Genomic DNA, 54,031 nt, shown 5'->3' with positions numbered 1-54,031 from the left:
AGTCGTACCATCTTGGTACACCGATGCCTCCCGTGTCTTGGACCTCGACGGCAACCTGGTACCACTGGTCGCCCGCACTGATGCGTCTGAACTGGAAGAAACCATTGGCGCAGATGGCTTCTCCTACACTCGCAAAGACGATACGGAAGAGATGCCAGATTGGAAGAAGGGCGAATACAAGCTGGGCCACCAGCTGTAAGCTTCCCTGAAACTGCAAGGACATAACGATGCTGAGTAAAGACCAGATCATTAAGATCGCCGACGACTTAGCCGCGGCGGAACGAAACCGAACCATGATCCCCCGACTGACTGCACAGTACCCGGACATGACGGTGGAGGATTCCTACGCGGTGCAAAACGAATGGCGTCGGCGAGGCATTGAAGCTGGTCGGCGCCCAGTAGGCCGTAAAATCGGCCTGACCTCCAAGGTGATGCAGGAAGCCACCGGCATCACCGAGCCCGACTACGGTGCCATTTTCGAGGACATGGTTTTTGAAAACGGCTCCGAGATCGAGCATGCGCAGTTTTCTAACGTCCGTATTGAAGTCGAGCTTGCCTTCGTGCTGAAAGACCAGCTCACTGGACCAAACTGCACAATTTTCGATGTGATGCGGGCCACCGAATACGTGGTGCCAGCATTGGAGATTCTTTCTTCCCGAATTGAGATGGAAGGACGTACCATCGTGGACACCATCTCAGACAACGCCGCCATGGGAGGTATGGTCTACGGCGGTAATCCGGTGGCACCGACAGAGGTGGATCTGCGTTGGGTATCCGCGCTGCTCTACCGCAATGAAACTATCGAGGACACCGGCGTCGCCGCAGCCGTCCTCAACCATCCTGCTATGGGCGTGGCGTGGTTAGCAAACAAACTGTCCGCCCACGGCGACACCTTACAGCCCGGCGAGATCATTCTTGCGGGTTCCTTCACCAAGCCAATGTGGGTGCAGCCGGGCGACACTGTCCATGCTGATTACGGCACTTTAGGAGCGATCATATGTCGATTCGTCTAGCACCACCATTTCATTCCGGACTCGGGGAAGTCGCTAAAACAGGCCTTTGGGTCTGCTCAGGCTCACCTGTTGCTGCGGAGATCCTCGCAGGCAGTGGGGCAGATTGGCTGCTTATCGACGGCGAGCACTCCCCAATCGGGCTAGAGACCATTGCCTCATTGCTGCGGGCCGTGCAGGGCTATGATGTTGATCCGGTAGTGCGCGTGCCTGTAAACGACACCGCGTTGATCAAACAATACCTTGACCTGGGCGTACAAAACCTGATGATCCCGATGGTGGATTCCGCCCAGGAAGCCGAAGCAGCAGTGCAAGCAATGCACTACCCGCCGCGGGGCGTGCGTGGCGTCGGGTCCGCGCTGGCGCGGTCTGCGCGTTGGAACCGAGTCCCTTCCTATCTCGCGACTGCTTCGGACACTCTGACCTGCATTGTGCAGATTGAAAGCGCGGCAGCGGTGGATCAGGTAGCTGACATTGTGGCGGTCGATGGCGTGGACGCTATTTTCATCGGACCCTCAGACTTGGCAGCGTCAATGGGGTACCTTGGGCAACAAAGCCATCCGGAGGTGGTGGCGGCGGTACACACTGCGATCTCCGCTGCCAAAGCTGCTGGCAAATATGTAGGCGTCAACGCGTTCGATGAGGCTCAAGCCCTCGTCTACCTAGACGCAGGTGTTGACTTCATCGCGGTTGGCGCGGATGTTCAGTTGTTAGTGAAGGCCAGTGACGCGCTGGTGGAAAGGTTTAACTGATGAAGGATCTACTCGCAAAAGTACCTACTGGCCTGCTCATTAACGGTGAGTGGGTGACTGCAACTACGGGTGAAACCTATGATGTGGAAAACCCAGCCACCGGCGAAGTGATCGCAACATTGCAGTCTGCCGGCTCCGAGGATGCAATGAAGGCCCTGGATGCCGCGTGCGCCGTGCAGAAGGACTGGGCGCGTACCCCAGCCCGGGAGCGTTCCGAAATTCTGCGCCGTGCTTTTGAGCTGGTGACGGAGCGTGCGGAGGAGTTCGCAACGCTGATGACGCTCGAGATGGGCAAGCCCCTGGCGGAGGCCCATGGCGAAGTGAAATACGGTGCGGAATACTTGCGGTGGTTCGCGGAAGAGGCGGTGCGAGACTACGGCCGCTTCACGTCTGCTCCCGAAGCTGGATTCCCGATGATTACGAAGCGCAAGCCGGTGGGGCCGTGCCTTCTCATCACCCCGTGGAACTTCCCGTTGGCGATGGCAACCCGCAAGGTCGCTCCTGCGGTGGCGGCGGGATGCACGATGGTGCTGAAGTCCGCTCGATTGACCCCTTTGACCGCGCAATACTTCGCGCAAACCATGCTCGATGCTGGCCTGCCTGCCGGTGTGTTGAACGTGGTATCCGGTAAGTCTGCTTCCGCGATCTCTAATCCGCTCATGGAGGACTCCCGACTGCGCAAGGTGTCCTTCACCGGCTCCACCCCGGTGGGGCAAAAGCTCCTCGCCAAGGCATCGGAGAACGTGCTGCGTACGTCCATGGAGCTCGGCGGAAACGCGCCGTTCATCGTGTTCGAGGACGCTGATATGGACAAGGCGGTCAAGGGGGCGATGGGCGCTAAGATGCGCAATATCGGTGAAGCGTGCACTGCGGCGAACCGCTTCATTGTGCATGAGAGCGTCGTGGAGGAATTCTCCGAGAAGTTCGCCGCAGCGATCCGTGAGCTAAAGGTCGGAAACGGCCTCGAGGAAGGTGTCACGTGTGGCCCGCTGGTGGAGCAGGCAGCCGTCGATAACGTGGCGGAGTTGGTGGACGACGCGGTGCAGCGCGGCGCCCGCGTCCTGGTCGGTGGCGAGCGGGTTGAGGGCGAGGGCTACTTCTACCAGCCGACCGTGCTTGTCGACGTCCCGAAGGATGCACGCGTGATCCGCGAAGAAATCTTTGGACCTGTCGCCCCGATCATTACCTTCAACACTGAAGACGAAGCAATCGACCTAGCGAACGACACCGAATACGGGCTGGCTTCCTATGTATTCACTGAGGACTCCAGTCGTATGTACCGGCTGTCCGATGGCCTCGAATTCGGGCTCATGGGCTTTAACTCCGGCGTCATCTCCAACGCCGCCGCCCCGTTCGGTGGTGTGAAGCACTCCGGTATGGGGCGCGAAGGTGCCGCTGAGGGCATCGAGGAGTACACCTCCCTGCAATACATCGGTGTTGAAAACCCATATAGTTAGGGCATGCGCTTTACCCTGCAGATTTTCGCACTGTTCGTTGGGCTGTGCTTCGGGCCGTTGCTGCTACTACTCGGGTGGGTGCTACTTGCCCATCCGAGCCCAGAGGTGGGGATTCGACTCCTCTTCATCCTTTTGTTCCTGGGGCCACTAGCCGCGCTCGTGGCAGTGCTCGCTCACATCCGAAAAAGTGAGGTGTCGTGGCAGGAAATCGGAATCTGCAAGGGTAAACGAAGTCTCTGGCATCTGTTGTGGCAATTGCCGATCGTCATAGCCATCCCGCCGATTGTGCAGATGTTGGTGACACAAGCCTTCGATCCCCATGGCTCCCCGCCGGAGTCTTCATTGGATAAAGCTGTCGCCTCCGGGGAAGCAGCAACGGGGTTGTTGTTCCTCGCTGTCCTCTCGTACACCATCGTGACGCCGATCCTGGAAGAAATCGTATTCCGCGGCGTTTTGATGCGTCAGCTAGGCACCCAGTTCGGGCCGGTGCTCACTGTGGGTATCTCAGCTGCCATATTCATGGCGGTTCACCTAGCCTTCCCCCTGTTCCCAGCCTTGCTAGCCTGCGGGCTGTTGTGGGGATTGTTGCGCCTGTGGCACGGCAACCTGTGGGCGTCGATGATCGCTCACATCGTGAATAACACCCTCGCTACAGCAACTGTGATTAGTCTGCTTTTTCTAACGGTGTAACGGCCAGACGCCTTCGTGTTGTGGCTACTCCGCAATAGCCTCCAGCGGTTTAGTTTTTGCAGCGCCATGCGCTGGCAGGAAGGCGGCAACCAGTCCGACTAAGCCGGACGCCACAACAACGATGCCCACTTGGAGCCACGGCACGGAAATGGTGGAGAGGCCCAGTTCGGAGAGGGTTTTAATGAATGCCCAGCCCAGACCGAGTCCGATAAGGGAACCGATGACCGCGCCATAAAGGGCAATGACGATCGCCTCGAGGTGAATCATTCGAGACACCTGGTGGCGCTGCATACCTACGGCGCGGAGCATGCCAATCTCCTGGCGTCGCTCCGAGACGGACAGCGCAAGGGTATTCATGATGCCCAGCACCGCGATGATCACGGACAGTGCGAGCAGTGCGTACAGGATGTTGAGCATCACGGTGATTTGCTGGCCGACTGTGCCCTTGAGATCCTCATGGTCCTGCACTACGGCGACCAGGTCATCAGCCGTGGCATTTTCCAGATCTGTGCGAAGCTGATCGAGGTCTGTGCCTGCCTTCGCATCGATGAGGACATTGATGAGCTGCAACTGTTGCTCAGGCACAAGGGTGAGCGCACTCTGCGTGGAGATTACTCCGTTGCCCACTGCGACGTTGGGCTTAAAAATTCCGGTCACTGGCACGTCTGTGGAGTCTCCATTATTGGAGAAGACGGTGATACTATCTCCGACGGCTACCTGGTGCTTCTTCGCGGTGGTTTCGTCCAGCAAAATCCCGTCGCGGTTGGCTAGGTTGGCGTCGCCAGACAGAATCTGGACATTGACGGAGTCTGTGAGTTCGCCATCGAAGGTACCGAAAAAGTCCACTCTGATGGGGTTCTCGGGCGGGGCACCCACCGAGATTGGGGCCAAGTAGAGAGGCTTGGCGTGTTCGACGCCGGAGACGTGGGACACCCGATCAACGATGTCCAAGGGTAAAGAAATGGGTAGTCCTTGTGGCTTGTTCACCACAAAGTCAGCAGAGAAGTTGTTATCGACTAGTTCGTTGACGTTACTTTTCATCGTCGAACCCATCATGCCGATGGCGGAGACCAGCATCAGGCCCAACATCAGGGCAAAGGCGGTGGCTGCGGTGCGACGCGGATTGCGCCGGGAATTGGTAGCAGCAAGCTTGCCGACGTTCCCAAATGGCACTCCGACTATTCGCCCAATAGATCCGACAAAGGGAATCGATAGGGCCGGACCGGCAAGCCACAGGCCAAGGACCAGCGCGAATGTGCCAATGCCAACGATAATGGCACGACTCTGGGTGCTTCCGACGCTTTCGAATGCGGCGCCTATGGCCGCGGCCAAAGCACCGGCCAGGAGAAACACAGCGCCAACAACGGTACGGGCCTTGAGGGAATCGGCCGACGTTTGGTCGCCGGAGCGCATAGCTTGGACTGGATGTACTTGGCCGGCACGTCGGGCAGGCGCCCAGGCAGCAAACACTGTGACCACGATGCCGACTGCTAGTGGGGCAATGATCGAGGCGGCATCGATCGTGAGACCGGCGTCGGGAACACCGAGTCCCTGCGAATCCATCACAGCATAAATCGCTTTGGTGATTCCTACACCGGCGAAAATTCCCAGCACAGAGCCGATGAGTCCGACCACGATTGCTTCGAAAACCACGGTGCGGGTGATCTGCCCTCGGCTGGCCCCGAGGCTTCGTAGCAGCGCGAACTCTCGAAGCCGCTGATTGATAATCATGTTGAAAGTGTTGGAGATGATGAAGGACCCTACGAGCAATGCGACGGCGGCGAAAGCCCAGAGGAAATAGTTCATGAATGCGAGGGAGTCCTTGATGTCGCGGTTCATGTCGTCGGCAAGCTGCTGCCCTGTTTTGAACATGAGTTCTGGGTACTGGGACTCCAGTGTGGACCGGCTATCGGAGACATCTCCCGTAACAGCGAGGGAGATGGCTGATACGTGCTCGCCGTCGGTGAAATTCGCGAGGTAGTCGGCTTCTGGGATGAGCAGCCCGACGAAGCCGCCGACCGCCATGTCGGTGTCGTAAATCCCGACGATCCGATAAGTATTGCGTTGCGTGGCGGAGACCATGGTGACCTCATCGCCAATCGTGATCTGCGCTTTCTCCGCAGCGGTGGCGTTGATGGCAGCTTGGCCTGGTTCGGTGGGGAGGGAACCTTCCTTCACCGTGGCCACATCGCCGACGAATGTGCCGTCCGCAGCCTGTGGCATGGCAATAGAAGGGGCCCCTCCGCTCGGGATCATTTTCTTATCGGGGCCAGCGACCACCACGTTGGGGTTTTGAGCCTCGACGTCCGCAGCTGAGATCAGCGGGCTGGAGCGGAAATCCTCGAGCACTGTGAGCGGAATCCTCGCGGAGGCCGGATCCTTAGGGGAAGCCTGAAGATCGATCGAACCGTAAGTGGACTTCGTGATCTCCTCGAAGCTATTGGACATACTCGCCGAGAGCATATTCGAGCCCGCAATGAAAGCAGTTCCCAGCACGACTGCTAACAAGGTTAGGCCCAGGCGGAGTTTATGGGCTGCGAGGTTGCGCAGCGATATCGTTCTCATCGCATTCTTCATGGCTCATCGTTCCATTTCGCCCATGACGTGGAGAATGTCTTCGGTGGTTGGTTGGTGAAGCTCGCGAACCAGTTTGCCGTCGGCAAGGAAGATTACGCGGTCCGCATAGGAGGCCGCCTTCGCATCATGAGTCACGATCACCACGGTCTGCCCCATGTCATCGACGGCTGCGCGCAGGATTTCGAGCACTTCCTTGGACGCATTGGAATCGAGATTGCCCGTCGGCTCATCACCGAAGATGAGATCCGGGCGGGAGATCAGCGCACGCGCAATCGCGACACGTTGCTGTTGGCCGCCGGAAAGCTCGGCTGGGCGGTGCCTCAGGCGGGGAGTGAGCCCCAGGCGCTCCGTGACTTCATCAAACCACGCCTTATCGACGTCCTTCCCCGCGATACTCAGCGGCAAAATTACATTTTCTTCCGCATTCAACGTGGGCACCAGATTGAAATACTGAAACACAAAACCGAGCCGATCGCGCCTGAGCGTTGTCAGCTCCTTGTCTTTCAAATGCGCAAGGTTCGTCTCTCCGACGAGAGCCTCACCACTAGTCATGGCATCAAGACCTGCCATGCAGTGCATAAGGGTGGATTTTCCGGAGCCCGAAGGGCCCATGATGGCAGTGAACTGGCCTTGGCCAAACTCGACGGAGACGTCGTCGAGCGCCTTCACGAGGTTCGTGCCTGCGCCGTATTCCTTCACTAAATTGACTGCTCGTGCTGCGACCTGCATGATGTGCTCCTTACCGGAAGCGGTAGGTGGGTGGGGTCACCTTCAGTATCAGTCGGTCTCCAGGAACCTGCCATCCTAACAGCAGGTAATAGGGGATTTTTCAGGGTAAACCCTGAGTGTGCTATTTCGATGCCAGCCAGCGTGGCACGCTTTCAACCTGTGGGGTGCGGGTCGATGCAGCGGGCCGATACAAAAGAAAAGGCCTGTGGGAATCCCACAGGCCCTATTGCTACCGCACTAATCGGTGATTGCTTCGAGCGGTTTGGTCCGTGCGGCTTGGTGCCCAGGCCATACTGCGGCGATGATACCGACCAGGATGGAGGCGGCGAGCATGATGCCGACTTGGCCCCACGGGACGAGGATCTTGTCGATGCCTTCGCCGATGAGGGCATGGATGAAGGCCCAGCCGAGTCCGAGGCCGACGGCGGCGCCGATGAGCGCGCCGTAGAAGGCGATGACTGCGGATTCGATGTAGATCATGCGACGGATTTGATGGCGTTGGGTGCCCACGGCGCGCAACATACCCACCTCTTGGCGTCGCTCGATGACGGAGAGGGCGAGCGTGTTGACAATGCCGAGGATGGCCACGATCACGGAGAGAGCCAGGAGGCCATACAAGATGGACATCATTTGGGTGATGACGTTGGTTGTCTCACCGATGAATTCGTTCTTGTCCTTCACACCTACCACGAGGTAGGAAGCGGTGGCATCCTCCAGTTTCGTGCGCATGTCCTGCGTTTGGCCGTCGGCGGTGTTGACGAAGATACTGTCGATCTGGATGGAGTTCGGATCGTTCAGCTCGAGGGCGCTGGCATAGGAGACCATTGCCCGGCCGACGGTGGAGTTTTGCTCGTAGATTCCTTTCACTGGGGCAGGGGCGCTGCCACCGGCGAGCGACTTCAGCATGACCTCGTCGCCGACTTTGAGGTTGAAGGAGTCAGCGGTGGACTTGGCTACCAGGACTCCTGGCTCATCTTCGGGCAGGTTGAGGTCGCCGGTAACAGTCGTGATTTTGATGGCTTGCGAGATATCGCCGCGGAGCACGGTCATGCTTGGTGGGCCCATGGAGTCGCTCATGACCTTTTCATTGAGCAACATAGGCGCCTTGAGCGTAGTGGCAACAGAGGTGACGCCGTCGACTCGCGAGACCTCGTCGGGAACTTCTTTAGGAACGCCGAGCGAGGAGCCGGCCGATCCGGAGAGGACGAAGTCAGCGTTGATGGAGTCGTCGATCATGTCAGACATGGATTCGCGCATGGTGGTGCCGAGCATGCCGATGGAGGAGACCATCATGAGGCCGAGGGTGAGCGCGAATGCGGTGGCGGCGGTTCGGCGCGGGTTACGACGCGAATTGGTTGCAGCCAAGTTACCGATGGCGCCGAATGGTTTGCCTGCGATTCGGCCCAGCCCGCCGACGAGTGGGCCCGCTAGCGAAGGCCCCGCTAGCCACAGGCCAACGATGATGAGGACCGCGCCGGTGCCGATGACACTAGAACGGAAGCCCAGGCCACCAACTGTGTTGATGAGCGTTCCCAGCAGGGTGGTCATGACACCCAGCACGATCAGGATGGAGCCACCCAGGGAACGACCCACGAGGGAGTTGGAACTGCTTTGATCACCGGAACGCATTGCTTGCACAGGGTGCGTAGCGCCGGCCCGCTGAGCTGGCGCCCAGGCGGAAAGCACAGTGATGATCACGCCGACGGCCAACGGCACGACGATCGATTTCACATCCAGGCTCAACGAAGTGTTCGGCAGAGGCATGCCGGTGAGCTTCAGGATCTCGAAGAGCACCTTCACGAGGCCCATGCCTGCGAAAATGCCCAGCACGGAGCCAATCAGGCCCACGACGATGGCTTCAAAAACAACGGAGTTAGTGATCTGCTTGCGGGACGCGCCGACGGCACGCAGCAGCGCAAGTTCCCGGCTTCGCTGCGCCACGATCATGGCGAACGTATTTGAAATGATGAAGGTGCCCACCAGCAGGGCGATGCCGGCGAACGCCCACAAAACGTAGGTGAGGAAAGACAAACCGGTTTTGATGGCCTCGGTGGTTTGCTTGGCTAGGGCGTCGCCCGTCTGGAAGTTGTAGTTCGGGAAGTCCTTCGCCAGCTTTTCTTTCACGGATTCCGGGCTCTGGCCGTCGGCAACTGCCATGGTGACTACCTGGGCGTGCTTGCCGTCAGTGAAGTGTGTGAGGAAGTCCGGTTCGGTGAAGGCGACACCGACGCTCATGTCCGTGATGTTCTTGGACGTGAACGTGCCGGTGACGGTCATTTCGTTCTTGCCGACCGGGGTGACCACGGTGGTCTTATCTCCCGGGTTCAGTCCGGCGCGTTTCATTGCGCCTTCGTTCAAGGCGATCTCATTCGGCTTGGTTGGCTTGGTGCCTTCGGCTAGCTCGGCGCTGGTTGCGAACCCGTCGCCAGGGGCGAGCGCGAATGCTTGGGCCGGTGACGCGCCGGTCTGCAGTGGCTTGCCGTCTTTGTCAGTGATGACCACGGAGGATTTCTTGGCAGAAATATCGACCGTGGTGGTGTCCTGGCGGTCACGGAACTTCGCCACATCATCGATCGAGACGCCAAGCGGGGCGGTCTCGCTCGGCATGACTACCACGCCCACCTCATCAAATGCGGTGCTCAGGAGGTCGTCCAGGCTGTTTTGCAGACTCGTCGTCATGATGGATGAGCCTGAAATGAACGCGGTACCCAGCACCACGGACAGGATCGTGAGCGCCAGACGTATCTTGTGACTTGCGATATTGCGCAGCGAAATGGTGCGCATTGCGTTTTTAGCCATGCGCTTAGATGTCCTCGATTCGAGCCATGACGTTCAGGATCGACTCGGTGGTCGGCCCGTGTAGCTCATCCACGAGCCTGCCGTCCGCCAGGAACACCACCCGATCCGCGTAGGAGGCGGCCTTCGGGTCGTGGGTGACGATCACCACGGTCTGCCCCAGCTCGTCCACGGAGGTGCGCAGGATATTGAGCACCTCGGCCGAAGAATTGGAGTCCAAGTTACCGGTCGGCTCATCACCGAAAATGATCTCTGGGCGGGAGATCAAGGCGCGCGCGACAGCCACGCGCTGCTGCTGGCCACCAGAGAGCTCTGCAGGGCGGTGATCCAAACGGCGATTCAAGCCAAGACGCTCGGTCACCTCCTTAAACCACGCTTCATCTACTTTGCGGCCGGCGATGTCGACGGGCAGCGTAATGTTCTCGCGGGCGTTGAGCGTGGGAACCAGGTTGAAGGACTGGAACACGAACCCGAGCCGGTCGCGTCGCAAAGCGGTCAGCTCTTTGTCCTTCATCTGAGACAGCTCCGTATCGCCGATGTAGGTACGGCCGACGCTGGGGGCGTCGAGGCCCGCCATGCAGTGCATCAGCGTGGATTTACCAGAACCGGACGGGCCCATGATGGCCGTGAACTTGCCCTTCTCAAACTGGATAGACACCCCATCGAGGGCGCGGACGGCCGCTTCACCCGTGCCGTATTGTTTGACAAGTTCTTCCGCGTAAGCGGCAATCTGATTCATGGAAAGATCCTAACTTACTGAATTTTTGAGGCAGTTGTTACTTTAGTTAACTACACCGGATTAAGCAGAGTTCCCAAAATTGGTGACAAATGGGATACGAACTCCCTGGGGGTTCCTGTCAGCGGGTCGACAAAACTCAGCCGGCGGGACAGCAGGTGCATGGGAATATCAAAGTCTTCGGCGTCCACAGGCAGCACGTCGGGGTAGACCGGATCGCCGAGGATCGGGGAGCCAGCGGTAAACATATGCAAGCGTAGCTGGTGCGTGCGCCCCGTCAGAGGGTGCAGCTCGTAGCGGGCCTGTGGCGGTAGCGGTCCGTGCATTTCCTCCAGGCGGGCCTGTTCGGAGTCAGTCACCGGGATGACCTTATTTACTTCAGTGCGTGCGTTGATGGGGCCGTCGACAAGCCGCGTTTTGAACTCGCCGCATTCCTTCTCCATGCGGTGCTCCCACACGGTGCCCGTGGCGATCTGCGGGTTGGCGTCCGCGATCGCCTCGTAGACCTTGTTTACCTCGCGCCGGGCGAACAACTCCTGGTACACGCCCCTGATCTCGCGTTTCTTGGTCAGGACGAGTACCCCAGAAGTGAGCCGGTCCAGGCGGTGCGCCGGCGACAGCTCCTGATTACCGGTTTGCCGTCGCATCCGCACCAGCACCGATTCGGTGATGTGGCTGCCACGCGGGAAGGTCGCCAAAAACGCCGGCTTATCGACGACCAGTAGCTCGGCGTCCTCATGGATAATCCCAATCTGGTGCGGCACCACTTTTTCCGGCGCTGGGATACGGTAGAACCAGATGTCCATGCCCGCTTTCATCATGTCGGATGGCTGGAAGGGGTTCCCGCGCTGATCCACAACCTCCTGGTCGGCGAAGCGTTTGTCCAGGGCGGCAGCGTCATCATCGGGGTGGACGTAACGCTGGGTGGCAATGAGGTGCTCGACAAACTCGTATGCAGTCATTGGGGGCGCGTCATCGGGGAATCGGACCCGTGACGGATTGAGCCCGTCGCGCACCGGCAGTGGCTGTACTATTCTCTTCCCCATGGATATCAATTCAATCATGGGCCCGATCGTGGATTTCTTCACCCACGGTATTGGCCAAATCATCGCAAATGTCATGCGCGTCATTTACAGCATTTTCTACCCCTCGAACGCAGAAGCTGCACATCCCATCGAACTGCCAGCTTAGAAACAGTGGAAGTGGTTAGTACCACTGTCCAGACCGGTTCTGACAGCGTAGAATGAATGTAGATTCATTATTTGTCAGACCGCGCGCTCATTGCGTGCAAAGGAGAGACGCCACATGTCGAGAGAAAACATTGTCGTTGTCGCTGTCGACGGCTCTGATGCTTCCAAGGTAGCCGTCCGCTGGGCAGCCAACACCGCCATGAAGCGGGATATTCCACTGCAGCTTGCGTCCTCCTACGCAATGCCGCAATTCCTCTACGCAGAAGGCATGGTTCCGCCACAGGAGATTTACGATGACCTGCAGGCAGAAACCATGGTCAAGATCGACGAAGCCCGCGCCATCGCTTCGGAAGTAGCGCCGGACATCAAGATCGGCCACACCGTCGCCGAAGGCAGCCCGATCGACATGCTGCTGGAAATGTCCAAGAACTGCACCATGATCGTCATGGGCTCCCGTGGCCTCGGTGGTCTATCCGGCATGGTGATGGGCTCCGTATCCGCAGCAGTGGTTTCCCACGCCGAATGCCCAGTGGTGGTTGTTCGTGAAGATAACCCTGTGGATGACACCACCAAGTACGGGCCAATCGTCGTCGGCATCGACGGCTCCGCAGTCTCCGAGAAGGCTACCGAGTACGCTTTCGCCGAAGCTGCCGCGCGTGGCGCCGAACTCCACGCCGTTCACACCTGGATGGATATGCAGGTCCAGGCCTCGCTCGCAGGTCTTGCCGCCGCCCAGCAGCAGTGGCAGGTCGTGGAAGAAGAACAGCACGCGCTGCTCTCCGAGCGTCTCGCAGGTTTCCAGTCCGAGTATCCAAATGTCGTGGTGAAGAAGATCGTGACCCGCGACCGCCCAGTCCGCGCCCTTTGCGACGCCGCTGAAGGGGCACAGCTCCTGGTGGTCGGTTCCCACGGCCGCGGTGGCTTCAAGGGCATGCTTTTGGGCTCCACCTCCCGCGCGCTCCTGCAGTCCGCGCCATGCCCGATGATGGTGGTGCGTCCGACCGCTGACGACTCCGTCTAAACTCACTGCCTCAGGCCGCCTGGCTGGGAACGATCCCGGCTGGGCGGTTTTGCTGTGCCAGAATTTTAATGCTGGGTTTTGGTGCTGGGGACCCGGTTTTGCCGGGAAGTCGAGGTCTCGCAATTGTGGGATGTAAGCCCACGTCACGCAAAAAGATTACGGAAATGTAACGGGTGAGCTACATTCCGGGTAGCAATCCTGCTTATCTCTCGCAATGTTGTAGCAAAGGGTCTAACCTGGAGCGTGCACATTGATACATAAACAATTTTAGGAGAGAAAATGATCAACTTTATTGGCTGGATTATCCTTGGTGGCCTCGCGGGCTGGATTGCATCCAAGATTATGGGCCGGGATGCCCAGATGGGCGTGTTCCTCAACATCGTCGTCGGTATTATCGGCAGCTTCATTGGCGGTTGGGTCCTGGGACTGTTCGGAGTGGGTACCCCGGACGGCTTCAATATCGCTAGCTTCCTGACAGCGCTATTGGGCGCCGTCATCCTGCTCTTCCTGGTAGGCCTCGTCACCAAGAAGAGGTAACAATTCGTTTGTGAAGGCCGGTTCCGCGACTAATGCGTGAACCGGCCTTCATTTTTGGCTAAAATGTATACCAACTAGTCTGTTTTTGAGAGGGGTTTGTTGGTGGCTGAGACTAAGGCTAAAAGCGCTGGGCGCAGGAAGGGGCGTCCAAGTCCGCGCGAGCGGTTGCTGGCCAGCGCCACCAACCTTTTCACCACCGAGGGCATTCGCGTAATCGGTATTGACCGCATCCTGCGCGAGGCTGACGTGGCCAAAGCATCGCTGTATTCACTGTTTGGTTCAAAGGATGCGCTCGTAGTGGCCTATGTTGAACAGACTGATGAGAAGTGGCGAGCAGACTGGGCAGAACGAACAAAGGGCCTAAGCAGTCTGAAGGACAAGATTTTGGCCTTCTTTGATCAGTGCATCGAGGAAGAGCCTGCAAAGAATTTCCGTGGCTCCCACTTCCTGAATGCCGCTACCGAATACCCGTGTGCGCAGACGGATCAAGAAAAGAAAATTGTGGCGGCCGCGATGGAGCATCGTCGCTGGTGCCACGCGACGATGACCTCACTGCTCACCGAGCTCAATGGCTTCCCCGGCGATTCGATCGCCGACCAGATCCTCGTATTCCTGGAGGGCGGGCTGGCGGGCAGCACCCTCACTAAGTCACTCGCTCCGCTCGAAACCGCACGTAGCCTGGCCGATGAGCTGATCTCAGCTCCACCGGCTGACTACTCCATTTGATCTTCTGAAGAGGGGCGTCGTTTAGCTGCGCGACGCTCCGCACGCGCCTCCTGCTTCTCCTTGAGGCGCTGTTGCCGGGCCTCTCGCTCCGCTGCACGGCGCTGCTTCGCCCGCTCCTTTTTCTCCCGCGTGGCCTCCACCTTCTCGGAGCGCTTTGCGTCCTTAGCCTCGCTAATCGTGCGGCGGTGCGTGCCCATCTTGTGGGGCTGCAGCAGCATCAACAGGCGGTGCTTGCGCACCAACCGCTTGTGCTTTTTCAAGTCCGCCTGACGCTCCTTGAAAGCAGCCTTGGCGGTATCGCGGAACTCGATGTACTCCTCCGACAGCGGATACTTTTTCTCCAGCAGCCAGGTGAAGAAGAAGAACTGCGCCATCGTCCACAGGTTGCCACCGAACCAGTACAGCATCACCGCGAGCGGCAGGGGCGCCGTGATCGCGGAAAACAGCAGCATGATCGGAACGAGGAAAACCATGCTGATCAGCATGCGGATCATGTGCACACTAAAGCCCACCGACCAGTCCAAAGTGCGGTAGGACCGCCAGGTAGAAAACGCAAGGTTGGTTGAGGTAAACAAGCAGGCAGCGAACACCAACGGCATAATGACGTCAATAGCCGACTGCTTGTCAGTGCCTAGCATGGCGAGCCGCTCATCGGACATCGCAATATACGTCGGCAGCGGCACATCCATAAACCGCACTTGGAGAAACTCCGCCACGTCGGTGGGGGACAGGAAACCAATGGGCTGATGGGAGGAATCCAGCCCTTCCGCGGGACGCGCCATCCGCAGCAACACCTGGTACAAACCCAAGAACACCGGGACTTGAATCAGCACAGGTAAGCAGCCTGCTAACGGGCTGTAGGAATGCTCCTTTTGCAGCTCCTTGCGCTTTTCAAGATGCCACTTGGTGGCGTCCGCATCGGTACGAGACTCGAACTCTTTCTTCAGCTCGGTGAACTTCGGCTTCAGTAACACCCCGACGCGGCCGGCCTTCATTTGCATCCATGATGTTGGAGCGATGATGGAACGCACGGTGATGATCAGACCGAAAATCGACAGCAGCCACGCCATGTCCGGCGCAACGCCAAACACGGAACTCAATAGCCAGTGCCAAAACTTCATCACGGCGGAAACCGGATAAATCATGAACTCAATCATTCGTGAGCGTCATCCCCTACCAGTAGTGCAGATCCTAACTCGCCTAACTGTAGTCGACTACCGTGCGTGCTAGGTTAGTATTACCGCTATGAGCACAGCACGGCACTCGACAACATCGAGTACTTCTCCAGGCAAACCCAAGCTGACATTCACCCAGGTACTCGGCGAACTCCTCATCACAGTGAGCGTGCTCCTCTTCGCCTTTGCCTTTTACGAAGCCTATTGGACCAACGTTGAAGCCGGCAAACGACAGCACGAAGTGTCGGAGGCGATGGAGAACAGCTGGAACAAGGAGCGGGTGAATCCCCGACGGAAAATCCACCCGGAGCTTGGCGAAGCCTTCGCTCGCATGTACATCCCCGCCTTCGGCTCTGACTTCCAATTCGCCATCGTGGAAGGCACCTCGGACGCGGACCTCCTTAAAGGCCCTGGGCGTTACGTGGATTCTCAGTTGCCCGGCGAAGCCGGTAACTTCGCTGTCGCGGGGCACCGCGTCGGTAAGGGCGCGCCGTTTAATGATTTAGGTAACCTGCGGGTGTGCGATGCGGTGGTCGTCGAGACGCGCACAGCGTGGGACATCTACCGGGTGTTGCCTATCGACGCCCAGGGCTCGCAGCGCGAAGCCGAAGCAGCCGGATGTTTCACCCCGGAGCAAGTCGAGGAAATTGCTTACGGGCAGTACGCGGAAGTGGAAGGTCGCCACATCACCCTGCCGGGTGACTACAGCGTGGTGCACCCATTACCGGGATTCGATGTCAGCGAACCAACCCCGGAGATGGAAGGGCTGATGACCATGACCACCTGTCACCCGCAATTCTCCAACGCGGAACGCATGATCGTTCACGCCATGAAGGTCCGCTCGGAACCCAAGACCGCAGACCACCGACCAGCAGAACTCGAGGAAGGCTAACCCATGTATGGACTGTTGTGGCGCGCCCTACCAGGCCCCTGGCCGGTGAAGGCACTGATTACTCTTGCGATACTCATCGGGGTGTTCTTCCTGCTCATGGAGGTAGTGTTCCCTTATATTTCCGCCCTCATGCCCTACCAGGAAGTGGCGGTCTAAAGACCTAGATTCTTGATCACCTCTTTGGCCACCAGCTCCGCCTTAAAGGACTGGTCCTGGTTGGTGAATACCACCACCGCCTTGTTGTCTTTCGCTACCGCGTAGACAGCCCGGCCTGGGGCGCCGGAGCGTCCCCCCATCCAGCCTTCGGGATCATCAGCCGGTTCGGTGTCATTGATGGGTGCTGCCCAGTTCACAACCGCATCTGATTCCGCCACGTTATTCGTGGTGCGCACGATCACGGTGAGCTGCGGATCTTCTGGGTAGGACCAAAATACGCAGGCCGGTGTTTCAAAGCGCTCGTCGATGCCGGAACCTAGCACGCGCTGTCCGTTGGTGTCCGCCACCCACTGGGTGTCTAGGTAAGGGCACTCCACCAGCTGATCACGCCCGGTAGGTGGTTCGGGGAGGGCATCGATCGGCAGCCCCTGATCGTGGACGGCCTGTGGGGAGGCCGCCTCGGACGTTGGTCCGGCGGGTTGTTTCTCGCCGGAACACGCTGTCAGGGCGACGGCGACGCACAGGAGGGCAGCACTGGTGAGTATTCGCTTCATAGCTTCTAAGCCTAAAGTAGGGAGGTGATGGACACAGAATTAATCCCGCGGGGCGCCATGCCGGGCGCTGACACGTTGCGACGAAGCGTCGATATTCTCTTTGCGGTGCTGCTCATAATTGTGGGAGGAACGTCGCTCGCGGACCCGGATCAAAAGCTCCTCATTCTAGGACTGTTGTTCGGTTTTGCTTCGGTTTATTACTGGGGTTCTTTCTTCTTGGAAAACGCGGCATCCTGGCTAGCAGCCGGGTGGCTTTTTGCCCTCACTGTGCTCTGGGTAATTTTGCTACCGATTCAGCCCTTGACGGTCTACCTGGTTTTCCCGCTGTTCTTTTTGTATTTGAATGCGTTTCCAGATTATCGCGGGATTACGGCCGTTATTGGTGCCACTGTGGTGGCGATTTTTGCGAACTATCCTCGGTTGTCGGCGGCGACTGTGGTGGGGCCCGTGCTGGCAGCGCTGGTGATTCTGGCGATTTTCTTCGCGTTTCAGCGACTGTGGTTGGCGCATTTGGAGCGTGAGGAGCTGCTGCGGGAGCTGCTTGATACGCGTCATCAGCTAGCGGCAACGGAACGCGAAGCAGGTATGGTGGCGGAACGCCAGCGCATCGCTCACGAGATTCATGACACGTTGGCCCAGGGGTTGTCCAGCATTCAGATGCTGCTACACGTGGCTGAACAGGAAGTTCAGGGGGATCGCCCTGAGCAGGCCGTCACTCACATTGGTCTGGCCCGGTCGACCGCGGCGGAGAACCTGAGCGAGGCCCGAGCGATGATCGCCGCCTTGCAGCCTGCCGCGTTGGAGCAAGCGTCGCTGGAGAACGCGTTGCATCGGGTGGCTGAGTCCAGCGCGGTACCGGAAGTGGTAGTCACGCTGGACGGCACGCCCCGCCCCCTACCGATGCGTGTGGAAGCAACGCTGCTGCGTATTGCGCAAGGCGCGATGGGGAATGTGGAAAAGCACTCGGGGGCGCAGCGTGCGAAGATGACGCTCACCTTTGAGCCTGACGAAGTGCGCCTGGACGTGGTGGACCACGGCGTTGGGTTTAACGTGGCTGAGGTGCGGGAACGCCCGGCGGGCCTCGGTCACATTGGGTTAGCGGCGATGCAGTCGCGCGCAGCAGAGGTGGGTGGCGAGCTGTCTGTGGAGTCCGAGCCGGGGCTGGGCACGGCGGTAAGTGTGGCGATCCCGACCGGCTCGGTAGACTCATGAGTCGAGCTGTTATAGAAGGAAGGCGAAAAATGATCCGCATTGTGCTTGCCGACGATCATGAGATCGTCCGCTTGGGCCTCCGCGCAGTCCTGGAAGCTGAGCCGGATATCACCATCGTTGGGGAAGCCTCGACAGCGGAGGAGGCGATTGCTGCTGCTCAGGCCGGTGGAGTGGATTTGATCCTCATGGATCTGCGGTTCGGCGCTGGGGAGGCGGGCCGTAAGGTAGCTACTGGCGCTGATGCGACAGCGGCGATCCGCAAGACGGTGGTGGACCCACCGCACGTGCTGATGGTGACGAACTACGACACGGACGCGGATATTCTCGGCGCGATCGAAGCTGGTGCGGTGGGGTACTTGCTTAAAGATGCGCCACCTAAAGAGCTGATTGCTGCGGTGCGCTCTGCGTCGTGTGGTGATACTGCGATGTCGCCGGTGGTGGCTGACAGGCTGATGACCAGGGAAGAAACTCCTCAAGCTACGCTCACGCCACGCGAGCTACAGGTGCTCACCCTGGTGGCGGAGGGTAACTCAAACCGGGTTATCGGTTTTACGCTCGAGCTGTCCGAGGCGACGGTGAAATCTCACCTGGTGCACATCTACGACAAACTCGGGGTGCGTTCCCGCACGTCCGCGGTAGCGTCGGCGCGGGAACTTGGGTATCTCTAGTGAGAATCCAGGTACTTCTGGATAATCTCCTGTGAAATTTTGCCACGGGCGGCCACGGTAATTCCGTGGGTGGCAGCCCATTCGCGGACCAGTTTTGGATCAGGGGAATTGTTGGACCGTCGGGAAGAAACGGTGTCTTTCCGGGCGGCCTTGATGAAAGGCGCGAGAGCTTCGTGGAATTTATCTGCGTTCTTTTCGGAAAGGTCAATGATGTAGTTAGTGCCATTGACAGCAAATTTGATGATGGTGACTTCTTCCTGGGTGAGTGGCGTGTTGTCTAGATCATCAAAGAATTGGATTACTTCGCGACGTGCCATAGAAAATCTCCTTGTTAAACGAGTGGTTAATTATTTCCGATAATAAACGCTGTATTTGGCAGATTCAACTGCTTGTTTAAAATAATTTCGCTCACGGTAACGGTGAGTTAACAAGTAATGAAATCTTGCTGTAGCGGTCGCGTTTGATCCGGCCAGGGGCCATGATCAGTTGATATGGGGCCACTTTTTACTCAGTCGACGCGACGGACTTTCCTCCGCGGTTCCCTGGGCATCGGCGCATTAGCGATGCTCCCCGGTTCTCTTAATCAGGCAAACGCGGGCAATTTCTCCGAACTCATTAATCAGGAATTGTACGAGCGTCACGAGCCGAACCCGCTGAATCCAGCAGAATTTCGTCCTTTTATGCACGGCGTGGCTTCCGGGGATCCGCTGTCCCACTCGGTGGTGCTTTGGACTCGGGTTACTCCCAGCCCAGAGGCTGTGCCTGGTTCAGGCAAGGGGCCGGCGGTGCGCCTGCGCTGGGAAGTAGCTAAGGACGTGGATTTTGAAAACATCGTCGTCGACGGACTGGTCACCGCCACAGCAGAACACGACCACACGGTGCACGTGGAGCCGTGGGGCTTGGAACCATACACCGAGTACTTCTACCGGTTCATGATCGCCGACGGGGAACATTCCGGCGCGATGTCCGCCATCGGGCGGACGAAAACGGCCCCGGCCCCGGCCGAAACACCTGGGCAACTCAACTGGGCAGTGTGCTCCTGCGCCAATTTTGAAAGTGGCTATTTTTCGGCATATTCGGATATCGCCCGAAAAGCAGCAAATAACGAGTTGGATTTGGTGATTCATCTCGGCGATTACATTTACGAGTATGCCTCCGGTTCGCACGCTGGCAAGCATGGAGTGGTGCGCAGCCACGAGCCCACGTGGGAGATCGTGACGCTGGCGGATTATCGCACGAGGTACGGTCGGTATCGGCGGGACTTCGAGCTTCAAGCAGCCCACGCGGCGGTGCCCTGGGTGGTGATGTGGGACGATCACGAGATTGCTAACAACACGTGGGAAAATGGCGCGCCGGAGCATACCGGCTGGCACGGGGATTGGGAGCAGCGGCGGGCGTCGGCAATGCAGGCGTATCTGGAGTGGCTTCCGGTGCGCGGGCAGGCGCCGTCGCAAGGCGGGCATATCTACCGGCGCTTGCAGTTCGGAACACTGGCGGAACTGACGATGCTTGACCTGCGCAGCTACCGTGACCAGCCGGAACGCCTCAATGTGAAGCGGGCGCTTTCGGAGCAGCGCACGATCATGGGCGCGGAGCAGTTTGATTGGTTGCAGCACACGCTGGAACAGCCACAGGCGCGGTGGAACATCGTGGGGACGTCTGTGATGCTCACTCCGGTGAGCTTGGTGAATGTTGATTCCCGGATGGGCCAGGCCGTGCAGCGGCTAATTGGCGACGGCTGCGAGGGGCTGCCCTACAACCTGGATCAGTGGGACGGCTACGCGGCGGATCGCGCCCGGCTCATGCAGCACCTGGCTGCCCGTAAGCAGCGCCACCCGGACGTGGGGACGGTGTTCCTAGCCGGAGATATTCATTCCGAGTGGGCCGCTGACCTGTACCACGAAGGAGATGTGGTGGCGGCAGAGCTGGTGTGTACCTCGGTGTCTGCGGCGAACATTGATGACGCGTTGGGGCTGCCGGTGGATTCGCCGCCGAGTGTGGAGACGGAACGGCATATCCTGCGCAGCAACCCGCACGTGCAGCACGTTGATATGGACGCACACGGTTACAGCGTGGTGACTGTGACCTCGGCGGGGGTGAGTATGACGTACCATCGGGTGGCCGAGGTGACCGAAGCTGGCTCGCCGATAGCGCCCGCAAGCACTGCGCGTTACGACGGCTATGCTGTCACAATCGCATAGCCAGGAAATGTCGATGTGCTGCCAATTTTGCTAAAACGGGGCACAATACGAAGTTGTTAGCTAAAAACTGAAACTTTTAGTTGGAGAGTACCAATGGGCCAGAACCAGCTCGTGCCAGAAATCGATGCGCTGCTGAAAGGCATCGCGGATTATGCCGAGGAGCGACGAGGAGACATCGACCGGGTGGCTCCTACGCATTTTGCGGGCGCGTTAAACCTGGTGCACTACAAGTATCTTCGTTCCCAGGATCTGCGTCGCCTGCAGTCCCGCCTTTCTGACCTTGGCGTCACGCGCATGTCGACTATCGAGACTGGCGTGAAGTCCAAGCTGGAGGCAGCCCGAAACGTGGTGGGCATGCTGGAGGGCTACGGGGCGCCCTATGACTTCGCGGACATTGCCTCTCACTTCGCCAAAGCGGACGAAATCCTTGAAGAACACACGTTCCGCCTGTTGGGGGCGACTGATGAGAATACGCCGTCCCGGATCATGGTGACGCTGCCTTCGGAAGCGGCCGACAATATTGATCTGGTGCGATCCTTCGTTGCGGCGGGCATGGACGTGGCCCGCATCAATTGTGCGCATGACGGCCCCGCTGCGTGGCAGCGGATGATCGACAATGTGCACCGCGCCGCTGCAGAGGCTGGCCGGGAGGTGCTGGTCAACATGGATTTGGCTGGGCCGAAGATCCGCACTGGTGAGATCGCTTTAGGTCCGGCGGTGGGGCGGGCCCGCGTCACCCGCGATGATGCCGGTAAGGTGATGACTAAATCGAAGCTGTGGATCACCGCGGTAGGGGAAACCGCTGTGCCTATGCCGGAGTTTGAGGGGCGCCCAGCGCTGCCGATTCAGGTGAATAAGCAGTGGCTGACTGATCTGGAAATCGGTGGCATTATTTCGCTGCACGATACGCGTGGTTCTAAGCGTGAGTTTGTTGTCGTAGAAAAGCATGGTGACGCAGTCCTAGCCGAGGGCGACCGCAACGCCTACATCGCGGAAGGCACCCTCTTGGAATGCGATTATGAGCGTGCCCGCGCCCACGGCATCCCCCATGTCGTGCAGGCGTTACGCCTCTACGTCGGCGATACCCTTGTGCTGACCTCTGACACGGACGTCGTGTGCCACGTCGAGCAGGGGCTCATCCCCACCATTGCGTGTTCGCTGCCAGAGGCGGTGACCGCTCTCGAGGTGGGGCATAACGTGCTTTTCGACGACGGGTCCATCGCAGCCGTGGTCCGTGAGAAACGAATCGCCCCCAACGGAGCCTCGGAAGCGGTGTTGGAAGTGACCCGGGCGAAGGAAAGCGGCGTGAAGCTCGCTGCCCACAAGGGCATCAACCTGCCGGATACTTTCCTCCCACTCGATAGTTTGACCCCGGAGGACGAGGAGCACCTAGAGTTTGTCGCCCGCCACGCGGACATCGCTGCGATTTCCTTCATTCGGACTGTCGCGGACGTCACGCATGTGCTCACGGTGCTGGACCGAATTGCTGCTAAGTTCTCTGCGGAATCCCCAGCGCTTGGCCAGCGAGTCCGAGAGCTTGGGCTGGTCTTGAAAATTGAGACGGTGCCGGCCTTTGAAAACATTAGCGAAATCCTGCTGGAAGGCATGCGTCACCCGAACCTGGGACTCATGATCGCCCGCGGTGACCTGGCCGTCGAACTCGGATTTGACCGTATGACTGAGGTCCCTGGACAGATCATGGTGGTCGCAGAATCCGCACATATCCCCGTGATCGTGGGTACCCAGATCTTGGAGAACATGGCGAAAAATGGGTTGCCGTCGCGCGCAGAAATGACGGATGCTGCCTTTGCGCTCCGCGCCGAGGCGGTGATGCTCAATAAGGGGCCGCACATTACCGACGCCATCGAGATCCTCAACATGCTGTCCCGTCGGCTTGGCCGTTCTCAGCGCAAGAACCGCATGTTGTTGCGCCACATCCACTCTTGGGACAGCTAATGCAGATCATCGCGCACCGCGGCGACTCTGCCGCCCATCCGGAACTTACCCACATCGCATTTGCCTCCGCCCTCGAGCTTGGCTCCCCGGCCGTTGAATGCGACGTTCGGCTCACCCGCGACGGGAAAGTCGTCTGCCTTCACGACGCCAGCATCATCCGGGTTTCCGATGGCCATGGCATCGTCGAAAAAATGACGTACGAAGAGCTGGCTGCCTTCAACTTCGGGACCCCGGACGAGCCTCAGCGACCACTATTGCTCGATGAGCTGCTGGAGTTGATGAAGCAATATCCCGACCGGCACCTGTACATCGAAACCAAACACCCCACTCGCTACGGGAAAATGATTGAAGAACAAGTGGTCATGCGGCTGCGCTACGCGCATCTCCTCGGGGATCCGCGTTTCCACCTCATTTCTTTTAGCCCCCTAGCGATCCGCGCCATCGCACGCCTGGTCCCAGACATGGACCGAATCCTACTGCGTGAAGACATCCCCCCGATCGGTTGGCGGATCCTCGCCCCCCACTGTGAGCCGCATGCGCTCGGAATGTCCATCGAAGCTGCCCGCGCCAACCCGAAAGCCCTCGATGAATACGAACGCACCTACCTGTGGACCGTGGACGATCCCGAAGACATGCGCTGGGCACGTGACCACGGCGTGGACATGATGGCCACCAATTACCCAGCGTTAGCGCTGGACACGGTATCTTAAAGGACATGGCTAAAAAGAAAAAGAAGGACGAGCAACTGCCGGAGGGCATGAGCCGTCGTCAAGCAAAGCTTGCTGCTCGCGCCGCTGAGCGCGCCGCACTGGAACGCGACCCACGCCCATACGGCGAACTGGCGATGGAAGCCGACCTCGTGGCGCTCCAGGAATTCGTGCCTTCCGCATTCGCGAAGCTCCCAGTCAAGGGATTCGACCGGGACGTCTACGTCGCCACCGTCCTCCCAGGCGCCGCTGGTGGCATGGTACAAGAAGACGGCACCGCCTATGTCGCCCTGCAAACCCAGTCGCACACCCACAACCCGGGCCGTGACCTCGCCTACGCCCTCGCATGGGCCCGCGACGCCAAAGCCGGGGCCACCTTGGCCTCCACCGCCAACGACGGCTCCCAGCCCCCACTCACCGAACTTCTCGACGCCTCCGGCACCCTCGACGTCCAAGCCCGCGAAGACTTCAATTGGTGGCTCCCATCCGATGCCCAGCTCGACGTCGCCACCGCACAGTCCCTCAAGGCAGCCAACGACACCATCATGCCGTCCTACCAGGTCACCGGCTCCTTTGATGGTGTTGCATGGTGGATCGACCCAGGCGAAAAAGCCCACATCCGCTGGGTCCGCCGCGACGACGAAGACAAACTCATGCGCGCCCTCGCCCGCATCTCCGCCGCCGGCGCACTTGACCTGGGCGAAAACACCAAATTCGCTGGCGTCTTCCGCACCCACGGCATCGCCGTCCCCGTCTGGGACCTCCCAGTAGACGTCGCCTACGAAACCTACGGGCCGCTGCTGGAAAAGCTGGACAAGAAGATCGCCGCCTCCATCGAAGCCGACGAAGACCTCTCCCCAGAAGCGCGCCGCGCCCTGGAGAACATCAAGTCCCGCCAGGTGACGATTCGTTAGCACTTCGGAAGCACTTCAGGGTCGTTTTGGCAATTCCCACCCCGGCCCTGTAAGATTGCCTAAGGTTTTCGTACACAAGCGATAACTGGCTGGAGATGTGCCAGAGTGGCCGAATGGGGCTCCCTGCTAAGGAGTTGTCCCTTCTGGGGACCGCAGGTTCAAATCCTGTCATCTCCGCAAACCTGGTTTAGGCCAGGGATTTCACCGGGCCTGGTGAAATTAGCGCCCGTAGCTCAACGGATAGAGCATCTGACTACGGATCAGAAGGTTGGGGGTTCGAATCCCTCCGGGCGCACAAGCAAAGACCCAGGTAAACCAAGTGTTTGCCTGGGTCTTTTTCGCGTTTCTGGGTGTGCGACACTGTTGCGAGTTGTTGCAGGTCGTTTCGTCTCGAACGGAACACTGACGGAACGTAGAGGGAACGGATAAGGAACGAGCAAAAGCGCTGAAATATCGCTGAGTTTGTCGCGTTGGAAGGATATAGTTCTGGTTAGGAAGGAGGCGAGCAGTTTTGGCAGTTGAAGTTACAATTCATCCGGATGTTCTGGAATGGGCATTGGAGCGTTCTGGGCTTTCTGAAAATGAGGTTGAGAAACGATTTCCCAAGTTGAAGGAATGGAGGTCAGGTTCGAAAAAACCTACGCTTCCACAAGCTAGGAAAATTGCGGAAGCTGCTCGTCTTCCGCTGGGTCGGCTTCTCTTGTCAGTCCCAACCCCAGATGAAATTGCGATCCCTGACTTCCGTACGGTTCGCAATGCCAAGGTTGATTCGTTCGGAGCTAATCTGCGTGAAGTGATTCAATCCGCAGAGCAACGTCTTGGCTGGTACGCCGAATACGCTTCCGAAATTGGTATGGAGCCACCTACCGTTCTCGGGATCGTATCGTCATCTACTCCAGCTAAGGAAGCCGCTGAAATCGTTCGAGAGGCGCTGGGATGGGATTCCACGGGCCACCCTAAGGGGGCAGATAAGGTCATGGACCTTGTCAATCGGATGGAAGATCATGGTCTCCTCGTAATGCGAAATTCCATTGTTGGAAATTCGACTGCCCGGCGACTCGATGTACACGAATTCCGCGGATTTACGCTTCGTGAAGGATCATATGCTCTGGTATTTGTGAACACATCTGATAGCAAGACGGCCCAGCTTTTCAGTCTTGCTCATGAGCTAGGACACGTTGCGAAGGCAGCACCAGGGCTTTCCGGTGACCAAGGAAAGAACAATGTAGTTGAGCGGTGGTGCAACAAATTTGCAGCGGCTCTATTGATCCCAGAAACGGTCATCAGGAAAGTGTCATTTGATAGTGAAAATCTGGAGGAGCAGCTTGCAGCAACTGCAATTAGATTCGGCGTAAGTAAGGAGGCATTGCTTTGGCGTCTTGTCGAATTGGAATTGGTCCAAAAGACGGATGCTGATCGAATTGTTGACCTAATCAAGGGCAAGAATGTTGTGCAAAAGGCTAAGTCAGATGGCGCACCTCCGTTCCCCGTTTTGGTACGTTCACGTGTTGGGCGCAGATTTCTGAGTACTGTTACCGAGGCGGCGCTCTCAGGCGACCTGCCGGAACCTACAGCTGCTGAATTTTTGGGGATTCGAAGCAAGAAGACTCTGCAAAATATAATGGCGCTCGTGGATGAGGCTGTTTAGCATGTATTTAATTGATTCGAACATTGTGATTGGTACATGGAATACTTATCCACCAGCGATTTTTCGGACTTTGTGGATTGAGTTCGCTGATCTCATTCCGGGTGGAGATTTGTACTTCCACAAGGAAGTGAAAAAAGAGTTAACCGCTTGGTCTTCTGAGCAAAGCGAATGGTTCACCAACAATGTTCCTGATGATCGGGTTCTAGAGCCAACGCAGTCTGAAGTCGAAAAGTACATCGAAGTGGCGCAGTGGGCGCAGCTTGAGAGAACTCCGAAATTTAAGCAGAAGGCAGTGGATGATTTTCTCAATGTTGCAGACTCGTGGCTTGTGGCGTGCGCCATGGCTCATGGCGCAACTATTGTTTCTGACGAGAGATCGGCGCCTCAAGGCACTTCAAAAGTGAAGTTGCCGGACGCGGCTGCACATTTTGACGTGGCATATTTGGATTTCTTGGGATTTCTCAGGGTGAAGAACCTGTCATTCTGATCAGTTATGTACTAACCAATCACCTTGAACCTCGCCCGCCGACTTTCCGCCTCCGACACCTCCCGTGCTCGAGACTCGGCGGCGAGGCGCTCGCGTTCCTTCGCCATGAGCGCGTCCATCGCGCCGGGTAGAGTGTCGAGTCCTTCTTCCCAGAGGTGGCCGTACACGTCGAGCGTCGTGGTCGCGGAGGAATGCCCGAGCATGAGTTGCACGGTTTTGACGTCAGCGCCGGCAGCGATCGCCAAACTAGCGGCCGTATGTCGTAGCTCGTAGGTATCCAAATCCCCAATCCCTGTGTGGATAAGGATCGTCGCCCAGATCTTTCGCCACCGCGCGGTCGTCCACACCTTGCCGTGTTCGTCGGGGACGAGCCATGCGTCATCGTCGCGCCCGTCAGCCGCAGCTGCAAGGAGATCAAGCACGAGCCCGCCGATGGGCACATCCCTGTGTTTGTAGGTTTTGACGTCACCGATGTGTCCGAGGTCGTCGACATCACGCCGGATCGCGAGACGCCCGCGCGCAACATCGAGGTCGCGCACCTTCAGCCCCTTGGCTTCACCCGGCCGGAGCCCGGTCATCAGCAGGACACGAAGCAGCAGTTTCGAGGCGTCAGTCGGCGCGGCTTCAAGGATCGCGTCGATCTCCCACACCTTCAAGTACCGGCGCTCCGCCTTAGCCTGCCTCGGTACATCACCAGACTTCACAGGGTTCTTGTTGATCGCCCCGAGTTCCTCCGCCATGTCGAGCAGGCTCTTTATCATCTGCCCGATCTTCCGTACCTGCGACGACCCCAACGCCCGCGGCGGCTCACCTTCCGCAACGCCCTTCATCGTCGTGAGCGTCGGCAGCCAGGCCGTCACCGCCGGCCGACTAATCTCACCACACCGCATACCGCCCCACACTGGCTGCACATGTACCTTCCACAACGACTCATAGTCGCGCCGCGTCTTCGCCGATGCTTTGGATTTTGTGGCCAGCCAAGGCTCCCAAATGTCCTCTAGCGTCAGCTCCGCCTTGGCTTTGGTGATCCAGGTGCCGTCCGCTTGCCCGACCTCGACGCGGGCGCAGAACTCCAGCGCAGCGTCTTCATAGTCGAAGGTCTTAGACACGGGCTTGCCGTTTTCCTCCCAGCGGACTTGCCAGCGCTTGCCGACGCCCCACCGCTTGTTCGGTATGCGTTTCTTGCGGGAGTTCTTGTCGGGGTTCGGGCTCGTCCAGAGGTCGCGAACGTGTGCCATGAGATAGACTTCTTTCTTGCTTGAACTCTTTGGAAAATTCGTAGAGTTCGGGTTGGTTGCCCTTCATCTGACTTGCTTGCCGGCGGACAGGTGGAGGGCCGTTCGTATTCTTCTACTGGCCGCAAAAAGGGCCGCAGAGTGAGGTTTTCTATTTATTCCAGTGGCCGCGCTCGATCAGCTCGGCATCCAGCTTTCTTGCGAGAACTCCACAATCATGAACGGATTGCCAGCGGTGGCATCCAAGTGCCCAATTATCACCGAGAATCACAGCTGGAACATCTTTCTCGGTATCGAAAGTTAGAGCTGCATAGAATTCCGCTTGAGTTCGATTGGCAAAAACATGGATCTGAAGAGTCCCACTATTCTGTGTTCGACACGTTGCTGCGTTTTCTGAGTACTGGTCCCAATCTATGCAGTTGTAAGTTGTTCCAGCTAAAGCATCCCGTACTTCGGTAGTCTCGGAGATCTCCCGAGGAACCTTGGTTACTTGCTGGTCTTCGGTGCTGTCGGTCTTTGTTTGTGACGTGTCACCATCTGCAGAACACGCTGCGATGAGAAAAACGGAAGTCGCTAGCAAAGATAACAAGCTTTTTGAAGTGTTTGCTAAAAATGGTAAACGATATATGGCGGGGCTAAATAGTGCTTTCCGCCAAGCCTTTAGGCCAAGATCGGTGGCGAACGTATTTTTGTCCATCATCTTGAGACACTCCTAACAAATCCGACACCAGTTATTGATGTCAATCTTTCCTGCTTCATAAAGCCTGCTCCACATCTCGAACAGGTCGGGTGCCACGCCAAGCTCAGCGCAGATCTCCGACGGAGCCCACCCAGATTCGTAGGCGATCCGTTCGACGTCGTCGTAGTCGATGAGCAACTTCGCGGCGAATTCGTCCGCCTCACGTTCCGCCCTTGGACTTGAGCAGTCATGTCCAAACTCCGCGTGCCCGAGCTCATGCGCGATTGCACACCGTCGAGTCACGGGATCAAGCCCCCACCGCACCACAATCGACCGAGTATCAGCGTGCCAACACGCATTCAAATCCACCCGAAGATCTGGGCGCTCGATAAGCTTTACGCCCATTCGCTCACACATCGCCTCCAAGCGATCCTCCATAGCAGACATAACAACCCCTAACTAAAGCTTTCCTCAATGGGCGCCGTCCGCTTCTGAGCAGCCACCTTCAACTCACCGGAATTGATTTTCGCCACGATCTCATCGTCCGAAAGTTCCGCAACTTCTTCGCGCTCAACGACTGGCTCAACCTTTAATGCACGCCGGGCGGCAAGGTCATTGCCGGTATTAGCAATGTCGTTCATGTCGAATTTGCCGTCGACAATTCCAGCGGAATTAACAGCTTCGACCAATGCCTCCAGGATCTCACTCACTGTTGCCCTCTTGAAAGCCTCCTTTGTAGGAAGCTTTTCGGCGTTCGTTTCGTGAGCTTCAAGGAATCCATTATCGACGAGGGCATCAATGATATTCACACCATACGCACGGGCGATCACGATGACATTGTCGGCCGTGGAATAGCCACGGTCAGCATGCCGTAAGAGGGTTGGGTTTGCTAACCCGGAAGCTTTGGCCGCGAGAGATGGCGTCGGCGCGCCGGGAAGCGTAGAAAGCCATTTCTTGAAGTCCATGAGTACATTATGTACCTACATTATGACCTGCGCAAATGGAGTAAAGAAATTCCCCTCTTGACAAGATGTACTTGCAAGTCAATAATGGACTTGCGAGTACGAAACGGACTTGGAGAAGGAATGGCACTCATTAAGGTTAGACCAGGTGCTCTCGATGAGATTGCGCGGGACATCGGAGCAAAAAGCGATCGTGACTTGGCTACTTTCCTTGGCGTCACGACAAAGGACCTCGAAGCAATGCGATACGGGGAAGGGATAAATCTTCTCGACGCAGCGGAAATCCTTCGCCGTCGAGAAGCACACCGCAAGGCAATGGACTTGCTCACGCCCCCGGCTGCCTAGGGCGTCGACAAGCAAACAGGAAGGAGGGGAAATGCAATTAGATCATCTAGCTATTCCCGGTGCGCCGCGCGCGCTCTATGGGGTCATCCCACTCGAAGAAAGCGGGCTCTCCGTTATCGTCATCGACGTCAAGGACCCGGTAACCGTACCGTCGGTCGCCCTCGAAGATGTCCATGAACTGATGACGTTGATATTCGGTAAGTCTCTCCGGAATCTCGGGATCACGGGGATCAAGAAAAACGAAGTTCACCTCATATTCTGGCTTGATCCACACATCAATTCCGCCCGGACCACGAAGATTCAAAGGCACACCGCCCTCTTTGAGGTAGCCAACAGCCAACTTGATCCAAGGGTAAGTCCAGTACGGAAACTCGTACTCATATCCGTTGATATCCAGCGTGAAAGTCTTGTCGGTCATATCAAAAGGATAGTTCGCTGCCACCGACATCGCCGGAAACTCAACACAGCCACCGACACCTGCCGTACCAGCGCGCCGGGCACTGCTGCCTAGGGCGTCGACAAGCAAACAGAAAGGAGGAAAACATGGGACAGATTAAGAAGACCAAGGCCGAACGTGTTCAGGAGCTCTTGGACTACATCGAGCCCATCGCAAAGGAATCTCGAGACATCGTCTACCCGGGCGGGAAACTCGCTGACGACTGGACTGATGAGCAGGATGAGCGACTGGCATGGTGCCTGGCCGAAGAGACCAGGGTATCCAAAGAGATCCGGAAGATCTGCGAAGAGGAGCCCCCCGGAGCTGCAACACCAGGGGTAAAGATTCAACTTCCAGAGGATCGAGAGTTCAACCAGCAGCAAGTCGAGAAACTTCAGCGCGGTCTATACGATGCCGAGACCCGATTCAACGGCGAGGAGCCTGGCCTCGAGTATGGCGAACTGGGTGCTAATGACGGAACAACTGCGTCGAGTCAATTGGATGCACTGAGTCCATGCCTCGCTTGGGTCCATCACCCCAGTTTTGAGTTCATGCTCAATGCCGCAGAGTTGGCTGACCAAATCTGCGCTGGTCGAAAGTCCTTTTTCTCGAAGGAGAAATTCAACGTCATCGTGGCTAAAGCCAGCACCTGGAATGTCAAGGTTCTCCATCGGTTTTCACCTCACTTCCTGGGAAGACATCCCCAACACAAGTGAAGCACAACAACTAAAAACCGCGCTCGTGTGGTGGGGAAGCCATGCGAGCACCAAACCGTAGAAAGGAGGGAACCATGGCCGTGAAGTTCGTGGAACGCCGTATTCCGGATGAAATGCGGAATTACTTTTTCCAGGCATTCGACAATCAAACCGATCTAGGTGCTGGAAAAGATATCTCGCTTGAAGATTTCGAGAGCCCGCAGAAGCAGCAGTTCGATGTCCCTCATTCGATCGTCAAGGCTCCACGAACTGTAGCTACGGACGCTGTTTTGAAACCACTCGGGCACATCGAACTGGACTGTCCACCAGATGTTTACGCCGTCGTTGGTGTCCGGTTTGGTGCCGGGAACCGGGTAGATAGTCGCGATTTCCAGCTCCTCGTCGTCCCGGATGAGAGCGTCGAATTGGTTGCATACGCGAGTTCTTGCGGCGTCGACGACCGCAGAGTCCGACTCGAGTTGGATCTTGATGATGCGCCAAACGAGAGCGTGCCCATGGCGATGCCGATCGATTCGGGCGAGTTCGTGGATCCACCACAAAGCGCTGCCGGTGTAGCCGCCGGTCGCGTAATAGGGCTGCATGCGTTCGATCATCGTGCGCGTCCGCTCGTTCAATCCCTTCGGATGGAATTTAGCGTCGAAGCTAGCCCTGTCCTTGAATGTCGGGAATTGGAGCCGTCCAGCATTTGGAGGCGGGTTCTTCCCCGAATCGTGAGCTACCAATTCGTACAGCAATCCGTCCAGGAAGGCTCGTACGTTGTAGAGCCACTCACCGAACAGGATCGAGAGCTCGGGTGGGAATGGCGCGGTTGGTTTGAGGTACAGCGAAATGTGGTCAGCGTGTTTTACAGTCCGCTGCTCAATCGGATTGCCCTTGATTTGTTCGGAGGCGATCTCCCACATGGATTCGCGTTGCGTGCGGGCTCGTTCCAACCGCGCGTAGAGCACATCGAGGTGGTTATTGGTCACCGGTCCAGGTTAATCCAGCCAGATCCGAGTGATCCCTCAATGAAGCGAAAGACCAAGGTGACTGGAGTCAGAAAGACCAGCTTCATCTGACATCAGCAAATAACACGATCGAGAAGATCGCATAGGGAAAAGAACAAGAGGAGAAGGAAAATGTTCAATTGGTCAATCGCCGGCACAGTTGTGTTCCTGGCGCTGTTAGCCCTTAGCTTCGGCATCGATTGGTGGTTCATCAACCGTCCAGTTGATCGCGGCACATTCAAACAACTCTGGCGTTTCTAGCGAAAGGCACAGCCATGAATGATCTTGAAACCTTTCGTTTCCGTGGAGAGCCAGTCCGCGTCGTCCTCGGCTCGGATGGTGAACCGAGATGGGTTGCCGCCGATATCGCAGATATTTTGGGCTATTCCTCTGCGCGTGACATGACTCGAAGCATGCATGATCGGCACAAGGGGGTGTAGAGACTGCACGCCCTTGGAGGGGAGCAGGCCACGCCCACTCTTCGCATCACGCCAAAAGGAATTGAGACTCTTCGTGACCGGCTCTCTGTCAGCAATCAGTTGGCCATTATCTAGAACTCGAACAAAAGGAAAAGCCGGGTGGAGCAACACCCGGCCAGAAAACAATGAAAGGAAATTCAATGTCAAAGAAAACGATAGCACCTAAACCCGGCATCGAGCCAGAGTGGAATATCCGAGATCTCGTTGGTGTCAACCTGGCTGAGGCTCAGGAGGGAATCATGGGCAAGCTCGAAGCTGAGTACGACCTAGATCATCACCAAATCTACCGGATCGAGACATTCCTCGACGGTGCATTCCAGCTCGCGGCCGGAGCTTTAGCTGACGGCATCGATAACGTCGCTTTCGGCGCTGAGGAGGAAACACCATGGGCGTAACAACGAAGCTCATGACAGTCGCGCAGGCTGCAGAAATTTCTGGATACAGCCAGTGGAGCATTCGACAATTTTGCAGGCAAGGACTGTTGCCGTCACGGAAACGCACGCCGGGGGCAAGCAAAGCAAAGAACTACCGAATCCTTATCGACCCAGCAGACCTTGAGAACTTTCTACAGAAGCAGGTGGTGGCATGATCAGCGAGCGAGACGATGATCTGACATCGCTAGCCACTGCAGTGGGCGTCATGCGACACCAATCATTGTTCCCAGCCTGGTACTTCGATGTCCTCGGTGGCGTCGTTTTCGGGGCATGCGGCATGAGCATCGTTGCAGTATGGAGCGGAGCATGAGCCAACAGCGAGACCAAGTTGAGATCGCCATTGCTGATCTTGAGGCCACACTGGCTGTTTTCTGGGAAAAGACCCTTGACGGCGTCACGACGGGTGACCAGGAAGCGCAGCACATCGCTGAGACAGTTCGGTGGATGTTTACTGCAGCTGATATCGATGTGCGACTTCGCGCAGAGCGCATCCAAGCCCGGCTTCAACTAAACGAAAGGAAGCCACTATAGCCATGGACATCAAAGCAGTGGTCTACAGTCGGCCGGCATGCGTTGCTTGCCGACATGTCAAGCACCATCTTTCGCAGTTACAGGTGCCGTTTGTAGAACGCGACGCGGACCTGTTCGAGGAAGAAATCTTGGAAGTGGTCGAGACGTTAGGTCTGGGTACAGCATTGCCATTTGTGGAGTTCACCGTTGGTGACGAAACGCTGTATATGACAGGAAACTCAGCCAATGACCTTGAAGCTCTCTCGTACCTAGTGCGCAGAATTGAGGTCGCACCATGACCTACGTTCCTCTAATCGAGACTGATGGTGCCGAGCCTGAGGACATCCGCGGTTTCGAAAAGGACTTGAAAGACAATGACTGCACTCACGTCCAGGCCATGGATGGGCGTGTCTGGAAGATGTTTCCTTGGCTGAATAAGAAGTCCGTGCCGATCAACGATGCCACTGCTCATAACCCGCAGCGTTTGGGGTGGGCAAAGGTGAAGTCCTTTGGGGTGTATGAGGAGCCACCATGCTGACAAAAACCCACCGCATCATGGAACCAGCTTCAGGGCATCTCATAGGTCTTACGCGTCACCGTGGCACGGTACATGTCGAGGTCGGAGACCTCGCGTCGATTATTCCGAGCTTTTTGGTGCCGCGTGATCAGATCTACCGATTTCTGGTCATTGGCGGGCGTCGTTTCGTCAGTATCCACGTCGCCAGCAGGTGGGTAAAACCATGGACTGAGTCGCACGAGATGGGTGTTCAGGCAAAGACCTTGACCAGGATTCTTACTTGGGCAGAGTTAGCTCTAACGGAAGCGGAGGCGGAAGCTCGTGGAAAAACGGTGTAAAGACTGTGGGCAGCCCGTCAAATGGGTCCGTACCCAGTCCGGGACGTGGCTTCCATTGCTTCCGTCTCCTGACCCGGAGGGCACATTTGTTCTCCGAACATTCACCAGGGCGGACGGCCAAAAGGAAACACGAGCAGTCGGTGTCTGTGGTCGGTCCCAACAACTCGCGAAACAGCAAGGCGACCTGTTGTGGGCACCCCACGCTGCGGCATGTACCGCGATCCCCAAGGACGTACCAAAGGGCATGCCAGAACACGTCAGAAAACAGCTAAAGGAAAGGAAACGACGTAATGCGTGACCCTAGACTGCCGCAAGAGGATGAACTCACTGTAATTCTGGCGCTCTTAGGATTGAGTTTGATTGTACTCGGGGCCGTGTTGATCGCCGCTCCACCCGCAGTGTTCTGGGGATGGTGAAAAGTGGCCAAAGGCTTATTCATTGGCCCCGAGTTTGAGCAGGCAACATGTAGACGCCCAGTATTCCGCCCCCGGCCACGAGATCAGGACGGTGCGTTTGTAACTCTCTGGGAGTCTGGTGCCGAGCGGGAAAAAGCCGCTTCGATCGCTGCGCGACATGACATGGCAGTGGCGTTATGCCGTCATTGCCCAGTATTGGAAGTGTGCAAGCAGCGGTTCTTCGAACTTCAGATTGAGGGCCTCGAGGTTGATGGCGTCATTGCAGGAATTCGCCCGGAGTACCGAACCAAGCGCATCTGTCGTGGCTGCCACCGGCCTCTTGGATCGAAAAACGCGACTCGGATTCTCGGAGGCGCGGTGCGTGAGTATGCGGACCATTTGTGTCGGAGTTGTTGGGAAGGAAGGAGGAAACGCCGTGGAGCATCAAAACGGAGACGGACAGGATAGAACCGCGAGGTGCTGCCACCACTTGTGTGTGAGAGCGGTGCGCTGCAGAGGCCCAGATATGGGCAGACAGCAAAGTTAGGTGTTGGTGAATGTAGTGAGGAGACTAAGGATATGCCGTGGTTGAGGCTCGGTGATACTGCAGCAATGCATCCACGCCTCTTAGGCGTCGTTGAATACGTCGATTTTGACGAACGACTGCTTAATGAGACCTTTGGGTTCCTCGTGCGTTGCGCAACTCAAGCAGCCGGGTTTATCACCGACTATGTTGTCGACTTCGGCACCGCCACGGTCATTGCTGGCCCCGGCCGTGTCCGTGATTTGCTCGGTGTGTGTGAGTTCGCCGGGCTCATGCAGCCTGTAGAAGTCGAAGGGCGCAAGCAATGGAAGATCATGGAGGACCCGGAGTTTATCCACATGCGGCTCCAAGAGGAGCTGGAATGGGAGAAACAACGCAAAGCCGACAACGGCAATCCAGACCTCATTATCCAAATCCGCCTTCGCGATGGGGACGCCTGTCGCTACTGCGGAAAAGTAGTGAAGTGGAGCGCTCGAAAAGGCAAGATTGCCGGCACTTATGATCATCGGGTCCCGGGAGAAGCTGGAACTGTGGAAACCATGGTCGTCGCCTGCGGTGGATGTAATTCACGGCGTGGGAATGATCCGACGGCTGACTCACGGGTTCCGCTCCTGCCAGCTCCGAAAGAACCGTACTATTCAGATGCCACAATTGAGTGGATCAACTCGCACCCATGGGCCAACCAACATGGCATCAATCTGCCACCTAAGCGTGGCAAGGACATCCCTGCCGGACGAGTAGCGCCGTGTCATGCTGATCATGTTGCCCAGCCCGCCTTGTACCACGTAGAGATGCGCGAGCCTGTCATAGATCCCCGCGCAGATGAAGATACGGACCGTGGGATGGCGTCGCAGCCAGCGACGCAGGTTCCCCGCGTATCACCCGATTGTTCAACCATTGACCCCTCGCCAGAAGTGGCGGCACGCGGGTCTGGTAACCCCAGCAGCACAGTACGAGGGACGCGTCAGCAACCAGCTGACGAAGCTCCCCGTGTGCCTAAGCCGGAACACGATCTGGCACTGGGGAAGAACCCTCGGCCTGGAGACCACCTTGACCCCTCGCCAACATCGGCGGCACGCGGGTCGGTCGACTCCAACTCATCTGCGGCCCGCGGGTCCGGGCTCCGCGCGCTCGACGAAGGTCGCGACGATCTTTTACATGAAAAATCGCCAAGACCAGCCAAAACAACGGATCTGCCAGATTTGGCAGATAATCTGCCGAATAAGTCAGATCCGGCAGATCGGCAGTGTGCCAGATCTGGATTTTCCGGGACGGGTCGGGACGGGTCGGGGCGGGCTGGCACTGTAGGCGGCGCGGGAAAGCGACGTAGGCGCTCTCGAGGTCGCAGGAGGTATCGATAATGCTTTCTAGGGATGAAGTGTTTGTTCTGGAAAAGGCTCTGCTGGAGATTGAAGGTCTTGCTCGGTATCTTGATGATTTACTTGTTCCTTCTGTTCCGTCCTCTGGGGCACATGCGAGAGTAGCGGCGGTCAAGGGCGCGTCAAAACCGCCAGTGGTGATCTCTGTGCTGGATATCAAGGATCATGCTGAGGCAGTGGTTTTTGGGTGGTGTGACTGCTTGTCGGAGGCTCTCGGGCTTCCTGTGCCTCGAGTGAAGACGTTGCCTGTGCGCTCGAGGTGGCTGCGCTTGGAGCTGGAGTCTGTGGCTGCATGTGAGTGGGCGTCGGATTGTCTTGAGGAGGTGGTGGCGGAGGCACGCGCGATCCGTGATGTTGTTGATCCGCCACTATCGAAGCGGCTGCCATCGCTTGGTGCGGATGAGCCACAAGCTGCGGTTCGGCTCGGTCACTCGTGTTCGGCTCGACAAGCGGCTCGGTGGTGCCAATCTCAGGGAGTACCGGTGAGTTTTAAAACGGTATCCGAGTGGGCAAAGCAAGGGATCATCACCGCGGAAACCGGTCAACTTGGCGCGTGGGAAGTATTCCCGGAAGAGGTACTCGAAGTAGCACGTGAAAGGTATCGTTTGGGCAGGTCAAGGCTAAGAAAATCCCGACCTTCACACCCTCGTGTGCTACGCTAGCTTTAGCGAATTCCTAGGCCCTCGGGCTTGGGAATTTCTGCGTATCTCAGGTAAAAGCATTGGGCTGGATACGGTAGGAGGTGATGTTCTTGGCGCGCACTGGTGACCGTACGTATCGCCAGAAACGAGCAAAACTCCTCGCACACGATGACCTCATCTGCGCGTGGTGTGGTCTTCCCATCGACAAAACGTTCAAAGCACCGCACCCGATGAGTGCCTCAGCTGATCACATCATCCCGGTCGCCGCGGGAGGATCAAACCTCGGAGACCTACAGCCAATGCACCTCGGGTGCAATAAATCCGCAGGAGCTAAAGGACATCGCCGTGGTCCACGCAAGACGTCGCACATGCGCGCGTGGTGACCCAGGGGAGGGACCCCTCAAGGGAAGCCAAGCGCAAGAAGGGCCCGCATTGCTGCGATACCTCCCCTGAACTGCGGAAATAATGGGGGACTTTGGGAGAAAGGGAGATCTCGGTGGAGAAGAAATGTCAGATTTGTGGTGAACCGCTACGGGGACGACAGACGAAGTTTTGCTCAGCAAAATGCAAAAAGCGTCTCCAGCGCCATCCAGAGCGTTACCCGCACATTGAGACCGGGACAATACCGAAGAACCCGACAGAAACCGCACAAAGCAGCTCGAGGATCGTGGCGGCGGTTTCTACGGGCAAGTCCAAGCAAATCTATTCGGCACTTCGCCGACGGCTCGCCGAAGAAATCGACGCGACCGAGGATCCGAAGATCGTGGCCGTCCTGGCCTCAAAACTCGTTGAGGTTGAAACCAAGATGGAATTGTTCACCAAGGTCGACAAAACAGGCAGCAAGCTCGACGAACTGACCGCGCGCCGGGAACAGCGACGACGTAAGGAGGCATCATGAGCGATAGTGTTATCGGCTCTCAGGTACCCAGCTTCCTTGCTAAGCCGCACGTAGAGGCGGTGGACTTTTTCGATGGTGAGGACGCGATCGACCTCGCTGAAGCATTTGGATTCAACCCGGATCCATGGCAAGAAGGTTTAATCACAGGAGCACTCGCGAGAACAAAGGACGGCGAATTCGCTGCCAAACAGGTAGGGCTGTCAGTACCGCGGCAGAACGGCAAAAACGGTGTCCTGGAGGTCATCGAGCTAGCGCACATGGTCATCCTAGGCCGGAGGGTCCTCCATACAGCACACGAAGTAAAAACTGGGCGGAAAGCCTTCCTCCGCCTCGCAAGCTTCTTCGAGGAAAACGTTGAGCTACGAGCTCACGTGAAACAAATCCGCCGAGTCAACGGACAAGAAGCGATCTTTCTCGACAACGGCGCCTCATGTGAGTTCATCGCCCGATCGAAGTCATCGGGGCGTGGCTTTTCCGTCGATACCCTCGTCATGGACGAGGCACAGGAACTGTCGTCAGAAAGCCTTGACGCACTATTGCCGACGATCTCAGCATCACCGGAGCCACAACAGATCATCACTGGCACCCCGCCGGCGCCAACCGATCACAACGGTGAAATCTTCCGAAGCCTCCACGACACAGCACACGACGGAGGAACTTCAACCCTGTTTTGGGCAGAGTGGGCAGCAGCCCACGGCCCGGACCCCAACGGCATAGACCCCGATGACGAAACACTCTGGCTTAAAGCCAACCCAGCCTTAGGAAAACGCATCACCATGGACGCTGTGAGAGGCGAACGCACCGTCATGGACGATGCAGCCTTCCGACGCGAACGCCTTGGCATGTGGGAAAGAGAACAAACCTCACGAGTTCTCCCACTCGAAGACTGGAACGCCTGTGCTGACCCCAACCTCACCGACGACGGACAGCCCGTTGTCCTCGCCGTCGATATCGCGCCGAGGCGTGACGCCGCTTCGATCGTTGCAGCTGGCTCATCACTAGATGGCCATTTGTGGGTTGATGTTGTGGAAAACCGCAGGGGTGTGCCGGATTGGGTTATTCCGAGGTTGCAAGCCATCCTCTCAAAACAGCCGGTTCGCGCACTCATGATCGATGTACTTTCGCCTGCTGGTTCGCTCATTGAGCCGTTGGAAGCCCAAGGCGTAAACGTCTCTCGCACTGGATCCAACATCATGGCGGCGGCCTGTGGTCAACTTTTCGACGCAGTTATGTCCCACGATTTCCGCCACCTTGACCAGCTCCCGCTCAACCTAGCGGCAGCTGCTGCGAGGAAACGCCGACTGGGTGACTCATGGGCGTGGAACCGCGCAAACGAGGACGCGGACATCACCCCACTAGTCGCAGCGACCCTAGCCTTGACAGGCAGAACGTACTCGAAAACGAAAAAACCCGTGAAACCAAAGCGAGAAAAACGAAAGGTAGTGGTCTGGTAGTGGCAACTTTTACGCACGACGAGGCCCGACTAGTCAAAGCCTTACTGGATCAACTATCGAGTCATGCACAAGCCAACCAGACCCACGAAAAATATTACGACGGATCCTTCGCCTCGACGCTTCTGAACATCTCCGCCCCTGAACACATCACCCGAATGCTCAACATGGTCTCCGGATGGTCAAGCACAGCCGTCGACGTCCTCGAAGAACGCCTAGACCTATGGGGATTTTCTAACGACGACCTGAGCACTGTATTCGACGACAACGCCCTAAACGAAGAAGCAAGCCAAGTTCACCTAGACTCCATGATCTACGGCGTCGGCTTCGTCTCTGTCACCGCCGGCGGAGACGGCGAACCAGACATCCTTGTACGTGGGCACGACGCTAAAAACACCACCGGAGTACTCAACGTAAGAACCCGCCACCTCGATGCGGGACTAACCCGAGAGATAAAAAACGGCGAAATCGTAGGAGTAGATCTGTGGCTCCCCGACCAGGTAGTAACCGCGCGCCGGGATCGTGATGGGCAGCCGTGGGAGGTTGTCGAGCGCGCTGCGCATGGTTTGGGGGCGGTGCCGCTGGTGCCTTTTGTCAATCGTCCACGCACTGGTGCTCGGTGGGGTAAGTCGGAGATCACTGCTCCGCTTCGTCGCTACACGGATTCTGCGGTGCGTACGTTGATTTCGATGGATATCAACCGTGAGTTTTTCTCTGCACCGCAGCGGTACGCCATCGGACTCGACCAGGATGATTTCGTCGGGCCCGATGGTCGACGTATGTCTCAATGGCAAATCGTTGCTGGTCGCATGTGGGCCACGGGTGCGGTGGCAGAGGACGAGAAAACCCCGGATTTGGGTGAATTTAGGCCGCATCCAGCGGGCCCGTTCTTGGAACAGATTGAGGGTCTAGCTCAGTTAGCAGCTGCTGAAGCAGGACTGCCGTCCCATTACTTTGGTTTGCGAGGTGAGCAGGCAGCGAGCGCGGACTCCATTCGCGCGATGGAGGCCCGCCTAGTCAAGCGTGCCGAGCGCCGCCAGAAGTCATTCGGGCGTGCATGGGGAGTAGTAGGCAGGTTAGCCCTTGCAGCTTTGGGAGAGTCTGCGTTTTCTGAAGTAGGTGCAGTGAGTACTCGGTGGGGCGACCCTGCGACACCTACGGTCGGGGCGACCACCGATGCGATGGTTAAGCTCGCCCAGGCGGGCATCGCTGCTGGTGCTTCTCGGCCGGTGTGGGACCGTGTGGGATTCACCCCGGAAGAGCAACAGGAGATGCAGCGGGTATTGGTTCAACAGCAGGCGCTGCAGCGACAAGCGTTGGTGTCGACGGCTGCAGGACAGACCACCGATGAGGCAGCAGCCCGAGCGGCGCTTGCGAATCGTCCCGTAGGTGAGACTCCATGACCGCGCGGGATGATTTTGCGACAACCCTGGACGGTCTGCGCTTGTTAGCGCAGCGCGACCTGCTGGCCTGGTGGCGACAAACACAGGGACTGGGGTTTATCGATCAAAAGCGTGTCTTGGAGGATCCTTTCACCGCAATCATCGCCACTTACGGTGAGCAAGCAGCCTACGCTGCGGCGGATTACCTGTTTCTCCAGCGCAGCTTGGACGAGTCGCTTCGCGAGCTTGAATATCCCGAGGTTGCTCAGCCAGTGGAGTTCGAGCAAGCCAGGGGAGCGTTTCATGCTGTGATGTGGGCGCGAGACCCTGAGTCTTCGGCGGATCGGGCCAATGCTTTCTTAAAGCTGCAGGGGGTGACGAACAGGCTTGTTGCAGATCCAGCCCGTCGTACCGTGATGATGGGCACCCTAAAAGCCGGAACCGCGTATGCGCGTGTGCCGGAGCCTGGTGCGTGTGCGTTTTGCCTCATGTTGGGTTCCCGAGGTGCTGTGTATGATCATGAGACCGTGTTCGGTGAAGTTGGGCGCTATCACGACAACTGTCGTTGCTTAGCTATCGAGGTCACCGGTAGAGCTCCATTGCCTCAGATCAATCAGGATTTGATGGCTCAAGTCAAGGTGTTCGACCGTGAGTTGGGCAGGCCTGCAGATGTGAAGGACTGGCGCCAGTGGGTCGATGCGTCGAGGCAACAGGCCGGGCAGGACACGATGTGGCCACGGTTGAAGTACGTGCGGTTGCCTCGGTACAAGGGCGATGGCTTATCGACGGTGTTTCCCGGTGAGAAGCTGCCTCCTCTGGATAATATGCCGGGCCATGTGCTGCATGGGTGGCGGGACAAGCCAAAGAAGGATGGAAGCGGCTGGCCTCACGACGAGAGTCTCGCGGATGGGCATCGATGGGACACGCAGCGGTCAGGTGCATCAACGTTTCCACGTGAATGGACAGACCAAAAGGTTGTTAACGCGGTTCGAGACACAATCGAAAAACCGGATACTGTACTCAGCAAAGAATATTCTCGAAGCGTGTGGAAAGAAATTGACGGAGTCGTAGTCTATGCCAAATGGGCGGTTCTACCTGGTGGTAGGCTGATATTCGTAGAAAGCTACCCAGTAGACCAATTGAATCGGAGGTGAAACTTGGACGAGTCTGAGCTTGCATACCGTGAAACGTTCAATCGTCTCAGAGCATTGTTTCCTTCTGATGCTGATTTGACTGCAGCACAGCGCAGTGCCGAAGAAGGAGAGTGGGACGGGGCTTTCTTTGAGCTGATTGAGTCAGCATTACAGTGGGAAGTCTTCGGCGCCGATTTCACTACTACTTTGACAGGCGGCTTTACCTCTCCATTAATTGAAGAGTTTTTAGATACTCTTAACCGCGCTGCCTAGCCGGTAGGTTGCCGGGTTCAAGTCCCGACAGCGCACGATCAAGACCCCATGTCCCCTGGTCGGGACGTGGGGTTTTGTCATGCCCACATCAAAAAATCCCAGGAGGAAACAACAGTGGACACCAACGAGTCAACAACGAACGATCACGTCGCTGAGAATACTTCGGAACAGGACGACGGAGTCAACGACAAGCAGCATGACCAAGAGCAACAGGACACATTCGATCGCGAGTACGTCGAGAAGCTCCGCCGTGAGAACGCGAAGTACCGCACGAAGGTCAAGGAACTGGAACCTCAAGCAGCCAAGCTTAAGGAAATCGAGGACGCCTCGAAAACTGAGCTAGACAAAGCGCTTGAACGAATCAAGACGCTTGAAGCAGAAGCGTCGGCGGCCCAGTCGAAGGCCCTCCGCGCGGATGTAGCGCAGTCGAAGGGGGTGCCGGTGTCGCTTCTGCCTGACGCAGGCTCCAAGGAAGACCTTGAAGCAGCTGCTGATCAGCTGCTGGCATGGGCAAACAAAACCCCTGCGTTGCCGAAAGTCACTGGGGTGGGCAAGGACACCTCGGGGATGTCCCGAGACGAACTAGCTCGCTCGATTCTAGGAGTTGGCTCGAACTAATGATCAATTTCCGGTAGTGAAAGGAATAACTGATGACCACCTACAACGAAAAGTCCCTCCTCGGTGGCGATGGCGGGACTAATCTTTTACCCCGATCGGTCTCGAACGAAATCTGGAAGCAAGCAACCGCCCAGGCGATCGTCCCGACCCTGGCAAAATCCCATCCGATCATCCTGGGCGAGAACATCATTCCAGTGTTGACCAAGCGCCCCGCAGCGTCGATCGTCGGGGAACTAGGAAACAAGCCAGACTCCCAGCTCGAGGTCGGAGCGAAGTCAATCAAACCGATCAAAGCCGTGGTGGGCTTGGAATTCTCCATGGAAACCATCAAGAAAAACCCCGCGAATGTCCTGGACATCATGTCCCAGGAACTCTCCGAGGCGCTTTCCCGACAGATCGACCTCGCAGTCCTTCACGGACGCCAGGCCTCCGACGGCGAGGAACTCTCCGGGGACCCGGAGTACCTCAACAAGACCAAAAACCGCGTCAAGATCTCCGGCGATCCTAAGAACGCCGATAAAGAACTGTGGGAAGGCTACGGCCTCGTCGTCGATTCAAAGACACCGCACAACTTCACAGGATTCGGCATGGATCCCCGCTTCGTCGGTCTCATCGCAAACGCCCGCGACGAACACGGCCGACGCCTTAACCCCGATATCACCATGGGCGGCACCGTCACTACCTACGCAGGCCAGTCAGTGTCCATCTCTCGAGCAATCTCCGGCCAGGTCGACGCCTCCGCAGATACCAAGGTCCGCGCCTTCGCCGGCGACTGGGAAGCACTACGCTTCGGCCGCGCACTCGATATTCCAGTAAAGAAAATCGAATACGGCGACCCATTCGGCAACGGCGACCTACAACGCCGCAACGCCGTCGCATACATGGCAGAATGCATCTTCGGCTGGGGCATCCTCGACCTCGACGCATTCGTCGCCTACGAACTCACTGGTGGTGACAGCGATGAAGAATCTTCGTAACAAAACCACTGGTGTCCACATCACAGTGGCCGATGAAAAAGCCCAGACCCTGGTCGCATCGGGCAGATACATCCCAGTGGAACCCACGAAACGCCCTACACGGCGCCCCAAAAACACCCCACCGGCCCAGACCGAATAAACGGGAGGTGACACATGCTCACCATTGACACGCAAGAAGTCCTCGCCTTCAACCCAGACCTAGACACCAACGTCGTCAATATCCTCATCCGCGACGGCCTAGCCATGGCGCGCCGGGTTGCACCATGTATTGATGATGAGGGTTTCGAGCATGCTGATGCGGCGACCGCGATCATTCGTGGTGCGGTGCTGCGGTGGGCGGAGTCTGGATCTGGTGGTGTGACATCAGAGTCGAATACGGCGGGACCGTTTGCGTTTCAGCAGAGCTTCGATAATCGGCAGACCCGACGAAGCTTGTTTTTCCCCTCAGAGATCCGAGAACTCGAGGCGCTGTGTCAATCCGGCAATGGAAAGGCCTTTGCAGTGGATACGATTCCTCCACCAGGCAAAGGTCGGTGCATTCAGGGGAATCAATCCAGGTGCACGTACTTGTTTGGGGCGTTAACCTCGCCGTGTCAGGCATGCGGCGAGGTGTTGCGTCCGGGGTGGTGGTCAGGTGGCCTCTAGAATTCCTCTGCGCCACAAATTGGAAGTCGCTCAGCTCGTTGAGACAACCGATAGGTTCAACAACAAAGTGATGGTGCCAGGCGTGTACCAGCCAGTCCTGGTGGCTGGGTGGGCCATCGTGAGCACTAAAGAACAGACTGGCGAGTCTGTTCTACGCACCATCGATCAGCTTGATATTTACTCCCCAGAGGCGTTTTCCCCTGGAACTCAGGTTCGTTTACCTGACGGATCAGTGTGGCAAGTACAAGGCAATGCTGAGGACTACCGTCAGGGCCCATGGTGGAACCCCGGGCTCGTCATCATTCACGCAATCCAAGTGAAAGGATAACTAATGGTCATCATCGACACTGTAGATGAAGGGACCGTCGAGTGGGACGCTCCCGCAAGTGAGGTTTTGGCTAACGGTGTGTTGCTCATCCACGCCACGGAAGACGGATCGCAACCAATTGCAGGTTATGCCCCCGGATCCTGGATCACCTTCGAAATAAGGGGCGATTGATGGCAGGAAACATTGATCGTATTCCGGGAGGCACAATCGTCTACGACTGGGGGGCTTTTAGCTCAGTCCGTAAAGCCGGGCAGGACTTGGCAATGGAGAAAGCTAAAGAAATTGCTGCTGCTGCGAGCGCTTATCCGCAACCGGCCCCGTCTAAGAAGTATGTTGCTAAGGCTGGGCCCAACATCGCTGCAGTTGTCTACCCCGCAACACGACATGCACGCCGCTCGAATGCGAAGCATAACACCCTGGTAAAACTACTCGGAGAACGCAGATCGTGATCACTGCTGCAGAACTCGTTGTGCGAGCACTCTCGAGCATCGTGGATGTGCCGGTAAGCGCCAAGGTGCCACCAAACCGCCCAGAGGTTTTCGTTCGAGCCGACCAGGCGGCTCCGATAGCCCTGTCTCCTTCACACGACCGAACTACCGTGATCATCCAGGTGTACGGGACCCATCGCCATCAAGAACAAGTGCTCGACATTATCGGCACATGCCGAAACTATCTTCGATTCTCCATAGAGACCGACGTTCCCGAGATCGTGGGGTGGGAGGAGACCTCAGGCCCCGTCGAGTTCCTAGACCCGGATATTGCCGAGACGTCAACCCGCTGGCAGTTCGCCGGGAACATATTCCAGACCCTCGCATAACGCAGGGTCTTTTTCAATACAAGAAAGGATTTCAAGCAATGAAAAGCCATGATTCGCGACTTCGCAACAACGTTATTGTCCCCGCACCAAATGTTATGGCCACAGGAGGCGTACTCATTGGTGACGTCATCAAAGACACAGAGGCATTCCCGAAAAACGCAACCGATGACATCAACGAGGCCTTCAACGCAGCCCCAGCCGGGTTCATTGCTGAATCTGGCTTGACGAAGACCGTCGACCACCAAACCGAAGACATCAAGGACTCCAACAAGGATGTCGTTGTCACTATCGAAACTACTCACGACGTGACGGTGAAGTGGACTTTCCAGGAGTCGACGAATGCAACGGTACTGAAGTCAATCTATGGCGCGAACAACGTCAAGGTCGAGGATGGCAACATTACTGTTGCCGATCGTTCAGGCATGGTCGAACACCGATCCTTCTTCTTTGAAATGGACGGAGGCAACGAGCGACCAGTACGCGCTTTCATCCCTGATGGTCAGGTTATCAACGTCGGCGAAATCTCGCTGATGAAGAAAGACGACATCATCAAATACGAAGTCACAGTAAAGTGCTTCACCGATCCAACGGCCGCGAAGTTCTACACCTTCTTCGGTGACGGAAGCCTGCCGAAGAAGAAAGAAGAAAAGGAAATCCTCCCGAAGCAAACCACTAAGACCGTGACTCTTCCTGAAGAAGTCTCCGGTGGCACGTGGTCGCTGACAGTTGACGGACACACCGCGGAATCCCTCGCACACAACGCGTCCGGTGAAGCTGTCCAGTCCGCGCTTCAGGAAGCCGGTGCGAGCGAGGTTACTGTCTCCGGCTCCGAAGGCGGACCTTACACCGTTACCGGTGGCAGCAGCGTCACCGCCGACGGTGAAGAACTCACAGGTGGAGACAACAACACAATCACCGTGAAGTAAACACCGTCGGGCCCGTAGGAATCATGGGAGTCGCCTACGGGCCCCACCCACTCAGACTCCCCAAATTTTTTTTCAACACCAAAAGAAAGGCACTCCCATGGCTGAAATCGAAAAGTTCCATTTCACCACAGCAAAGGGTGAAGAAATCACAGTCCCATACCTGGACGACTCCGTCTCTCACGCGACCGCACGCAAGATCCGCAAGGAATTTAACCACGACTACGAAGCACTAATGGATGCATTCGTCGACGCGGCTCTTCCCGCAACCATGGTGAAGAAACTCAATACATTGTCTGTTCGTGACTGGGACAAGTTCATCACTGGGTGGACTGAGCTAGACAAGAAACTTCCGGGGGAATTTTCGGCCTCGTCGAATGGCTAGAAGACGAGGCTAACACTCACGCTCTCGAGCTGGACCTGCTGCGACAAGGATTGCGTTTGCGTTGGCTAGGTGACGGCACAAGGCGATTGTCATGGCACGATGCGTGGCTTATGGCCACGTACCCGGTAATGAACGGGGAAGTCGCCGCGCTCGAAGCCCGCCGGATAGCAGACAGTCAGCAGCAACAACCATTGCAGCGCCAGCTGCCACCAGAGGAACCACCACAGCAGTCGTCGGAAAGCGAGCTGAACGACCGCAACAAGAGCGCCCACTACGTTGGCGAAACGCAATCCACCCTCGAGATCGCTCGCAGACTCGGCTGGACAGAATAGGAGACCCCCATGGCTAAAGGCACCAAGCTCGGTGAAGCCTACATCAAAATCACCGCAAGTACGACGGGAATGCAAAAGCAAGTCACGTCAGCACTCGGCGGCATGGGCAAAGTCGGCGATAAAGCCGGTACCGAGCTTGGTAAAGCCATGGGAAGCAGCGTCGAAAAACAGCTCACCTCATCCAGCGTCGGCGCACGGCTAACCACCGGTCTGCAAAAAGCAATGAAGACCGGTGCTCTTTCAATAGGCACCGCCGTTGGAGGCACGATCGCCACCGGCATCGCCAAAGGAATGGGACGCCTCAACGCCATCGAAGGAGCCCAGGCGAAACTATCCGGTCTAGGCAACAACGCAGCCACAGTCGCCGCCGTCATGGACAACGCCCTAGCCGCCGTCAAAGGCACAGCCCACGGAATGGGCGAAGCAGCATCCACAGCAGCGTCAATGGTCGCCGCCGGCATCAAGCCCGGCCAAGAGCTCGAACAAGTACTCAAGACCGTCGCAGACACCGCCAGCATCGCCGGACGCCAAATGGACGACGTGGGCCTCATCTTCGGATCCATCGCCGCACGCGGCAAACTACAAGGCGACGACATGCTCCAACTCATGTCAAGCGGAATCCCCGTCCTACAACTACTTGCCAAACAAACCGGCAAAACCTCCGCCGAAATCTCCGACATGGTCTCCAAAGGAGAAATCGACTTCGCCACCTTCGAAAAAGCAATGCGCGCCGGCGTCGGAGGCGCAGCCCTCGACGCAGGAAAAACCTTCAAAGGCTCCATGGACAACCTCGGCGCAGCAATCGGCCGCGCCGGGGCTGCATTCTTAGAGCCTGGGTTCAAGCAAGCCCCGGGACTGATCGGGAAGCTAACAGATAAGGTTGATTCTCTGACCCCTGCGTTAAAGACAGCGGGCATTGTGGCCTCTGACATGTTCAACGACGTGGCTGCCGTGATCGGCCCGTTGACAGGTGACGTCGCGGGGCTTGCACGAAGCCTGTCTGGGTTGGCAGGTCCTGTGGCAGCCGTTGCTGCTGTGTTCGCTGCACGAAAATTCACGATCTTGCCTGAGGTGTTCCAGGCTGCGGGTGGCCAAGCCAAAAGATTGAATTCGGCGCTGTTCGATATGTCTGCTGGGGCTGGTGTGCTGCAGCATCACTTTGCTCAAGCAGGGCGTGAGGTCAGTTCATTTGACGCGCACATGATGGTTGCCTCCACGTCGTCGAACAAGTTCTTGAGTGAGGTTGCTGGCGGGTTTGTGCGTGCGAAAGCGCCGATGAATGACTTCATTCAGCGTCAGTCTGACGCGGCAAAGTCCGCTGCTGATATGGCCTTGAAGTCTAAGGATGCTTTTACATCCGTGGATTATATGGGCCAGCAGATGGCTCATCGCTTCGCGGCGAGTGTAGGCAAGATGACGGGTACTGCTCGTGGTTTTGTCGGTGGTGCCCTTGGCGGTATCAAGACCGGTTTGGGCGGTCTGGTGGGCTTCCTTGGTGGACCGTGGGGTGCTGCTTTTACAGTGGCCGGTCTTGCTTTGGGTGCGTTGGCCCAAAAACAACTGGAGGCCAAAGTCGCTGCTGCGGAGCACAAGCAAGCACAACAGGAACTTAAAGCCACGCTCGATAACACTACGGGCGCGATCACTGATCAAACGCGAGCGTTGGCGGAGCAGAAGCTTCAGGATTCTGGGGCGATGGACACTGCCACCAGGATTGGCTTGTCTCGTGGCACGATGACCAGCGCGACAATGGGTGATCCTGCGGCGATCCGTGAGGTTGAAGCGGCCGTACGAGCTGAGACCCAGGCGGTTATTGAGGGCACTGAGTTTTGGGCCAAGAACCGCGGTGTCTTGGAGCAGCACGGGTTTACTGTCCAGGATCTCACAGCTGCTTACCAGGGGAATGCTGAGCAACGGCAGCGGTTACAGAAGATCTCCGATGAAGAGGGCAATACCTTTGGTATGGCCTTGCATGCCAAGTTCGTGGGTATGACCACAGATGTTGATCGGGCGACGAAGGATCTTGCTTCGTTTTCCGAAAGCTTTACCGGCGTGCAAAGCGCGATGGTCGAGGCATCAACAAATAAAGCGTCCGAGCTGGCTAATACATGGCAAAAGGCAGCCGATGATACCAAGGCAGCGCTGAATATCTTGGGTGAGACGAAACTCAAGCTTGTCGATGAGAAAACGATCTCGTTTACCTATGATCCGGCGACTTCCGATCAGGCGATTAACGATCTTAAGGCGATGGGTCTTGAGGTTGAAAAGCTTGCTAATGGCACGGTGTCAGTGTCGTTCCGCAACGGGGCAGATGTGTATGCGTTGCTCAAATCAATGGGGATGGAGCTGGACAAGCTCGCAGATGGTCGTCTTGCAATTAACACGGACGATGCTGCTACTGCGCTTGCGGTTCTCGAAGAAATGGGAATCAAGGCGCAACAGATCGACGGCCATATTGTCATGGATGTCAATGACCAGGAAACGATCGAGCGGCTTCAAGCGCTCGGCCTAGCATCGATGATTGATGGAAACTTGGTGATCAATGACAACATCGGTTCAGTAGAAGAGCGGCGCGCAAAGCTTGAGAAAGACACTGCTGCGATGCAGGGAAACCTCAAGGTTAACCACAATATTGATGAGGCCCGCAGCTCTGCCGCAGGGTTGAAGAACGACCTCGACAACGTTAAATCGAAGACAGTCGATGTTCGGATTCGTGAGTGGCGAGAGTACTACAGTAGCGGTCGAACAACCTCCACATCTGGTACTTCTGTCGGCCAACACTACGGCGCAACAGGTGGCCGGTTTGACCCCTCGGGCGGGTTCGAACGACTTCCTCGTTATGCAGTAGGTGGCACGCATCGGGGCTATCGGCTCCCGTCGACAGGCCCCGGTACTCATAAGACAGATGGGTTCTTGGCGAAGGATCAGCTTACGGGCGCGCCGACTGCCTGGCTGAACAAAGACGAATGGGTTATTAACCGTGAATCGTCCAAGAAGTACGACCGGGAACTTGCTGCGATTAATTCGGGCACGTTCCCAAAGCTTCCGGGGTTCGCTAGTGGCGGTCTGTTCGCCTCCGCAGCTGAGATCAAGAAAAAGCTTGCTTTCCTTGATGGCACCCCTTACGGGATGGGGTGGTTCAGCCCTGCAGGTGTTGACTGTTCCGGTGGCGTATCTGCGACGGTCAACGTTGGTTTAGGCCGTGATCCCTTCGAATCTCGCATGTCCACTGTCACCCAAGGGGCATGGCTTGATGAGCGAGGTGCGCAACCAGGCCCAGGCGGTCCAAGTGATGTGAGCATCGGTTGGTGGGATCGTGGCGGTGGCGCTAACGGCCATACTGCTATGCGTTTGCAAGATGGTACGTTCGTCGAATCTGGCGGAAACACTGGTGGCGGTTTTACCATTGGTAGGACCGCTGGTCCGCTTACCGGGCGTGGCTTTGATCAGTGGCGCCACTTCCCTACGGGAAACGGTGGAGCGCAGGCCGCTGCAAGCAGTACGGCGGATGCAGTAGAGAAAAATGCAAGCGGTGGCGCGTCCTCGCGGATCGACTTTGGTAGCGCTGAGGGGCTCATTTCCAAATGGGAGGAGTCTGAGAAGCGCCGTCAACGTCGTGCGAAGCTATGGGCTGGCGTTTTCGATACCGGCGGTGTCCTTCCACCAGGTGGTGTGGCTGTGAACCTGTCCGGAAAACCCGAGATTGTCGTCAATAATGCACAGCTAAAGACGTTTGACAAACTTGCTGACAGCCTTGGTGGATTGAACAAGACGTTAGCTCGTCAGGTCGACGTGACTGCCGCGCGTCCGGGGCCAGGGGCGAATATTGGTGCGTTTCTCGCTGGTTCGACGGGCAAGGAGATCTTTGATGTCCTCGCAGGCTCTCCGTTTGGTGAGCTGTTCTCGTGGGCGTCGCCTGCGGTGAATGCGTTCGGTGAGATGGAGGAAGCGTGGATTCAGCAGGCCGACGCAGCAAATGCGTTGAAGCAGGCTGAGTCACAGCTTGCTGCTGCTCGCCAGAACGGTGATGCTGAGGCAATCAAGACTGCTGAGGACGATCTTGCTACTGCTCGTGGTGTGGTTGCTGAGGCAGCAAAGGCGGCTGGTGTTGCTGAGCTCAACTTGGCATTCGCGATCATCGATGTCATTGGAAGTATTTTCTCGAAGATTGGTGAAGCGGTCTACAAGGCCAAGGTCGGCCTGGGGAAAGCAGTCGCTGAGTCTGCATCGTGGGTCTACGAGTGGACGAAGATGGTTGATGCCCAGCGCGAAACCGTCAGCAAGCTGCAACAGCAGTTCGTCAACGACAAGATCGCCTATACCAAAAGTGTATGGGAAACCCGTCTGGCACAGTCTGATCTGACGAAGGCCCAATTGGAGGGTGTGAAGTCAGTCGCTGAGGCCGAGAAGAAGCTGCAGGCAGAGCGGAAGCGTCAGGCAAGGCTCGCTTCGAGGGACTGGCGAGATCTATCCACCGCCTATGGGCGTTATCGGTGGGTGGAGAAACTTGGGATGGCTGAGCGTCTCAGCGATGCAATCCGAATTACGCCAGAGATTCTGGCGCTTGAGCATGAGGTGAATGCGGCGAAACTATCTGCGCTGGCGAAGCAATATAAAGCGTCGCTCGCAGCGCTAGAAGCGTCCCACGCGCAGCAGATGGCCGCGTTGAATCTGGCCCAAAGCCAACTGCAACTGGCACAACAGTCGGCTCAGCTCGCGCAAATGCAGCAACAGTACATGGGGATGGATCAAACCCAAGCCATGTATGGCAACACCACGGCAAAGCTTTACGCCGAGCGCCAAGCTGCAGCAGGCCGAGCCAACAAGGGCTTCTTCGGGTGGATCGGCAGCTTCTTCAAAGACCCAACCGGTACGCTGCAATACGCTTTTGGAGGCGGTCGCGCCGCCGACAAGCAGTATGCCCAGTGGATCGATCAGGAGATTGCTAAACGCGAAGCAGAAGGCAAGGGGCTTAACCAAGAAGTCGACCCTCAGACGATGGCTTTGGTGCAAAAGCTGTTCGCCCAGGGGCTGGATCAGCAGGCCATGAATATCTTGAAGATTTCCTCGGTCGGTGCCCCGGCACGTGCCTTGGAAGCTGCGAAAGAAGATCATGCTGCACTCGCCATCAAGCAACAGGAGCAAATGCTCATTGATTCACAAAAGCGATTGGAAGCGCTCATTGCTTTCGAATCGAAGGCGCAACCGCTGCGGGAACAGATCTCCGCGTTCGAATCAGGCGCTGAATACCACCAGTATTCAGCAGACGCCATTCGCGAGGAATCCCCGGCCGTAAAAGCTGCTTTGCAAGCACTGGCCGATTTTTCAAAGCAGACAGCGTTGGACTACACAGCTTCTGCTGCAGCCGGCGGGTCGGGGAAAATCGCGCCAATCGTGATTCAACTGCCACAGCAGGACATGTTCACGCGCGAACAACTGTTAGCTTTGCTGAATCAGTTCGGCAAGATCGACGGGCTTGAGACACGCATCGAAGAACTCGAGGCCACGCCGCGCAAGTCGGCAACGGACATCATGGCGGCAACTGTGTCGTAACAAAAGGAGGTTTTGCAATGGCTAAACGCCTGGTGTGGATCGGCTGTGATGGGGTCGAATGGCCCCTGACCGAATACGGCGTGCGCGGCGTATTCCTGGAAGAAGGTGGAATCTCGGGGCTTGTGGGTGGGCTTGATACCCAACCCCAGCCACTTATTACGACATCGACGCGCTTCAACGACGGTGTAGCCCGCCCCCTCGAGCTCACGCTCAACCTCGTGGCCGCAAGCTCCACCTCCAAATGGGGCCAGCATGGAAACATCCCTGACATCATGGCCGAGTTCACCCGTGGATGTTCACCCATCGACACCGGAATTCTCCGCCTCGAGGATGATCAGCTCGGAACGAAATGGGACCTTGACGCAACCGCCACCTGCCCTGGGCTGCAGCACCCCAACCACCAAAGTGGTGCGGAGCGATTCGTCCTGACCCTCGCCGCACCGCGTGGCCTATGGCGCTCAAGATATGTGATGAACGGCCCAACTATCACAGTAATCAACACTGGTGATGCAGTGACACACCCGAAAATCCGATGGGCAGAAGACGGCGGGAAAGTCATCTTGCCGTCTGGAGCGTCTTTCACCCTCCCCACGGTGCAAGGGTGGAGAACGTTAAACCTCGACCCAGCAACCACCAACGACGTCGTAGACGACGACGGCACTTTCGACCACGAAACGTGGCGCAAAATCGACATCCTCACCGAAGGCATCCCACGCCACGAAACCAGAACATTCACGATCCCCAAGGAAGCCGAACTCCACTGGGACATCTACAGCTACACACCATGGATCTAGAAAGGCGGCCCCGCGATGGACTGGGACACATGGCACAAACTGAGCTGTCATGATTCTTGTTGACGGTGAAACCCTCAACGACAAGGATGTGTGATTATGCCGAAGGCTTATCCAAAAGAATTTCAACAGCAGTGC

64 protein-coding genes and 2 tRNA genes (1 of these 66 cut by a window edge) are annotated in these 54,031 nt (G+C 57.2%); 51 read left to right on the top strand and 15 right to left on the bottom strand.

All coding sequences use genetic code 11. The features are described 5' to 3' along the window. The 5 genes in view from hpaD to ACZ6ZO_RS09545 are tightly spaced (at most 28 nt apart) and all read left to right on the top strand, a layout consistent with a single transcriptional unit that may run on beyond the window. Positions 1-199, top strand: the final stretch of a protein-coding gene (hpaD, locus tag ACZ6ZO_RS09565) for a 3,4-dihydroxyphenylacetate 2,3-dioxygenase (RefSeq protein WP_465292197.1). Its footprint begins 896 nt before the window's first position; only the last 199 of its 1,095 coding nucleotides appear in the window; its start codon lies off the left edge, out of view; the stop codon is at positions 197-199. Positions 200-227: 28 nt separating this feature from the next. Continuing rightward, positions 228-1,013 carry a 2-oxo-hept-4-ene-1,7-dioate hydratase gene (gene hpaH / locus ACZ6ZO_RS09560; RefSeq protein WP_465292195.1) on the top strand — a complete coding sequence of 262 codons (786 nt, stop codon included), beginning with the start codon at positions 228-230 and terminating at the stop codon, positions 1,011-1,013. Next, on the top strand, positions 998-1,762 hold the full coding sequence (locus tag ACZ6ZO_RS09555; protein ID WP_465292193.1) for an HpcH/HpaI aldolase family protein: 765 nt from the start codon (positions 998-1,000) through the stop codon (positions 1,760-1,762). Before hpaH ends, ACZ6ZO_RS09555 begins: the two co-directional genes overlap by 16 nt. Next, positions 1,762-3,219, top strand: a complete 1,458-nt coding sequence (locus ACZ6ZO_RS09550) for an NAD-dependent succinate-semialdehyde dehydrogenase (RefSeq protein ID WP_465292191.1) — start codon at positions 1,762-1,764, stop codon at positions 3,217-3,219. Before ACZ6ZO_RS09555 ends, ACZ6ZO_RS09550 begins: the two co-directional genes overlap by 1 nt. A 3-nt stretch (positions 3,220-3,222) precedes the next feature. Beyond that, positions 3,223-3,909, top strand: a complete 687-nt coding sequence (locus ACZ6ZO_RS09545) for a lysostaphin resistance A-like protein (protein ID WP_465292190.1) — start codon at positions 3,223-3,225, stop codon at positions 3,907-3,909. Positions 3,910-3,933: 24 nt separating this feature from the next. Here the strand turns inward: ACZ6ZO_RS09545 and ACZ6ZO_RS09540 are convergent, their stop codons facing one another. From ACZ6ZO_RS09540 to ACZ6ZO_RS09520, 5 genes are all read right to left on the bottom strand, one after another. Beyond that, positions 3,934-6,486, bottom strand: coding sequence for an ABC transporter permease (locus ACZ6ZO_RS09540; protein WP_465292188.1), 2,553 nt, complete (start codon positions 6,484-6,486; stop codon positions 3,934-3,936). Positions 6,487-6,489: 3 nt separating this feature from the next. After that, on the bottom strand, positions 6,490-7,215 hold the full coding sequence (locus ACZ6ZO_RS09535) for an ABC transporter ATP-binding protein (RefSeq protein ID WP_182384933.1): 726 nt from the start codon (positions 7,213-7,215) through the stop codon (positions 6,490-6,492). A 237-nt stretch (positions 7,216-7,452) separates the two neighbouring features. Continuing rightward, complete coding sequence (locus ACZ6ZO_RS09530; protein ID WP_465292185.1) at positions 7,453-10,014, bottom strand: ABC transporter permease; 2,562 nt, start codon at positions 10,012-10,014, stop codon at positions 7,453-7,455. 4 nt (positions 10,015-10,018) lie between these two features. Next, positions 10,019-10,750 carry an ABC transporter ATP-binding protein gene (locus ACZ6ZO_RS09525; protein ID WP_465292183.1) on the bottom strand — a complete coding sequence of 244 codons (732 nt, stop codon included), beginning with the start codon at positions 10,748-10,750 and terminating at the stop codon, positions 10,019-10,021. A 50-nt stretch (positions 10,751-10,800) separates the two neighbouring features. After that, positions 10,801-11,856, bottom strand: coding sequence for a pseudouridine synthase (locus tag ACZ6ZO_RS09520; RefSeq protein ID WP_465292181.1), 1,056 nt, complete (start codon positions 11,854-11,856; stop codon positions 10,801-10,803). Between ACZ6ZO_RS09520 and ACZ6ZO_RS09515 the strand changes: the two genes are divergently transcribed. The 4 genes from ACZ6ZO_RS09515 (at position 11,792) to ACZ6ZO_RS09500 (ending at position 14,221) form a co-directional block, all read left to right on the top strand. Next, positions 11,792-11,938 (top strand): hypothetical protein, encoded by a 147-nt coding sequence (locus tag ACZ6ZO_RS09515; protein WP_182384929.1) that lies wholly within the window; start codon positions 11,792-11,794, stop codon positions 11,936-11,938. The genes ACZ6ZO_RS09520 and ACZ6ZO_RS09515 overlap by 65 nt on opposite strands. Positions 11,939-12,052: 114 nt before the next feature. Beyond that, on the top strand, positions 12,053-12,958 hold the full coding sequence (locus ACZ6ZO_RS09510) for a universal stress protein (RefSeq protein WP_182384928.1): 906 nt from the start codon (positions 12,053-12,055) through the stop codon (positions 12,956-12,958). 279 nt (positions 12,959-13,237) lie between these two features. After that, complete coding sequence (locus ACZ6ZO_RS09505; protein ID WP_182384927.1) at positions 13,238-13,495, top strand: GlsB/YeaQ/YmgE family stress response membrane protein; 258 nt, start codon at positions 13,238-13,240, stop codon at positions 13,493-13,495. A 102-nt stretch (positions 13,496-13,597) separates the two neighbouring features. Then, positions 13,598-14,221 (top strand): TetR/AcrR family transcriptional regulator, encoded by a 624-nt coding sequence (locus tag ACZ6ZO_RS09500; RefSeq protein WP_182384926.1) that lies wholly within the window; start codon positions 13,598-13,600, stop codon positions 14,219-14,221. Here the strand turns inward: ACZ6ZO_RS09500 and yidC are convergent. After that, entirely contained in the window at positions 14,209-15,366 is a 1,158-nt protein-coding gene (yidC, locus tag ACZ6ZO_RS09495) for a membrane protein insertase YidC (RefSeq protein WP_465292177.1), read from the bottom strand. The genes ACZ6ZO_RS09500 and yidC overlap by 13 nt on opposite strands. Before the next feature lie 100 nt (positions 15,367-15,466). Between yidC and ACZ6ZO_RS09490 the strand changes: the two genes are divergently transcribed. Continuing rightward, complete coding sequence (locus tag ACZ6ZO_RS09490) at positions 15,467-16,288, top strand: class E sortase (protein ID WP_465292175.1); 822 nt, start codon at positions 15,467-15,469, stop codon at positions 16,286-16,288. Between the two features lie 3 nt (positions 16,289-16,291). Continuing rightward, entirely contained in the window at positions 16,292-16,444 is a 153-nt protein-coding gene (locus tag ACZ6ZO_RS09485) for a hypothetical protein (RefSeq protein WP_182384923.1), read from the top strand. Here ACZ6ZO_RS09485 and ACZ6ZO_RS09480 read toward each other — a convergent pair. Further along, positions 16,441-16,998 carry a DUF2020 domain-containing protein gene (locus ACZ6ZO_RS09480; protein ID WP_465292173.1) on the bottom strand — a complete coding sequence of 186 codons (558 nt, stop codon included), beginning with the start codon at positions 16,996-16,998 and terminating at the stop codon, positions 16,441-16,443. The two genes, ACZ6ZO_RS09485 and ACZ6ZO_RS09480, sit on opposite strands and share 4 nt — an antisense overlap. A gap of 27 nt (positions 16,999-17,025) precedes the next feature. On the opposite strand from ACZ6ZO_RS09480, the gene ACZ6ZO_RS09475 reads away from it, so the two are divergent. Both ACZ6ZO_RS09475 and ACZ6ZO_RS09470 read left to right on the top strand, forming a co-directional pair. Beyond that, positions 17,026-18,210, top strand: coding sequence for a sensor histidine kinase (locus ACZ6ZO_RS09475; protein ID WP_465292171.1), 1,185 nt, complete (start codon positions 17,026-17,028; stop codon positions 18,208-18,210). A 29-nt stretch (positions 18,211-18,239) separates the two neighbouring features. Continuing rightward, positions 18,240-18,878: a response regulator gene (locus tag ACZ6ZO_RS09470; RefSeq protein ID WP_208768515.1), complete on the top strand. Its 639-nt coding sequence runs from the start codon at positions 18,240-18,242 to the stop codon at positions 18,876-18,878. Here ACZ6ZO_RS09470 and ACZ6ZO_RS09465 read toward each other — a convergent pair. After that, the gene (locus ACZ6ZO_RS09465) at positions 18,875-19,195 is read right to left on the bottom strand and encodes a histone-like nucleoid-structuring protein Lsr2 (RefSeq protein ID WP_208768516.1); all 321 of its coding nucleotides are present in this window, start codon (positions 19,193-19,195) and stop codon (positions 18,875-18,877) included. The genes ACZ6ZO_RS09470 and ACZ6ZO_RS09465 overlap by 4 nt on opposite strands. 174 nt (positions 19,196-19,369) lie before the next feature. Here ACZ6ZO_RS09465 and ACZ6ZO_RS09460 point away from each other — a divergent pair, with 174 nt between their 5' ends. The 8 genes from ACZ6ZO_RS09460 to ACZ6ZO_RS09425 all read left to right on the top strand — a co-directional run bounded on the left by ACZ6ZO_RS09460 (position 19,370) and on the right by ACZ6ZO_RS09425 (position 26,791). After that, entirely contained in the window at positions 19,370-21,079 is a 1,710-nt protein-coding gene (locus tag ACZ6ZO_RS09460; RefSeq protein WP_465292168.1) for an alkaline phosphatase D family protein, read from the top strand. 93 nt (positions 21,080-21,172) lie between these two features. Then, on the top strand, positions 21,173-23,035 hold the full coding sequence (locus ACZ6ZO_RS09455) for a pyruvate kinase (RefSeq protein WP_465292166.1): 1,863 nt from the start codon (positions 21,173-21,175) through the stop codon (positions 23,033-23,035). Continuing rightward, a complete protein-coding gene (locus tag ACZ6ZO_RS09450) occupies positions 23,035-23,745 on the top strand; it encodes a glycerophosphodiester phosphodiesterase family protein (RefSeq protein WP_208768518.1) in 711 nt (236 codons plus the stop codon). The genes ACZ6ZO_RS09455 and ACZ6ZO_RS09450 overlap by 1 nt, the downstream gene beginning before the upstream one ends. A gap of 5 nt (positions 23,746-23,750) precedes the next feature. Continuing rightward, complete coding sequence (locus tag ACZ6ZO_RS09445) at positions 23,751-24,656, top strand: DUF5926 family protein (protein WP_465292164.1); 906 nt, start codon at positions 23,751-23,753, stop codon at positions 24,654-24,656. Between the two features lie 91 nt (positions 24,657-24,747). Next, positions 24,748-24,833, top strand: a tRNA-Ser gene (locus ACZ6ZO_RS09440). 45 nt (positions 24,834-24,878) lie between these two features. Continuing rightward, a tRNA-Arg gene (locus ACZ6ZO_RS09435) sits at positions 24,879-24,951 on the top strand. 216 nt (positions 24,952-25,167) lie between these two features. Then, complete coding sequence (locus ACZ6ZO_RS09430; protein WP_465292162.1) at positions 25,168-26,304, top strand: ImmA/IrrE family metallo-endopeptidase; 1,137 nt, start codon at positions 25,168-25,170, stop codon at positions 26,302-26,304. A gap of 1 nt (position 26,305) precedes the next feature. Further along, positions 26,306-26,791, top strand: a complete 486-nt coding sequence (locus ACZ6ZO_RS09425) for a DUF4411 family protein (RefSeq protein WP_465292160.1) — start codon at positions 26,306-26,308, stop codon at positions 26,789-26,791. An 11-nt stretch (positions 26,792-26,802) separates the two neighbouring features. On the opposite strand, the gene ACZ6ZO_RS09420 is transcribed toward ACZ6ZO_RS09425, so the two are convergent. The 4 genes from ACZ6ZO_RS09420 to ACZ6ZO_RS09405 form a co-directional block, all read right to left on the bottom strand. Next, complete coding sequence (locus tag ACZ6ZO_RS09420) at positions 26,803-28,029, bottom strand: tyrosine-type recombinase/integrase (protein WP_465292158.1); 1,227 nt, start codon at positions 28,027-28,029, stop codon at positions 26,803-26,805. A gap of 148 nt (positions 28,030-28,177) precedes the next feature. Continuing rightward, positions 28,178-28,726: a hypothetical protein gene (locus ACZ6ZO_RS09415; protein ID WP_465292156.1), complete on the bottom strand. Its 549-nt coding sequence runs from the start codon at positions 28,724-28,726 to the stop codon at positions 28,178-28,180. Positions 28,727-28,738: 12 nt separating this feature from the next. Next, positions 28,739-29,152 carry an ImmA/IrrE family metallo-endopeptidase gene (locus ACZ6ZO_RS09410; protein ID WP_465292154.1) on the bottom strand — a complete coding sequence of 138 codons (414 nt, stop codon included), beginning with the start codon at positions 29,150-29,152 and terminating at the stop codon, positions 28,739-28,741. 8 nt (positions 29,153-29,160) lie between these two features. Continuing rightward, the gene (locus tag ACZ6ZO_RS09405) at positions 29,161-29,670 is read right to left on the bottom strand and encodes an XRE family transcriptional regulator (protein WP_465292152.1); all 510 of its coding nucleotides are present in this window, start codon (positions 29,668-29,670) and stop codon (positions 29,161-29,163) included. Positions 29,671-29,790: 120 nt separating this feature from the next. On the opposite strand from ACZ6ZO_RS09405, the gene ACZ6ZO_RS09400 reads away from it, so the two are divergent. Further along, a complete protein-coding gene (locus tag ACZ6ZO_RS09400) occupies positions 29,791-30,012 on the top strand; it encodes a hypothetical protein (RefSeq protein ID WP_465292150.1) in 222 nt (73 codons plus the stop codon). Between the two features lie 46 nt (positions 30,013-30,058). On the opposite strand, the gene ACZ6ZO_RS09395 is transcribed toward ACZ6ZO_RS09400, so the two are convergent. Continuing rightward, positions 30,059-30,430 (bottom strand): hypothetical protein, encoded by a 372-nt coding sequence (locus ACZ6ZO_RS09395; protein ID WP_465292148.1) that lies wholly within the window; start codon positions 30,428-30,430, stop codon positions 30,059-30,061. A gap of 125 nt (positions 30,431-30,555) precedes the next feature. Between ACZ6ZO_RS09395 and ACZ6ZO_RS09390 the strand changes: the two genes are divergently transcribed. Continuing rightward, positions 30,556-31,164, top strand: coding sequence for a hypothetical protein (locus tag ACZ6ZO_RS09390; RefSeq protein ID WP_465292146.1), 609 nt, complete (start codon positions 30,556-30,558; stop codon positions 31,162-31,164). 155 nt (positions 31,165-31,319) lie between these two features. Here ACZ6ZO_RS09390 and ACZ6ZO_RS09385 read toward each other — a convergent pair whose 3' ends face one another. Then, a complete protein-coding gene (locus tag ACZ6ZO_RS09385) occupies positions 31,320-32,132 on the bottom strand; it encodes a hypothetical protein (protein WP_465292144.1) in 813 nt (270 codons plus the stop codon). A gap of 150 nt (positions 32,133-32,282) precedes the next feature. Between ACZ6ZO_RS09385 and ACZ6ZO_RS09380 the strand changes: the two genes are divergently transcribed. The 8 genes from ACZ6ZO_RS09380 to ACZ6ZO_RS09345 all read left to right on the top strand — a co-directional run bounded on the left by ACZ6ZO_RS09380 (position 32,283) and on the right by ACZ6ZO_RS09345 (position 34,428). Next, entirely contained in the window at positions 32,283-32,411 is a 129-nt protein-coding gene (locus ACZ6ZO_RS09380; RefSeq protein WP_465292142.1) for a hypothetical protein, read from the top strand. Positions 32,412-32,769: 358 nt separating this feature from the next. Next, positions 32,770-33,024: a hypothetical protein gene (locus tag ACZ6ZO_RS09375; RefSeq protein ID WP_465292140.1), complete on the top strand. Its 255-nt coding sequence runs from the start codon at positions 32,770-32,772 to the stop codon at positions 33,022-33,024. Then, positions 33,015-33,218 carry a helix-turn-helix domain-containing protein gene (locus ACZ6ZO_RS09370; RefSeq protein ID WP_465292138.1) on the top strand — a complete coding sequence of 68 codons (204 nt, stop codon included), beginning with the start codon at positions 33,015-33,017 and terminating at the stop codon, positions 33,216-33,218. The genes ACZ6ZO_RS09375 and ACZ6ZO_RS09370 overlap by 10 nt, the downstream gene beginning before the upstream one ends. Further along, positions 33,215-33,373: a hypothetical protein gene (locus ACZ6ZO_RS09365; RefSeq protein ID WP_465292136.1), complete on the top strand. Its 159-nt coding sequence runs from the start codon at positions 33,215-33,217 to the stop codon at positions 33,371-33,373. Before ACZ6ZO_RS09370 ends, ACZ6ZO_RS09365 begins: the two co-directional genes overlap by 4 nt. Continuing rightward, positions 33,370-33,594: a hypothetical protein gene (locus tag ACZ6ZO_RS09360; RefSeq protein WP_465292134.1), complete on the top strand. Its 225-nt coding sequence runs from the start codon at positions 33,370-33,372 to the stop codon at positions 33,592-33,594. The genes ACZ6ZO_RS09365 and ACZ6ZO_RS09360 overlap by 4 nt, the downstream gene beginning before the upstream one ends. A 2-nt stretch (positions 33,595-33,596) precedes the next feature. Further along, positions 33,597-33,872, top strand: a complete 276-nt coding sequence (locus ACZ6ZO_RS09355; RefSeq protein WP_465292132.1) for a glutaredoxin family protein — start codon at positions 33,597-33,599, stop codon at positions 33,870-33,872. Next, positions 33,869-34,111, top strand: coding sequence for a hypothetical protein (locus ACZ6ZO_RS09350; protein ID WP_465292130.1), 243 nt, complete (start codon positions 33,869-33,871; stop codon positions 34,109-34,111). Before ACZ6ZO_RS09355 ends, ACZ6ZO_RS09350 begins: the two co-directional genes overlap by 4 nt. Beyond that, the gene (locus ACZ6ZO_RS09345) at positions 34,105-34,428 is read left to right on the top strand and encodes a hypothetical protein (RefSeq protein WP_465292128.1); all 324 of its coding nucleotides are present in this window, start codon (positions 34,105-34,107) and stop codon (positions 34,426-34,428) included. Before ACZ6ZO_RS09350 ends, ACZ6ZO_RS09345 begins: the two co-directional genes overlap by 7 nt. 590 nt (positions 34,429-35,018) lie before the next feature. Here the strand turns inward: ACZ6ZO_RS09345 and ACZ6ZO_RS09340 are convergent. Then, entirely contained in the window at positions 35,019-35,222 is a 204-nt protein-coding gene (locus ACZ6ZO_RS09340) for a hypothetical protein (RefSeq protein WP_465292126.1), read from the bottom strand. Positions 35,223-35,402: 180 nt separating this feature from the next. Between ACZ6ZO_RS09340 and ACZ6ZO_RS09335 the strand changes: the two genes are divergently transcribed. The 20 genes from ACZ6ZO_RS09335 (at position 35,403) to ACZ6ZO_RS09240 (ending at position 53,896) form a co-directional block, all read left to right on the top strand. Then, positions 35,403-36,728 carry an HNH endonuclease gene (locus tag ACZ6ZO_RS09335; protein ID WP_465292124.1) on the top strand — a complete coding sequence of 442 codons (1,326 nt, stop codon included), beginning with the start codon at positions 35,403-35,405 and terminating at the stop codon, positions 36,726-36,728. Beyond that, positions 36,728-37,408, top strand: coding sequence for a hypothetical protein (locus tag ACZ6ZO_RS09330; protein WP_465292122.1), 681 nt, complete (start codon positions 36,728-36,730; stop codon positions 37,406-37,408). Before ACZ6ZO_RS09335 ends, ACZ6ZO_RS09330 begins: the two co-directional genes overlap by 1 nt. A gap of 89 nt (positions 37,409-37,497) precedes the next feature. Next, on the top strand, positions 37,498-37,770 hold the full coding sequence (locus tag ACZ6ZO_RS09325; protein WP_465292120.1) for an HNH endonuclease: 273 nt from the start codon (positions 37,498-37,500) through the stop codon (positions 37,768-37,770). 284 nt (positions 37,771-38,054) lie between these two features. Then, a complete protein-coding gene (locus tag ACZ6ZO_RS09320; RefSeq protein ID WP_465292118.1) occupies positions 38,055-38,285 on the top strand; it encodes a hypothetical protein in 231 nt (76 codons plus the stop codon). Continuing rightward, complete coding sequence (locus ACZ6ZO_RS09315; RefSeq protein WP_465292116.1) at positions 38,282-39,739, top strand: terminase TerL endonuclease subunit; 1,458 nt, start codon at positions 38,282-38,284, stop codon at positions 39,737-39,739. Before ACZ6ZO_RS09320 ends, ACZ6ZO_RS09315 begins: the two co-directional genes overlap by 4 nt. After that, positions 39,739-41,139, top strand: coding sequence for a phage portal protein (locus tag ACZ6ZO_RS09310; protein WP_465292114.1), 1,401 nt, complete (start codon positions 39,739-39,741; stop codon positions 41,137-41,139). Before ACZ6ZO_RS09315 ends, ACZ6ZO_RS09310 begins: the two co-directional genes overlap by 1 nt. Continuing rightward, a complete protein-coding gene (locus tag ACZ6ZO_RS09305; protein WP_465292112.1) occupies positions 41,136-42,272 on the top strand; it encodes a VG15 protein in 1,137 nt (378 codons plus the stop codon). The genes ACZ6ZO_RS09310 and ACZ6ZO_RS09305 overlap by 4 nt, the downstream gene beginning before the upstream one ends. Before the next feature lie 3 nt (positions 42,273-42,275). Then, complete coding sequence (locus ACZ6ZO_RS09300; RefSeq protein ID WP_208769006.1) at positions 42,276-42,524, top strand: hypothetical protein; 249 nt, start codon at positions 42,276-42,278, stop codon at positions 42,522-42,524. Between the two features lie 114 nt (positions 42,525-42,638). Beyond that, a complete protein-coding gene (locus ACZ6ZO_RS09295; protein WP_208769007.1) occupies positions 42,639-43,142 on the top strand; it encodes a hypothetical protein in 504 nt (167 codons plus the stop codon). Positions 43,143-43,174: 32 nt separating this feature from the next. Next, the gene (locus tag ACZ6ZO_RS09290) at positions 43,175-44,119 is read left to right on the top strand and encodes a phage major capsid protein (RefSeq protein WP_465292110.1); all 945 of its coding nucleotides are present in this window, start codon (positions 43,175-43,177) and stop codon (positions 44,117-44,119) included. Next, positions 44,103-44,258, top strand: a complete 156-nt coding sequence (locus ACZ6ZO_RS09285) for a DUF7302 family protein (RefSeq protein ID WP_465292108.1) — start codon at positions 44,103-44,105, stop codon at positions 44,256-44,258. Before ACZ6ZO_RS09290 ends, ACZ6ZO_RS09285 begins: the two co-directional genes overlap by 17 nt. A 14-nt stretch (positions 44,259-44,272) precedes the next feature. After that, the gene (locus ACZ6ZO_RS09280; RefSeq protein WP_465292106.1) at positions 44,273-44,764 is read left to right on the top strand and encodes a hypothetical protein; all 492 of its coding nucleotides are present in this window, start codon (positions 44,273-44,275) and stop codon (positions 44,762-44,764) included. Further along, the gene (locus tag ACZ6ZO_RS09275) at positions 44,754-45,092 is read left to right on the top strand and encodes a hypothetical protein (RefSeq protein ID WP_465292104.1); all 339 of its coding nucleotides are present in this window, start codon (positions 44,754-44,756) and stop codon (positions 45,090-45,092) included. Before ACZ6ZO_RS09280 ends, ACZ6ZO_RS09275 begins: the two co-directional genes overlap by 11 nt. Before the next feature lie 3 nt (positions 45,093-45,095). Further along, positions 45,096-45,263: a hypothetical protein gene (locus tag ACZ6ZO_RS09270; protein ID WP_465292102.1), complete on the top strand. Its 168-nt coding sequence runs from the start codon at positions 45,096-45,098 to the stop codon at positions 45,261-45,263. Between the two features lie 274 nt (positions 45,264-45,537). After that, positions 45,538-45,909, top strand: a complete 372-nt coding sequence (locus tag ACZ6ZO_RS09265; RefSeq protein ID WP_465292100.1) for a hypothetical protein — start codon at positions 45,538-45,540, stop codon at positions 45,907-45,909. 38 nt (positions 45,910-45,947) lie between these two features. Continuing rightward, the gene (locus tag ACZ6ZO_RS09260; protein ID WP_465292098.1) at positions 45,948-46,835 is read left to right on the top strand and encodes a hypothetical protein; all 888 of its coding nucleotides are present in this window, start codon (positions 45,948-45,950) and stop codon (positions 46,833-46,835) included. A 97-nt stretch (positions 46,836-46,932) separates the two neighbouring features. After that, positions 46,933-47,217 carry a hypothetical protein gene (locus tag ACZ6ZO_RS09255; RefSeq protein ID WP_465292096.1) on the top strand — a complete coding sequence of 95 codons (285 nt, stop codon included), beginning with the start codon at positions 46,933-46,935 and terminating at the stop codon, positions 47,215-47,217. Positions 47,218-47,303: 86 nt separating this feature from the next. Continuing rightward, entirely contained in the window at positions 47,304-47,549 is a 246-nt protein-coding gene (locus ACZ6ZO_RS09250) for a hypothetical protein (protein ID WP_465292094.1), read from the top strand. 9 nt (positions 47,550-47,558) lie between these two features. Then, the gene (locus tag ACZ6ZO_RS09245; protein ID WP_465292092.1) at positions 47,559-53,102 is read left to right on the top strand and encodes a tape measure protein; all 5,544 of its coding nucleotides are present in this window, start codon (positions 47,559-47,561) and stop codon (positions 53,100-53,102) included. A gap of 17 nt (positions 53,103-53,119) precedes the next feature. Continuing rightward, positions 53,120-53,896, top strand: coding sequence for a hypothetical protein (locus ACZ6ZO_RS09240; RefSeq protein ID WP_465292090.1), 777 nt, complete (start codon positions 53,120-53,122; stop codon positions 53,894-53,896). The last annotated feature ends 135 nt before the right edge of the window (positions 53,897-54,031 follow it).

The sequence above is a fragment of the Corynebacterium sp. NPDC104732 genome (assembly GCF_055583565.1).
This window is presented reverse-complemented; position numbering and strand designations above follow the sequence as displayed.

Bases quoted from the DNA above. Each gene is read 5' to 3' on its own strand.
- hpaH (WP_465292195.1), top strand. From the start codon at position 228: ATGCTGAGTAAAGACCAGATCATTAAGATCGCCGACGACTTAGCCGCG.
- ACZ6ZO_RS09555 (WP_465292193.1), top strand. From the start codon at position 998: ATGTCGATTCGTCTAGCACCACCATTTCATTCCGGACTCGGGGAAGTC.
- ACZ6ZO_RS09550 (WP_465292191.1), top strand. From the start codon at position 1,762: ATGAAGGATCTACTCGCAAAAGTACCTACTGGCCTGCTCATTAACGGT.
- ACZ6ZO_RS09545 (WP_465292190.1), top strand. From the start codon at position 3,223: ATGCGCTTTACCCTGCAGATTTTCGCACTGTTCGTTGGGCTGTGCTTC.
- ACZ6ZO_RS09540 (WP_465292188.1), bottom strand. From the start codon at position 6,486: ATGAAGAATGCGATGAGAACGATATCGCTGCGCAACCTCGCAGCCCAT.
- ACZ6ZO_RS09535 (WP_182384933.1), bottom strand. From the start codon at position 7,215: ATGCAGGTCGCAGCACGAGCAGTCAATTTAGTGAAGGAATACGGCGCA.
- ACZ6ZO_RS09530 (WP_465292185.1), bottom strand. From the start codon at position 10,014: ATGGCTAAAAACGCAATGCGCACCATTTCGCTGCGCAATATCGCAAGT.
- ACZ6ZO_RS09525 (WP_465292183.1), bottom strand. From the start codon at position 10,750: ATGAATCAGATTGCCGCTTACGCGGAAGAACTTGTCAAACAATACGGC.
- ACZ6ZO_RS09515 (WP_182384929.1), top strand. From the start codon at position 11,792: ATGGATATCAATTCAATCATGGGCCCGATCGTGGATTTCTTCACCCAC.
- ACZ6ZO_RS09520 (WP_465292181.1), bottom strand. From the start codon at position 11,856: ATGATTTGGCCAATACCGTGGGTGAAGAAATCCACGATCGGGCCCATG.
- ACZ6ZO_RS09510 (WP_182384928.1), top strand. From the start codon at position 12,053: ATGTCGAGAGAAAACATTGTCGTTGTCGCTGTCGACGGCTCTGATGCT.
- ACZ6ZO_RS09505 (WP_182384927.1), top strand. From the start codon at position 13,238: ATGATCAACTTTATTGGCTGGATTATCCTTGGTGGCCTCGCGGGCTGG.
- yidC (WP_465292177.1), bottom strand. From the start codon at position 15,366: ATGATTTATCCGGTTTCCGCCGTGATGAAGTTTTGGCACTGGCTATTG.
- ACZ6ZO_RS09490 (WP_465292175.1), top strand. From the start codon at position 15,467: ATGAGCACAGCACGGCACTCGACAACATCGAGTACTTCTCCAGGCAAA.
- ACZ6ZO_RS09485 (WP_182384923.1), top strand. From the start codon at position 16,292: ATGTATGGACTGTTGTGGCGCGCCCTACCAGGCCCCTGGCCGGTGAAG.
- ACZ6ZO_RS09480 (WP_465292173.1), bottom strand. From the start codon at position 16,998: ATGAAGCGAATACTCACCAGTGCTGCCCTCCTGTGCGTCGCCGTCGCC.
- ACZ6ZO_RS09475 (WP_465292171.1), top strand. From the start codon at position 17,026: ATGGACACAGAATTAATCCCGCGGGGCGCCATGCCGGGCGCTGACACG.
- ACZ6ZO_RS09470 (WP_208768515.1), top strand. From the start codon at position 18,240: ATGATCCGCATTGTGCTTGCCGACGATCATGAGATCGTCCGCTTGGGC.
- ACZ6ZO_RS09465 (WP_208768516.1), bottom strand. From the start codon at position 19,195: ATGGCACGTCGCGAAGTAATCCAATTCTTTGATGATCTAGACAACACG.
- ACZ6ZO_RS09460 (WP_465292168.1), top strand. From the start codon at position 19,370: ATGGGGCCACTTTTTACTCAGTCGACGCGACGGACTTTCCTCCGCGGT.
- ACZ6ZO_RS09455 (WP_465292166.1), top strand. From the start codon at position 21,173: ATGGGCCAGAACCAGCTCGTGCCAGAAATCGATGCGCTGCTGAAAGGC.
- ACZ6ZO_RS09450 (WP_208768518.1), top strand. From the start codon at position 23,035: ATGCAGATCATCGCGCACCGCGGCGACTCTGCCGCCCATCCGGAACTT.
- ACZ6ZO_RS09445 (WP_465292164.1), top strand. From the start codon at position 23,751: ATGGCTAAAAAGAAAAAGAAGGACGAGCAACTGCCGGAGGGCATGAGC.
- ACZ6ZO_RS09425 (WP_465292160.1), top strand. From the start codon at position 26,306: ATGTATTTAATTGATTCGAACATTGTGATTGGTACATGGAATACTTAT.
- ACZ6ZO_RS09420 (WP_465292158.1), bottom strand. From the start codon at position 28,029: ATGGCACACGTTCGCGACCTCTGGACGAGCCCGAACCCCGACAAGAAC.
- ACZ6ZO_RS09415 (WP_465292156.1), bottom strand. From the start codon at position 28,726: ATGATGGACAAAAATACGTTCGCCACCGATCTTGGCCTAAAGGCTTGG.
- ACZ6ZO_RS09410 (WP_465292154.1), bottom strand. From the start codon at position 29,152: ATGTCTGCTATGGAGGATCGCTTGGAGGCGATGTGTGAGCGAATGGGC.
- ACZ6ZO_RS09405 (WP_465292152.1), bottom strand. From the start codon at position 29,670: ATGGACTTCAAGAAATGGCTTTCTACGCTTCCCGGCGCGCCGACGCCA.
- ACZ6ZO_RS09400 (WP_465292150.1), top strand. From the start codon at position 29,791: ATGGCACTCATTAAGGTTAGACCAGGTGCTCTCGATGAGATTGCGCGG.
- ACZ6ZO_RS09395 (WP_465292148.1), bottom strand. From the start codon at position 30,430: ATGACCGACAAGACTTTCACGCTGGATATCAACGGATATGAGTACGAG.
- ACZ6ZO_RS09390 (WP_465292146.1), top strand. From the start codon at position 30,556: ATGGGACAGATTAAGAAGACCAAGGCCGAACGTGTTCAGGAGCTCTTG.
- ACZ6ZO_RS09380 (WP_465292142.1), top strand. From the start codon at position 32,283: ATGTTCAATTGGTCAATCGCCGGCACAGTTGTGTTCCTGGCGCTGTTA.
- ACZ6ZO_RS09375 (WP_465292140.1), top strand. From the start codon at position 32,770: ATGTCAAAGAAAACGATAGCACCTAAACCCGGCATCGAGCCAGAGTGG.
- ACZ6ZO_RS09370 (WP_465292138.1), top strand. From the start codon at position 33,015: ATGGGCGTAACAACGAAGCTCATGACAGTCGCGCAGGCTGCAGAAATT.
- ACZ6ZO_RS09365 (WP_465292136.1), top strand. From the start codon at position 33,215: ATGATCAGCGAGCGAGACGATGATCTGACATCGCTAGCCACTGCAGTG.
- ACZ6ZO_RS09360 (WP_465292134.1), top strand. From the start codon at position 33,370: ATGAGCCAACAGCGAGACCAAGTTGAGATCGCCATTGCTGATCTTGAG.
- ACZ6ZO_RS09355 (WP_465292132.1), top strand. From the start codon at position 33,597: ATGGACATCAAAGCAGTGGTCTACAGTCGGCCGGCATGCGTTGCTTGC.
- ACZ6ZO_RS09350 (WP_465292130.1), top strand. From the start codon at position 33,869: ATGACCTACGTTCCTCTAATCGAGACTGATGGTGCCGAGCCTGAGGAC.
- ACZ6ZO_RS09345 (WP_465292128.1), top strand. From the start codon at position 34,105: ATGCTGACAAAAACCCACCGCATCATGGAACCAGCTTCAGGGCATCTC.
- ACZ6ZO_RS09340 (WP_465292126.1), bottom strand. From the start codon at position 35,222: ATGGTCCGCATACTCACGCACCGCGCCTCCGAGAATCCGAGTCGCGTT.
- ACZ6ZO_RS09335 (WP_465292124.1), top strand. From the start codon at position 35,403: ATGCCGTGGTTGAGGCTCGGTGATACTGCAGCAATGCATCCACGCCTC.
- ACZ6ZO_RS09330 (WP_465292122.1), top strand. From the start codon at position 36,728: ATGCTTTCTAGGGATGAAGTGTTTGTTCTGGAAAAGGCTCTGCTGGAG.
- ACZ6ZO_RS09315 (WP_465292116.1), top strand. From the start codon at position 38,282: ATGAGCGATAGTGTTATCGGCTCTCAGGTACCCAGCTTCCTTGCTAAG.
- ACZ6ZO_RS09305 (WP_465292112.1), top strand. From the start codon at position 41,136: ATGACCGCGCGGGATGATTTTGCGACAACCCTGGACGGTCTGCGCTTG.
- ACZ6ZO_RS09290 (WP_465292110.1), top strand. From the start codon at position 43,175: ATGACCACCTACAACGAAAAGTCCCTCCTCGGTGGCGATGGCGGGACT.
- ACZ6ZO_RS09285 (WP_465292108.1), top strand. From the start codon at position 44,103: ATGAAGAATCTTCGTAACAAAACCACTGGTGTCCACATCACAGTGGCC.
- ACZ6ZO_RS09280 (WP_465292106.1), top strand. From the start codon at position 44,273: ATGCTCACCATTGACACGCAAGAAGTCCTCGCCTTCAACCCAGACCTA.
- ACZ6ZO_RS09270 (WP_465292102.1), top strand. From the start codon at position 45,096: ATGGTCATCATCGACACTGTAGATGAAGGGACCGTCGAGTGGGACGCT.
- ACZ6ZO_RS09260 (WP_465292098.1), top strand. From the start codon at position 45,948: ATGAAAAGCCATGATTCGCGACTTCGCAACAACGTTATTGTCCCCGCA.
- ACZ6ZO_RS09255 (WP_465292096.1), top strand. From the start codon at position 46,933: ATGGCTGAAATCGAAAAGTTCCATTTCACCACAGCAAAGGGTGAAGAA.
- ACZ6ZO_RS09245 (WP_465292092.1), top strand. From the start codon at position 47,559: ATGGCTAAAGGCACCAAGCTCGGTGAAGCCTACATCAAAATCACCGCA.
- ACZ6ZO_RS09240 (WP_465292090.1), top strand. From the start codon at position 53,120: ATGGCTAAACGCCTGGTGTGGATCGGCTGTGATGGGGTCGAATGGCCC.